Here is a 51,424-nt window from a genome sequence, read left to right as displayed (position 1 = left end):
AGGCCGATCACCCGCGGCAGGACATGGGGCAGGTTGTACTCGCCGGCCAGGCCGCGCCGGGTGAAGGCGGTGGTGAAACGGGCCCCGCGGGCGGCGAAGCGGACGTCGCAGATCAGTGCCTGGACCAGTCCGATGCCCGCGCAGGCGCCGTTGACGGCGGCGATCAGCGGCTTGGGCAGGGTGCGCCTGCTGTACATGGGGACACGGGCCTGGAGGTTGAGGGACTGGCCCGGCTGGGCGTTCTGTTCCAGGCGTTGTACGTCCATGCCGGGGCAGAAGGCCTTGCCCGCGCCGGTGACGATCACGACCCGGACGACCGGGTCGTGCGCGGCCTCGTCGAGGAGCGCGAAGAAGCGGCGCTCCATGGGGATGCTCCAGGCGTTCCTGCGCTCGGGCCGGTTGAGCGTGACGGTGGCGACACCGTCCTCGTCGACCTCGTACAGCACCAGGTCGTCCTGGGCGGGCTCCTCGGTCATGCGGTCACTCCTCCGTCAGGGAGTCGATGCGGTCGATGGAGTCGATGGGGTCGATCGGGTCGCCGACGCCGGGCCGCTCCCCGGAGATGGTCACCACCACCTGGCCCCGCGCGCACAGGCGCCCGTCGGTCAGCACGTCGACGTCCGCGAAGTGCAGCCTGCGGCCGCGCCGCACGCAGCGGGCGTGGGCGACGGCTTCCTGGCCGCGGGCGGGGGCGAGGTACTGCACGGACATCGAGACGGTGCTGAGCCGGCTCCCGTGGGTGAAGTCGTGTCCGGCGATGACGGCTCCGGCACCGGCGGTGTCGATGAGCGCCGAGACGACCCCGCCGTGGAAGACGTCCTCGTGCGCGGAGAGGGACTCGGCGTAGGGCAGCACGATCTCCACGGCCTCCGCGTCCCAGCGGGTCACGCGGATGCGGCAGTACCGGTTGAAGGCGACCCCGCGCTCCCAGCGGGCCCTGAACCACACCCGGCGTTCGCGCTGTTCCTGTTCGGTGAGGGTCCTCGCCGCGACGGTCATCAGCCCGCCCTCCGGTCTCGGCCGGTCGGCCGATCCATATAGTTACATGATTTGAATAGTTGAGCAATCAAGCGGGGTATCGCGCCAGCCGCCAGATGTATTATTTATATAACTCATTGAGTGTCTGTGAACAGAGGGAGATCTCGATGCCGTCGACCGCCCTGGCCGGGATCCGCGTCCTGGACCTGTCCCGCATCCTCGCCGCTCCCCTGGCCACCCAGTTGCTGGCCGACCTGGGCGCGGAGGTGATCAAGGTCGAACGGCCCGGTACGGGCGACGACTCCCGCACGTACGGACCGCCGTTCGCCCCCGGCACGGACACCGCCGCCTTCTATCTCTCCTGCAACCGCAACAAGCGGTCGGTCACGGTCAACCACGCCACCGCCGAGGGGCAGGAGGTGATCCGCGCCCTCGCCGCCCGGTCGGACGTGCTGGTCGAGAACTTCCGCACGGGCACGCTGGCGAAGTACGGCCTCGACCAGGAGAGCCTGCGGGAGCTGAACCCCCGGCTCGTCTACCTCTCGGTGACGGGCTTCGGCCAGACCGGTCCGTACGCCGAACGCCCGGGCTACGACGGCATCTTCCAGGCCATGTCCGGGATGATGAGCGTCTCCGGGCACCCCGAGGAGCCGATGAAGGTCGGCGTCAGCATGGTCGACATCCTCACGGGCCTGTACGCCGCGACGGCCGTGCTGGCGGCCCTGCGCCACCGGGACGCCACCGGTCAGGGCCAGTTCATCGACCTCTCCCTGCTGGACTGCGGACTGGCCTCGCTCTCCCACTTCGCGATGAACTACCTGGTCTCCGGTGAGGTACCTGCCCGGCGCGGCAACGGCGGGTACGGCGGCATCCCGTCCCAGGCGTTCCAGTGCGCCGACGAGCCGCTCTTCCTGGTGGCCGGCAACGACAAGCAGTTCGCCGCGTTCTGCGCGGCCGCCGACCGCACCGACCTGCTCCAGGACCCCCGGTTCACCACCACGTCCGCGCGCATCGCCCATCGCGAGGAGATCCTGCCGGTGCTGGAGGCGGTCATGCGCACCCGGACCAGGGACGAGTGGCTGGCCGTGCTCGACGAACACGACGTCCCCGCGGGCCCGTTCAACGAGATGCCCGAGGTCTTCGCCGATCCGCAGATACGGCACCGGGGGATGCTGGTCGAGGTCGAGGACGCGGTGTCGGGGCGGCTGCCGCTGCTCGCCAATCCGATCCGGTTCGGGGCGACGCCGGTCGAGGGGTACACCCCGCCGCCGGCTCTCGGCGAGCACACCACCGAAGTGCTGTCGGACATAGTCGGGTTGACGGAAGATCAGATCCGCGGGCTGCGCGGTCGAGGCGTCATCTGACGCGAGGCCCCTACCCGATCAGCGTCCTGCCGCCCTCCAGCATCAGCGTCGCACCGGTCAGATAGGCCATGTCGTCGCTGACCAGCGCGGCCACCGCCCGCCCGATGTCGGTCTCCGGGTCGCCCATCCGGCCCAGCGGGATGCCGGCCACCACCTGCTCGGCCTTCTCCGGATGAGCGGCGAAGTACTCCTCCGCCGCCGGGCTCAGCGCGGCCGGGCAGACGACGTTCACCCGGATCCCGTACGGTCCCCACTCCCGCGCGGCGACACGGGTCAGCCCACGGATCGCCTCCTTGGCCATCGCGTAGGACGCGAACCCCGTCTCGCCCAGCACCGCGGCCGACGAACCGAGGTTGACGACGCTGCCACGGCTCGCCTTCAGGTGCGGCAGAGCCGCCCGCATCGCGTGGAAGGCTGCCAACGGGCCGCTGCGATAAGCGAGTTCGACGTCGTCGTACGACGTCTGTTCCAGACGGCGCTGCACGGAGCTCTGCGCGTTGTTGACGAGCACGTCGAGGCCGCCGAACTCCCGGACCGTCTCCGCCACCATGCGCTCGACGTCGGCCCGTTCCCCCACGTCCCCTACTACGGTATGCACCCGCCCGCCGCGCTCGGCGATCACCCGCGCGGTGTCCTTGAGTCTGCCCTCGGTCCGACCCGTGATCACCACGGCCGCCCCCTCGGCCGCCAACGCAAGCGCGATGCCCCGGCCCACGCCCTGCCCGCCCCCGGTGACCAGGGCGGCCTTCCCCGCCAACCGCCGCATCACGACTCCTTCCAGAAGGGTCCCCAGGAGGGGAAGGCGTCCGGCAGCGCCGGTTCCCCGGCGCCCTCCCAGCCCGCGAATCCCGCCTGCTGGGGGCGCTCGGTCACGTCGGCCGCGTACCAGTGCTGTTCGCGGCGCCGGGAGAAGTACCACTCGCCGTCCACGCGCGCGTAGTCGTCGAGGTAGCGGATGGCCATGACGATCCACCGCTCCCCCACCTCGTGCTCGGCACGGCAGTAGACGGAGCCGGTGGCCGTGTCGCGGCCGGTGAACTCGATCCGGTGGCCGCAGATCTGGTGGACGGACCGGCGAAAGCCCCGGACGAGGGGCTCGATGTACGCCCGCAGCGCCTCGCGCCCTTGACCGTGGCGGCGGCCCATGTCCACGTCGGGCCGGAAGCAGCCAGTCCAGGCGTCGAGGTCACGGGCGTCCACGGCGAGCGCGTACCGCACGGGCAGCTGCTGGACGGCGAGGTGCGACTCGACGCGGTCGAGGCGGTCGTCGAGCGGCGTCATGGTCGCGGCTCCTTCGGCAGGCCCAGGATCTGCTCGCCGATGATGTTGCGCTGGATCTCGCTGGACCCGCCGTAGATCGTCTCCGCCAGGGACAGCAGGAAGGAACGCTGCCGGGTGTCCAGGCCGTAGTCCGCGCCGACGATCTGGCCGGCGGGGCCCGCCAACTCCTGTGCCAGGTGGCCGAGTCGCTGGTGGCGGGTCGAGGCGTACAGCTTGGCCGTGGTGGCCTGGGCGCCCGGGGTGCGGCCCGCGGTGAGTTCGGCGAGGGTGCGCAGGTTGGTGGTGCGCATGACGCGCACGGAGATCCAGGCGTCGACGATGCGGCGGCGCAGCATCGGGTCGTCGAGCGCGCCGCGTTCCCGGGCCAGCTCGATCAGCGACTCGGCCTCCCGCTCGAAGGTGAGCTGCTGGGGCAGGAGCGTGGTGCCGCGTTCGATACCGAGCGTGGCCATCGCGGTGCGCCAGCCCTGGCCGACCTCGCCGACGACCAGGTCGGCAGCGGTGCGCGCGTCGGAGAGGAACACCTCGGCGAACTCGTCCTGGCCGGCGAGATTGCGGATGGGACGGATCTCCACACCGGGCTGGTCGGTGGGCAGGAGCAGCATGGTCAGCCCCTTGTGCCGGACGGAGTCCGGATCGGTGCGGGCGAGGACGTAGAGCCAGTCGGCGTGCACGCCGAAGGACGTCCACACCTTCTGGCCGCTCACCACCCACCCCTCGCCGTCGCGCTCGGCGCGGGTGCGCACCGAGGCGAGGTCTGAGCCGGCGCCGGGTTCGCTGAAGCCCTGGCCCCACAGTTCCTCGACGGCGAGGATCGGCGGCAGGAACCGTTCCTTCTGCTCGTCGGCGCCCACCTTGAGCAGCATGGGGCCGAGCAGGTCGAGGGCGTTGCCGGTGGCCCGGTAGGGGGCGTTCGCGCGGGCGTACTCGTACTCGAAGACGATCTCCTCGAGGAGTCCGAGCCCTCTGCCGCCGTACTCCCGCGGCCAGCCCACGCCCAGCCAACCCCCGGCGGACAGCTCGCGGTCCCAGGCCAGACGGACCTCCCAGGCCGCGCCGTCGGTCGGGCCGCCGACCCCCCGATGCTCGGCGAACTCCCCCACCAGATGGTCCGCCAGCCAGTCCCGCAGTTCCTCGCGGAAGTCGCGCACCGCGGGTCCGAAGTCCAGCTCCATGTCTGCCCTTCCCTGCTCTCAGAGATCTCAGATGCCGAGCCGGGCGGCCAGCAGCTCCCGGTGGTACGACGGTGTGCCGAGCAGCACCTCGGAGCTCTTGGCGCGCTTGAAGTACAGGTGCGCGGGGTGCTCCCAGGTGAAGCCGATGCCGCCGTGGACCTGGATGCTGTCGCCGGCCACCTTGGTGAACGCCTCCGAGCAGAAGGCCTGCGCCAGGGCGGCGGCGACGGCGGTCTCCGCGTCGTCCCCGGCGTCCAGCGCCCACAGCCCGGCGTACGCGGCCGAGCGGGCGGATTCGATCTCCACCAGCATGTCGGCGCACTTGTGCTTGATCCCCTGGAAGGAGCCGATGGGCCGCCCGTACTGCACCCGGATCCGCGCGTAGTCCACGGCGGCGTCGAGCGCGGCGGCCGCTCCCCCGACCTGTTCGGCGGCGAGCAGGACCGAGGCCGTGGCGAGGGTGCGTTCGAGAACCGGCCAGGCCGTGCCCTCGGGACCGATCAGGCGGGCCGGGGTGTCGGCGAACTCCAGGCGGGCCTGTTTGCGCGTCTGGTCGAGGGTGGGGAGAAGGGTGCGGGTGAGGCCGGCCGCGTCGGCCCCGACCGCGAAGAGGCTGATGCCCCCGGGGGTGCGGGCGGCGACCAGGAGCAGGTCGGCGAGGAGGCCGTCGGGGACGTAGGTCTTGCCGCCGGTCAGCCGCCAGCCGCCGGGGGTGCCGTGGGCGGTGAGCCGGAGGCCGGTCCCGTCCCAGCGGCCGGTGTCCTCGGTGAGCGCCAGGGTGGCGATCGTCGCGCCGGAGGCGATGCCCGGCAGCAGGTCGGCCCGTGCCTGGTCGTCCGCGCAGCGCAGCAGGGTCTCGGCGGCCAGGGCGACGGTGGCGAAGTACGGCTCGCCCAGCAGCGCGCGGCCCGCCTCCTCGAAGACGACGCCGAGTTCGACGTAGCCGAAGCCCGAGCCGCCGTACTCCTCCGGTACGGCGAGCCCCTGCAGGCCCAGCTCGCCGGCCATCCGCCGCCAGACGACGTCGTCGTGGCCGCGCGGGTCGGCGGCCAGCCGACGCACGGCCGCCTCGTCGGAGTACTTGGCCAGGAAGGACCGTACGACCGTGCGCAGTTCGTCCTGTTCCTGGCTGAAGGTGAGATCCATGCCGGGCTTCCCGTCCTCGCTGCGACGCGGCTGCCGATCGCTTGCCGCTCTCCGCTCGATACAGTTAGATAATTATAGTATCCGCACTGATTACGCCAGGAGCGCGACGTGACCGATCCCTATGCCCCGTTCACGAGCCTGACCTTCGAGCGGCCCACGCCCGGTGTGCTGCGCGTCGTGCTCGACGCCCCGCACCTCAACGCGGTGGACCCGCGGATGCACGGCGAACTCGCCGACATCTGGCCGGTGATCGACCGGGACGAGCGGACCCGGGCGGTGCTGGTCCAGGGGGCGGGCCGGGCGTTCTCCGCGGGTGGCACCTTCGACTCCATCCAGGCCCTGACCGAGGACCACGCGGTGCGCGCCCGGGTGATGCGCGAGGCGCGGGACATGGTGTACGGGGTGATCAACTGCTCCAAGCCGGTGGTCTCCGCGATCCACGGGCCGGCCGTGGGGGCGGGGCTGGTCATCGGCATGCTGGCGGACGTCTCGATCGCGGCCCGCACGGCGAAGATCGTCGACGGACACACCCGCCTCGGGGTCGCGGCCGGGGATCACGCCGCCATCTGCTGGCCCCTGCTGTGCGGCATGGCCAAGGCCAAGTACTACCTCCTGACCTGCGAGGCCCTCACGGGTGAGGAGGCCGAGCGGATCGGTCTGGTGTCGAAGTGCGTGGCCGACGAGGAGGTGCACGCCGAGGCGCTGCGCGTGGCGAACGTCCTGGCCGCCGGTCCCGCGAGCGCGATCAGCTGGACCAAGCGGTCCCTCAACCACTGGTACCGCACCGCCCAGCCCGCCTTCGAGGCCTCGCTGGGCCTGGAGTTCTTCGGGTTCGCGGGTCACGAGGTCGTCGAGGGCCTGGCGGCCCATCGCGACAAGCGCGCCCCGGACTTCACGGCCGTGGCGGCGAAGCACCCGATCGACCTGTGACGACGCCACCGAAAGGAACCGACACATGACCGCGCACGACACGACGACCGACATCCCGCCCTTGGTGAAGGGTCTGACCTACGAGGAGATGCCGGTCGGACAGGTCTTCCGCACCGCCCGCCGGACCGTCACCGAGACCGACCTGGTCAACTTCGTCACCTGGGGCGGCTTCACCGAGCCGCTCTTCTGGGACGCCACGCACGCGGCCGAGGGCGGTTACACGGGCCGGCTGGTCCCGGGCGGTCTGACCTACTGCCTCGCCGAAGGGCTCGTCCTGCAGACGAACGTCCTGCACGGCACGGGGCTCGCCTTCCTGCACATGGAACTGACCGTGCACGGGCCGGTGTACGTCGGCGACACGCTGTACGCCGTCGTGGAGACCACCGGCTCGCGCCCGTCCAGCAAGCCCGGCCGGGGCGTGGTGACCAGCCGGATCACCGTGCGCAACCAGCGCGACGAGGACGTGCTGGTCTACTGCCCGGTACGGCTGATCCGCGGCCGGGACTACGAGGTGCCGGCGCCCTGAGCGGGGGTCACCAGGGTCAGGCCGGTCCGCGGGCCGTCGGCGGGCGGGGCGGCGAAGGCTCCCCCGCGCACCCAGTCGGACGGCATCGCGGGCCGGGGCGCGAGCTCGTGGTCGGGGACGGCCATCGCGTACAGGCGGGTGTAGCGGAACTTGGCCTCCAGGTTGTCCAGGACCGACCAGTACTCGTAGCCGCACACCTCCACCCCGGCGTCGACGAGCCCCGCCAGCCAGGAGAGCCGGGCGCGCAGCAGGGCCCGGCGCCGGGTGTCGTCGCGGTGTCCGGTGCCGTCGACCAGGTCCAGGTCGCCCATGCCGTTGTCGACGACGGACAGCGGGGGCAGCAGGTCGCCGTACAGGTCGCACAGGCCCGCGACGGCGTCGGCGAGCCCCTCGGGGATGATGGGCCAGCCGTAGGCGGTGGTCTCCACGTCGTCGAAGGGGACGATCGCGAAGCCGAGGCCGACGAGCAGCCGGTTGACCTCGTTGAGGGCGCTGCGGCACTTCGCGCTCGGCAGCACCCGGGGCAGGTTCTCGGGCGCGGTGACGCGGAACGGCGTGTGCCAGGACACGGCCAGCAGGTCCTGGGCGGTGGTGATGACGTCCAGGTCGCCGGGGCGGACGCAGCCGGTGGCCGCCACGGGCTCGAGGTCGTCCTCGGTCACCATGTGCTGGCCGAGCAGCAGGGGGTCGAGGAAGATGCGGTTGGTCCAGCTCTCCAGGCGCTCCAGGGCGAGCCGGTCGTAGGGGTCGTCGGTGGCCGGGTAGCCGCCCACGAGGGTGACCGTGGTCCCGATCCGGCCGGCCGCACCCGCGGCCCGGAGGGCCTGGGTGGCGAGTCCGTTGGCGAGGAGGATGTGGTGGACCGCGGGGAGCCCGGCGCGGCCCGCGCCCCGGCCCGGTGAGTACATTCCGGCCACGTGGTCGGCGAGGGTGGGCCCGGCCAGGTCGGTGGAGGTGATCCAGCGTTCCACGCGGTCGCCGAAGCGGCGGCCCAGCTCGGCGGCGTACGCGGCGAAGTGCTCTGCGGTGTCGCGGGCGAGCCAGCCTCCGGCGTCGTCCAGCCACGGCGGCAGCGTGCGGTCGACGAGGGTGAGCGCGGGCCGCTTTCCCTGGTCGAGCAGGGCGTCGAGCGCGCGCTCGCAGCGGTCCAGCGCCTGCCGGTCCCAGCTCCCCGGACCCTCGGGCTGGAGCAGCGGCCAGCCGGCGACCATGCGGTGCGTGTCCGCCGTGACGCCGAGCAGCTGCCGGATGTCGTCGGTCCACTGCCCGAAGTGGCCGCCGCGCTCCTGTGCGGGCGGCGGCGGGGCCGCGACGGTGTCCGCGGTGGCGACCCCCCAGTCGACCCCGCTCAGCGATTCATGCAGGAAACCATCGCTCATGGTTACCGTCCAGGCGGTCAATGGTTTAGCGCATTCAACTGAATGTCCGCCGACCGGACGCTAACACTTCATGCAAAGCACGACAATGTTTCGGCCACATCTCGTGGATCTGTACCGTCCCGGCCGGTCATCTGCTAGCCAAACGGCCGGAACTCCTCCTCCTGCCACCAGGGGTATACGGCCGGCATGTCCTTGCTCACCAGGCCGGGGAAGGCGGGCGGACGCTTGGCGAGGAAGGACTCGACGCCCTCGACGGGGTCCGGGCCGCCGCCGATCTGGCTCATGACGCGTGAATCGAGCCGGTGCGCGGTCATGGGGTGGGGCTCGCCGAGCATGCGCCACATCATCTGGCGGGACAGGGCGACGGAGACCGCCGAGGTGTTCTCGGCGATCTCCCGGGCGAGTGCGTACGCCGCCGGGAGCAGCTCCTGCGGCGGGTGGACGGAGCGGACCAGTCCCGCCGCCAGCGCCTCCTCGGGGCCGAAGACGCGTCCGGTGGCCACCCACTCCATGGCCCGCTGCATCCCGACCGCCCGGGGCAGGAACCAGCTCGCGGCGGACTCCGGCACGATGCCGCGGCGGGCGAAGACGAAGCCGAACTTCGCCGTCGTCGACGCCAGCCGGATGTCCATGGGGAGGGTCATACTGGCCCCCACGCCCGCCGCCGGGCCGTTGATCGCCGCGATGACCGGCTTGGTGCTGGCGAAGATCCGCAGGGCGACCCGGCCGCCGGTGTCCCGGTGCCGGGCGCCCGCCTTGCGGTGGTCGAAGGAGGTGCCCCCGGAGCTGACGTCGGCTCCCGCGCAGAAGCCGCGTCCGGCGCCGGTCACCACGATCACCCGCACTCCGTCGTCCGCGTCGGCCGCGTCCAGGACGTCGAGGAGGTCCTGCATCATGCGCGGGTTGAAGGCGTTGAGCTTCTCCGGCCGGTCGAGGGTGACCGTGAGGATCCGGTCGGCCACCTCGGCCCGTACGGTCTCGTACTCCTGCTGCATGCGCGTCCTCCGTCACTCCGCGATCCGGTTTCCAGAAAGCTTAATTAGTTATAGCATTCAACTCTAATGACGGATCCCTGGACGAGGGCGGCGGAGATGACGGATCTGGTGGTGACGGCCGTCGGGCCGGTCCGGCTGGTCGAGCTGAACCGGCCCGAGCAGCTGAACGCGATGAGCGACGAGCTGCACACCGGCCTCGCGACGGTGTGGGACGACCTCGCCGCCGATCCGGAGGCACGCGTGATCGTCCTGACCGGGCGCGGCCGGGCGTTCAGCGCCGGCGGCAACCTCGACACCATGACCCGGGTCCAGCGCGACGGCGCCTTCCGGCAGCGGCAGGTCGACGAGGCGCGCGGGATCATCACCGGACTGGTCCGCTGTCCCCTCCCCGTCGTCGCGGCGGTCAACGGCCCCGCCGTGGGGCTGGGTTGCAGCCTCGCCCTGCTCAGCGACCTCGTACTCATCGCCGACGACGCCTATGTCGCCGACCCGCACGTCCAGGTCGGACTCGTCGCGGGCGACGGAGGCGCGTATGTGCTGCCGCTGCTCGTGGGCCTCACCCGGGCGAAGGAGCTGCTCTTCCTGGGCGACCGGGTGAGCGCCGAGGACGCGGTCCGGCTCGGCATCGCCACCCGCGTTGTGCCCGGGGACAAGCTCATGGACGAGGCCATGGACCTGGCCGGACGGCTGGCGGCCCTGCCCGCGCAGGCGTTGCGCGAGACCAAGCGGGCCGTCAACCGGCATCTGGAGCAGGCCCTCGACACGGTGATGGAACCGGCCCTGCTCGCCGAGCGGGACACCATGCACGCACCGGATCACATCGCCGCCGTCGAGCGGATCATCGCCGCACGCGGTCGTCGCTGAACCGGAGAGGAGCACGGGATGGACTTCGCGTTCAGTGAGGAGCAGGAGGAACTCGGCCGCACGGTACGGGCGTTCCTCGTGGACACCTCGCCGGAGACCGAGGTACGGCGTCTGATGGAGACCCCCGAGGGCTTCGACCGGGCGCTGTGGCGCCGGATGGGCACCGAGCTGGGCCTCCAGGGACTCGCCGTGCCCGAGGAGTACGGCGGTGCCGGATGCGGGCCGGTCGAAGTGGGCGTGGTGATGGAGGAGACGGGCCGTACGCTGCTGTGCGCACCCTTCCTGTCCTCGGCCGTCCTGGCGACGACCACGCTGCTGCGCTGCGCCGACGAGGAGGCGCGTAAGCGTCTGCTGCCGGGGCTCGCCGCCGGAGAGCTCGTCGCGACACTGGCCCTGACCGAGGACTCGGCACGCTGGGACACGGCGGGGGTCGGGCTCACCGCCCGCGAGTCCGGCGGGAGTTGGCTGCTGACCGGGCACAAGACGTTCGTGCTCGACGGTGCGGCCGCCGATGTCGTGCTCACCGTGGCGCGCGCCGCCGACGGGATCGGCGTCTTCGTGGTGGACGGTGACGCGCCCGGTCTGACGCGTGCGCCGCTGCCCACCCTGGACCCGACCCGCCGGCAGGCCCGGCTGGAGTACCGCGAGGTACCGGCGACCCGGCTGCGGACGCACGGTGACGGCTGGGACCTGGTCGCCCAGGTCCTCGACCGGGCCGCCGTCGCGCTGGCCGCCGAGCAGGTCGGGGTGGCGTCCCGCGCGCTCGACATGGCGGTGGAGTACGCCAAGGTCCGGCATCAGTTCGGGCGTGCGATCGGCTCCTTCCAGGCCGTCAAGCATCTGCTGGCCGACGTCCTGCTGGAGGTCGAGTCGGCGCGGGCCGCCGCGCACTATGCCCTGCTCGCCGCCGAGAGCGAGGCCCCGGACCTGCCCGCCGTGGCGAGCCTGGCCAAGGCGTTCTGCTCCGACGCGTGTGTGCAGGCCACGGCAGAGAACATCCAGGTCCACGGCGGTATCGGCTTCACCTGGGAACACCCGGCCCACCTCTATCTGAAGCGGGCCAAGACGTCGCAGCTGCTGTTCGGCGATCCCGCGTACCATCGCGAACTGCTCGCACGGCGCATCGGCATGGAAGCGGGCGAAGGAGCGGCATGAAGGTCGACGGAAAGCTCAACGTGTGGAGCACCACGGAGGTCGTGGAGGAGGCCCGCCATCATGAGAAGGCGGGCTACGACGGGCTGTGGGCCTCGGAGTCGAAACACGACCCGTTCCTGCCCCTGTTGCTGGCCGCCGAGCACACGGACCGGCTGGAGGTCGGCACCGCCATCGCGGTGGCCTTCGCCCGCTCCCCCATGCAACTGGCGTACACCGCACATGACTTGCAGACGTACTCGGGAGGGCGGTTCTCGCTCGGCCTGGGCAGCCAGATCAAGCCGCACATCGAGCGGCGCTTCGCCATGCCGTGGAGCCGACCCGCCGCCCGTATGCGGGAGTATGTCAGCGCGCTGCGCGCCATCTGGGCCGCCTGGAACGAGGGCGAACGGCTCAACTTCCGCGGCGACTTCTACTCGCACACGCTGATGTCCCCGTTCTTCTCCCCGCCGCCCGCCACCGGCGGCGCGCCCAAGGTGTTCGTGGCCGCCGTCGGGGAGGCGATGACGCGGGTCGCGGGCGAGGTGGCCGACGGTCTGCTGGCGCACGGCTTCACCACCGAGCGGTATCTGCGCGAGGTCACCCTGCCGACCGTCGGGGCCGGACTGGCGTCCTCGGGCCGCACACGCGCCGACTTCTCGGTCTCCCATCTGCTGCTGACCGCGACCGGCGGAACCGAGGAGGAGATGGCCCGCGCGATCGACGGCACCCGCGCCCAGGTCGCCTTCTACGGCAGCACGCCCGCCTACCGCGGCGTCCTGGAGCTGCACGGCTGGGGCGAACTCGGCGACGAGCTGCACGCGTTGTCGACGTCCCGGCGCGAGGACAAGTGGGAGGTGATGACCCGGCTCGTCGACGACGAGGTTCTCCACACCTTCGCTGTGGTGGCGGAGCCGGAGCGGGTGGCGGGCGAGATCCGGCGCCGGTACGGGGCGCTGGTCGACCGGGTGTCCTTCTACACCGCCTACGAGACCCGTGCCGAGGTGTGGGAGCCGATCGTGGCGGACCTGCGCGAGAGCTGACCGGTCAGCCGAGCAGGTCCAGGACGGTGGTCATGGACCTGCTCTGCAGCAGATAGTCCTCCGCCTCCTGCAGATGGAGGTGCCACAGCTCCTCGGCGGCCTCGGCGCGGCGCGCGGCCACCAGGTCCACGAGCGCGCCGTGGGCACGGAAGCCCCGGCGGTTGGCCCGGATGTTCTCCGGGCTGCCGGCATCGAGGTCGACATGGGACCAGTTCGCCTGGTCGATGATGTGGCGGACCATGCCGTTGAGGACGCCGAGCGTCTCGTTGCCCGCGAGTTCCACGACCAGGGCGTGGAACTCCATGTGGGCGCGGATGAAGGCCGACGGGTCGTCCATGAGCCGCTCGGCCTCGGCGACGGCGACCCGCAGTCTGCGCAGGTCCTCGTCGGTGCGCCGCTCGGCCAGCAGACCGGCGCACGGCGCCTCGATCACCGTACGGGCGTCGTACACGTCCTTCAGGGTCGTGCCCCGGTACTCCAGCACCAGACCGGCGTAGCGGGCGGCCACCGTGCCCTCCGGGACCTGCACCCGTGCCCCGCCCCGGGCACCCCGGCGCACGTCGATCAGCGACTCCGACTCCAGCACCCGGAACGCCTCGCGCAGGGTGGGCCGGGAGACGGCGAACTCCTCCATCAGCGCCGTCTCGGACGGCAGGGCGTCCCCCTCCGCGAGCTCACCCCGCACGATCATGCGACGCAGCCGTGCCGCGACCAGTTCCGCCATCTTGGGGACCCGTACCGGCGTGTTCGCCACCGCGCCCACCTCCGCCCTCAGTGAGTTGTCTCCGGTACGAAGTACGGCAACGTGATGTCGTCGGTGAGAGCGCGGAAGTCCACACGGACGCGCAGCCCGATGACGACGTCCTTTGGGTCACCCGCGTCCACCTGCGCCAGCAGGGCGGCCCCGTCGTCGAGGTCGACCACGGCCAGCGCGAACGGGGTGGCGAAGCCGGGGCCGGGGGCCCGGTGTACGACGGTCACCGAGTAGACGGTTCCGCGGCCCACGCTGGGCGCGTACCGCCAGTCGCGTGCCATGCAGCCGGGGCAGGCGGGTTCGGGGACGAAGAAGCGCAGGCCGCAGGTCGGGCAGTGCGGGACGACCAGCTCGCCGCGCCGGGCCGCGTCCCAGAACGGCCGGGACAGCTGCGTCGGGACGGGTACAGGCCGGCTCATCGCATCCTCCCCAGCACGCTCATCTCGTAATGCTGCGCCCCCGAGCCGGCGTTGCCGACGACCGCCAGCTCGGCGCCCTCGACCTGGTGCACGGCCGTGCCGCGCAACTGCCGTACCGCTTCGACGACTTTGAGGGTCATCTGCTGGGTGCCGTTCCAGGCGTAGGCCAGACAGCCGCCGTCCGGGTTGACCGGATGCTTGCCGCCGACGGCGATGGCGCCGCTCGCGGCCATCGGACCGCCCTCGCCTTCGCCGCACAGACCGAGGATCTCCAACTGGCGGATGATCTCGAAGGAGTTGGGGTCGTAGAGGGAGAACACGTCCACGTCGTGCGGGCCGATGCCGGCCATCGCGTAGGCGCGCTCGGCGGCCTCCCGCCCGAGTCCGCCGACCTCCCGGTACAGCGCCGGGTTGGCGTACGCGGCCTGGTGGTACTGCATGCCGCCGCCGAGGACGGCGACGGGCGGGCGCGGCAGGTCACGGGCCCGCTCGGCGGTGGTCACGACGAGCGCCGCGCCGCCCTCGCCGACGATGCAGCAGTCCAGCAGATGGAAGGGCGTGGCCACCATCCGGGAGGCGAGCACGTCGTCGGCGGTGTACGGGCCGCGTCCGTACATCATCGCCTCCGGGTTGGTGGTGCCGTTGTTGCGGATGGCGGCGGCGACCTCGGCGAGCTGGCGGGAGGTCGTGCCGTACTCGTGCATGTGCCGGGCGGCCACCAGGGCGAACTGGGCGACGACATAGCTGCCCCACACGTAGGCGAACTCCAGCGCCACCCCGGCTCCGACGGGGCCGCTCCCCCGCGAGACCAGCTTGCAGCCGCCGACCACGACGGTGTCGGCGAACCCCGCCCGCACGGCCGCCGCCGCCTTCAGCAGGCCGCGCGAGCCGGCGTTGTCGAGCATCGAGTCGCTGGTCCAGCGCAGGTCCCGGCCGAGCAGGCGCGCCCAGGAGCTGCCCTCGCCGGGCACTCCGCCGGGGCCGGGCCAGTCGACCTGGGCGCCGTCGACGTCCGACGGCGCCAGCCCGGCATCGGCGACCGCGCCGCTCACCGCTTCGAGTGCGAGGTCCATGGCGTCCCGGTCCGGGAGGGACAGCGCCTGTTCGGTGGCGTACACGCCGACGACGACCGGCAGACGGCGGTCCGCGGGGTTCATCGTCCCGCGCCGAGCGTGTCGCCGCCCGGGTAACCGCCGCCGCCGAAGCGCTCGTCGAGCGCCTCGTAGTCCTTCGCGAAGTCCTTCGTGCGGGGCAGCGCGTCGACGAACTCGACCGTCTTGGGCTTCTTGTACGAGGCGATCCGCGCCCGGCAGTGCTCGACGACGTCCTCCGCGGTGACCGGCCCGGCGTCGGCGTGCAGCACGACGACGGCCTTGACGTCCTGCGCCCAGCGCTCGTTGGGCACGCCGATCACGGCGGCCTCCTTCACCGCCGGATGGGACTCGATGCAGTTCTCCACCTCGGCGGGGAAGATGTTCTCGGCAGCCGACTTCAGCATGCGGGTGGTCGTGCCGAGGAAGCTGATCGTGCCGTCGGCCTCGCGGCGGCCGAGGTCGGTGGTGTGCCACCAGCCGAAGCGGAAGCGTTCCTCGTTGATCTCGGACCGGTTCCAGTAGCCGAGGTGCACGAGGTCACCGCGGACACAGATCTCACCGGCCGCCCCGGTCGCGCACTCCGCACCGGTGCTGTCGAGGACGCGTGCGGCGGTGCCGGGGCCGGGGCGTCCCGCGTTGCCGGTGCCGGTGCCGCCGTATGCGCCGGTGACGGCGAAGCCGGTCACCTCGGTCTGTCCGTAACCGCGGCCCTCGCCGCCGCCGTTGCGGGTGAAGCGGCTGGTGTCGGTGGGCACGGTGCCCTGCCACAGGGGGGCGGCGACGCTCGCCCGCAGATGGGAGAGGTCGTGTCCGGCCTCGCGGTTCAGCGCGACGAGTTGGGCGATGGTCGGCGGCATCAGATAGGCGTGGGTGCACTTCTCGGCGGCCAGCAGCGGCAGCAGCTCCTCGGCGACGACCCGACGCGCGATGACGTTCTTTCCGCCGTGGACGAAGGCCGGCACTCCCCAGAACTGGTAGTTGCCGATGTGGAACATGGGCCCGGCGCCGAGGAAGGCGGTCTCCCTGCCGATGTCCCCCATCCAGGCGGCGCTCGCGCCCATGGCGAGGAGGTTGCGGTGCGAGAGCATCGAGCCGGACTGGCGTCCGGAGATCGCCGCGGTGTAGATGACGAGCAGCGCCGCGTCGGGGTCCACGTCGACGGCCGGGTCCTCGGGCGAACCGGCGGCCAGGAAGGACTCGTACGAGTCGGGGCCCTCGGTGTCGTGCCGCAGCCACAAGGCCCGGTGGTCGGTCCCGAGTTCGGCCCGGGTCTTGCCGACGGTGTCGCCGATCTCCTCGTCCTGCCAGACCACGACCCGGGGGGCGAAGTCCTCGACGGCGAAGGCCATCTCGGGCGCCGCCCAGCGCCAGTAGCCGGGGCAGACCATGGCACCGGTCTTCGCCGCGGCGCCCAAGAGTTCCCAGATGCGGAAGGAGTTCTGGCCCAGCCACAGGATGCGGTCGCCGGGGCCGACGCCCGCCTCCGTGAGGGCGTTGGCCAGGCGGTTGGTGCGCTCGTCGAGCTCGGGCCAGGTCAGCCGGATGTCGCCGTCGACGAGGGCGACGCCATCGGGGTAGGACCTGCGGTGCTCGCGGATGAGGTCGCCGAACGTCAGACGGCGGGCGGGATTCACGGTGGTTCGCTCCTGTGGGATCTCGTCAGACGCGGCCGACGCCGACGCCCTTGACGTGGATGAACTCCTCCAGTCCGGCCCTGCCGCCCTCCCGTCCGAACCCGCTGAGGCCGACGCCTCCGAAGGGCGTGGCCGGCGAGGTGATCGGATTCGGGCCGGGGTTGACGTACACCGTGCCGGCCTTCAGGCGCGGCACCAGGCGGTTCACGCGGGCGATGTCGCGGGACTGGACGTAGGCGGACAGGCCGTACTCGGTGTCGTTGGCGAGGGCGACGGCCTCGTCCTCCGTGTCGAACGGGGTGAGGGCGAGGACCGGGCCGAAGATCTCCCGCTGGGCGAGGTCGCTCCTGTTGTCGACGTCGGCGAAGACCGTCGGGGAGACGAACCAGCCGTCGGCGTCGATGCGTTCACCGCCGTACACCAGCCGTCCCGCGCCGTCCTCCACCGCCTTGTCGATCACGCCCTGGACGCGGTCGCGGGCGGCTTCGTCGATCAGGGGCCCGATGTAGGTCGTCGGGTCGAGCGGGTCGCCCACGGGGAGGTGGGCGACGACCCCGGTGACCCGGGCGACCACCTCGTCGTAGATCGGTCGCTCCACCAGCAGACGGGTGGGCAGTGCGCAGCCCTGGCCCGTGTTGCTCATGGCGAAGGCCGCGCAGTACGGCACCACGGTGTCGAGGTCGGTGTCGGCGAAGAGCAGGTTGGCGGACTTGCCGCCCAGTTCGAACACGACGGGCTTGAGGCTGAGCGCCGCGTCGGCCATGATGCGGCGCGCGGTGGCGGGGCCGCCGGTGAAGGAGATCTTGTCCACGCCGGGGTGGGTGACCAGGGCCGATCCGGCGTCGCCGAGGCCGGTGACGACGTTGATCACGCCGTCGGGGATGCCCGCCTCGCGGGCCAGGTCGGCGAAGAGCAGCGCGGAGAACGGAGTGGACTCGGCCGGTTTGATCACCACGGTGTTGCCGGCGGCGAGCGCCGGCGGGATCTTCATCGCCAGGGACAGCGCCGGAGAGTTCCAGGTGATGATGTGGCCGATCACTCCGTACGGCTCGGCCAGGGTGTACTCGACGTTCTCGTGCGGGCTGTAGGCCGCGCCGACGATGCCCTCGATCTTGTCGGCCCAGCCGGCGTAGTACGCGGTCCACTCGGCGAGGTGCGTTCCGACGTTCTCGGCCCAGCCGCCGACGCACACGCCGTTCTCCAGCGGGCTGATCGCCGCGAAGTCAGGGATGTGCTCGCGGATCAGCTGGGCGAAGCGGGTGAGCAGACGGCGCCGCTCGGCCGGCCGCATACCGCCCCAGACCTCGAACGCGGTCCGGGCCGCGGCGACGGCCCGGTCCACCTCGCCGGGGCCCGCGAGCGGGATCTCGGCCTGGACGAGACCGGTCGCCGGGTTGACGTGCGCGTAGAGTCCGCCGCTCGTGTCGGACAGCTCCTTGCCGCCGATGACAAGGCGTGGGCGCGGCAGAACCTGCGCGGCCCGCCGGCGGTGCAGTGCTACGTCGACGGTGACCATGATTGCCTCCTGTCCGTACACTTCGCTTAAATAGCTAACCTATTTATCGGTAGCAGTCAATGTCACGGTCGATGTCACAGTCCCAGCGAGCGGCCGACGATCTCCTGCATGATCTCCGAGGTGCCGCCGAACACCCTTTGCACCCGGCTGTCGCGCCAGATGCGGGCGATCTCGTACTCGTTGACGTAGCCGTAGCCGCCGAAGAGCTGCATACAGCGGTCGATGACCGCCCAGCCGGTCTCCGTGGTCCAGTACTTGGCCGCGGCGGCCTCCTCGGCCGTCAACTCGCCCTGGATCAGCGCCATGATGCAGCCGTCGACATAGACCCGGGCGGCGGCGAGCCTCGCCTTGATGTCCGCGAGGGCGAACCGGTTGGCCTGGAACTCGCCGATCGGCCGGCCGAAGGCGGTGCGGGTCCTGGCGTACTCCAGGGTCACGTCGAAGGCCCGCTGCGCGGAGGCGAGCGCGGCGACGGCGATGGCGAGCCGCTCGGTGGGGAGGTTGCCCATCATGTGGTAGAAACCGCGCCCCTCCTGCCCGATCAGGTTCCCGGCGGGGACGCGCACCTCGTGGAAGAAGAGTTCGGCGGTGTCCTGGGCCTTCATCCCGACCTTGTCGAGCTTGCGTCCGCGCTCGAAGCCCTCGGCGCCGCGCTCGACGACGATCAGGCTGATGCCCTTGTGCCCGGCCGCCGGGTCGGTCTTGCAGGCGACGATGACGAGGTCGGCCAGGATGCCGTTGGTGATGAAGGTCTTGGAGCCGTCGATCACCCACTCGTCGCCGTCCCGGCGGGCGGTGGTGCGGATGCCCTTGAGGTCGGACCCGGCGGCGGGCTCGGACAGGGCGAGCGCGCAGATGGTCTCGCCGGCGATCACTCCGGGCAGCCAGCGGGCCTTCTGCTCCGGGGTGGTGAGGTTCATCAGATAGGGCGGGACGACGTCGTTCTGCAGGCCGAGTCCGATGCCGACGGCTCCGGTGGCGGCCATCTCCTCCGCCATGATGGCGTTGTAGCGGAAGTCGCGGACGCCCTGCCCGCCGTACTCCTCCGGGAACTCCCAGCCGATCAGTCCGGCCTTGCCCGCCGCCGCCCACGCGGCACGGCCGACCTGCCCCTCGCGCTCCCACTCCGCACTGTACGGGACGCATTCCCGCAGGTAGTAGGAGCGGGCGGTCTCGCGGAACAGGTCGTGCTCCTCGGCGAAGATCGTACGGCGCATCTCGACTCCACTCCTGCGTCTCACATACTCTGCATCTCGCTTATTCAGCTGAAGTAGTTATACGATAGCGCTGTTTTTGGTGCCGGGACAGGGAGGGCGCGTGAGCGTACGGGACAAGGTGGCGCTCGTCACCGGAGCGGGACGCGGCATCGGCGAGGCGATCGCCGACCGGCTCGCCGACGCGGGAGCCGCGGTCGCCGTCTGCGATCTGGACCCCGAGGCCGCGGACAAGGTGGCGGCGCGGCTCACGGAGCGGTACGGGGTACGTGCGGCGGGTGTCGGCGCGGACATCTCCGACCGCTCGGCCGTGTATGCGGCCGTGGAGCGGGTGGCTGCCGAACTCGGCCCGGTGGACGTACTGGTGAACAACGCGGCCGTCGACGTCATCGGCCGGTTCGTCGACAGCGACGAGGAGACCTGGGACCGGATCATCGCCGTCAACCTGCGCGGGACGATCACCATGACCCGCGCGGTGCTCGACCCGATGATCGAGCGCGGCGGCGGCCGGATCGTGCACATCGCCTCGGACGCCGGCCGGGTCGGCTCCTCGGGCGAGGTCGTGTACTCCGCGACGAAGGGCGGTGTCATCGCCTTCGGCAAGGCCCTGGCCCGCGAGGTCGCCCGGCACGGCATCACCGTCAACAGCGTCTGCCCCGGACCCACCGACACCGCGCTGCTCGGGCAGGTCGCCGAGTACAGCCGGAAGATGTACGACGCGACCGTGCAGGCCATCCCGCTGCGCCGCGTCGCCCAGCCCGCCGAGATCGCCGGCGTGGTGGCCTTCCTCGCGTCCGACGACGCCGCCTACATGACCGGGCAGACGCTCTCGGTCAGCGGCGGCCTGACGATGGTCTGAGGTGACGTCCGTGCTGCGTGTCGAACTCCGCGACAGGATCGCCGTGTTGACACTGGACCGGCCGGAACGGCTCAACGCCGTCGGCTCGGAGACGGTGGACCGGCTCAGTCGCGCACTCGACGGGATACGCGACAACGACGACGTACGCGCCCTGGTGGTGGCCGGAGCGGGCCGCGCCTTCTCGGCCGGTGCCGACCTCGGCGAGATCGAGTCGTTCACCTCCCCCGGGCAGTTCCGGGCCTTCGTGGGGCGGCTGACGGAAGCGTTCGCGCTCCTGGAGGACTTCCCCAAGCCGTCGATCGCGGCCGTCCACGGGTTCGCCTTCGGCGGCGGCCTGGAACTGGCGCTCGCCTGCGACCTGCGGGTGGCCGAGCGCGGGACGCGCCTGGGGCTGCCCGAGATGAAGCTGGGCGTCCTGCCGGGTGCGGGTGGCACGCAGCGGCTCCCGCGTCTGCTGCCACCGGCGATCGCCAAGCAGATGATCCTCACCGGGGAACCGATCGACGCGGAGCGCGCCTGGCAGCTGGGGCTGGTCAACGAGCTGGCCGAACCCGGCGGAGCGCTCGCCGCCGCCGAGAGACTGGCCGGTGATCTGACGGCCGGGGCCCCGCTCGCGCTCGCCGCGGGCAAGCGGCTGATCGACCAGGGGCTCGCCATGAGCCTCGAGACGGCGATCGCCTATGAGCGCGAGACCGTCTCGGTGCTGTTCTGCACCGAGGACCGCGCCGAGGGGCTCAAGGCGTTCCGCGAGCGCCGGCCCGGCGATTTCCGCGGCGTGTAGGCATACCGACACACCTGGAGGTGGGCCGTGCGGCCACTGGAAGGCATTTCCGTCGTCGAACTGGGCATGTGGGTGGCCGCGCCGGCCGCCGCCACCATGCTGGCCGACTGGGGCGCCGACGTGATCAAGGTGGAGGCACCCACCGGCGACCCCAACCGGTACACGCTGCGGCACGTCGGCCAGGACATCGACAGCGCGCCCCCGTTCGAGACCGACAACCGCGGCAAGCGCGGCATCGTCCTCGACCTGCGTTCCGAGGACGGCAGGCAGGTCCTGGCGCGGCTGCTGGAACGCGCCGACGTCTTCGTCACCAACCTCCGGCCCGGCGCCCTGGAGCGACTGGGGCTGGACCCGGACGAGCTGCGGGAGCGCCATCCCCGTCTGGTCGTCGGCACGCTGACGGGCTACGGCTGGGCGGGCGCCGAGCGCGACCGGGCCGGTTACGACGTCTCCGCGTTCTGGGCCCGGCCCGGCATCGCCGCCATGCTCAACCCGGCCGGCGAGCCGCCGCCCGGCATCCGCCCCGGCCTCGGCGACCGTACGGCCGCCGCCAACCTGGTCGCCGGTGTGCTGGCCGCGCTGCTGCGCCGCGAACGCACCGGCGAGGGCGGCGTGGTGGACGTGTCGCTGCTGCGGTCCGGGACGTACGCGAACGGCAACGACCTCGCCCTGCAGAACTTCTTCGGCAGGCGCGGGCGCACCCGTCCCCGCACCGAGCACGAGTCGCCGCTCTACAACTGCTACCGGGCCGCCGACGACCGCTGGTTCTGGCTGGTCGGTCTCGAGGGCGGCCGGCACTGGCCCGGCGTGGTCAGGGCGCTCGGCCGCGAGGACCTGTCGGACGACGAACGGTTCGCCACCGGCAAGGCCCGACGAGGCCATGTACGGGAGCTGATCGCCGTGTTCGACGAGGAGTTCGCCGAACGGCCGCTGGAGGAGTGGGCGGCGCGGTTCGACGCCGAGGGCGTGTGGTGGGCGCCCGTGCAGACCCTCGCCGAGGTGTCCGCGGACCCGCAGGCGGAGGCCGTGGGGGCGTTCGTCGAGCAGCCCGGCATGGGCGACGCGCCGCCCCTGCGCACGGTGGCGACCCCGGTGCGCTTCTGGGGCGTGGACGATAAGCCGCGCACCGGCGCGCCGACGCTCGGCGAGCACACCGACGACGTACTGCGCGAACTCGACTGAACCGACACATCTGCTCTTCTTGGAGGTACGGCGTGGGCATCCTCGACGACAAGGTCGCCATCGTGACCGGCGGTGGCCGGGGGCTGGGCCGGGCGCACTGTCTGGCACTCGCCGAGGCCGGGGCGACCGTGGTGGTCAACGACCTCGGCTCGGGCGTGCACGGCGAGCGGACCGGGGACTCCCCCGCCGACGACGTGGTCGCGGAGATCACCAAGCTCGGTGGCCGGGCGGTCGCCAACCACGCCTCGGTCACCGACTGGGCGGCCACCGAGGCGATGGTGGCGGACACGGTCGCGGAGTTCGGCCGGCTGGACGTCGTCGTCAACAACGCGGGCATCGTGCGCGACCGGATGCTGTTCTCGATGACCGAGGCCGAGTTCGACTCGGTGATCGCGGTGCATCTGAAGGGCACCTTCGCCCTCACCCGGCACGCGTGCGCATACTGGCGCGAGGCGTCCAAGCGCGGTGAGCGCGTCACCGGCCGTGTCATCAACACCACGTCCGGCACGGGCCTGTTCGGCAACCAGGGGCAGTCCAACTACGGTGCCGCGAAGGCCGGGATAGCCGGGCTGACGGTCCTCACGGCCTTGGAGATGCGCAAGTACGGCGTCACCGCGAACGCCATCTCGCCCATCGCGGCCACCCGGATGACGGACGGACTCGACGTCGGCGCGTCCCTGCGGGCCACCGACGCCTTCGACCCGCGCGATCCCGCCAACGCCTCCGGGGTCGTCGTCTACCTCGCCTCCGACAGCGCGGCCTGGCTGACCGGCCAGGTCCTGCGCATCGAGGGCGCCCGGCTGAACCGGCTGACGGGCTGGACCGTCGCCGCGGTCCACCCCAGCCGGTCGGGGCAGGCCCTCACGTACGACGAACTCGTCGACGCCGTACCTCAATTGTACGGTGTCGCACCCGCCGGCCGGGCCACCGGGGCGGGCCAGTGAAAGGCCACGATGCGGCCGCGCTCGCACTGAGGGCCACCCTCGGCCCCATGCTCTTCGCCCACGGCTGGAACAAGGTCTCGGGGCCGGGCGGGCTGGAGGGCACGACGGGCTGGTTCGAGGCGCTCGGTCTCCGGCCGGCCGCCGTGCACGCCCGGATGGCGGCCGGGACCGAGATGGCGGCGGGCGTCGGCATCACCCTCGGCGCGGCGGGCCCCCTGCCCGCCGCGGCGGCCGTCGGTCTGATGACCGTGGCGGCCCGGACCGACCACCGCGGCAAGGGCTTCTTCGTCTTCAAGGGCGGCTGGGAGTACGTCGGTGTCGTGGGCGGCGCGGCCGTCGCCCTGGCGGCACTCGGTCACGGCCGGTACTCCCTCGACGGACTGCTGCACCGCGAACGGGCGGGAGCGGGACCGGCGTTGCTCGCCGCCGGACTCGGCACGGCGAGCGCGGCGGCCCTGCTGGCCGCCTGCTACCGGCCACCGCGGAAGCCGGACGAGACACAAACGGATCACTAGGTAAGGGAGTCGACATGGACGCGGCTGACTTCAGCGCGGTGCTGTCCGAGGTCCGGCGTTTCGTCCGGGAACGCGTCGTGCCGCTCGAAGCGGAGATCGACGAGAAGGACGAGATGCCCGCGGACATCCGTGAGGCGGCGAAGAAGATGGGACTGTTCGGCTTCGCGCTGCCCGAGGAGTACGGCGGGCTGGGTCTGTCGATGCACGAAGAGGCCCGCCTGATGTTCGAACTGGGCTACACCACACCGTCGTTGCGCTCCATGTTCGGGACGAACAACGGCATCGCCGGGCACGTCCTGATGGTCGGCGGCACGGAGGAACAGAAGGCGGAGTGGCTGCCGCGGATCGCCTCCGGCGACGCCCTGGCGTCGTTCGCGCTCACCGAACCCGAGGCCGGGTCCGACCCGTCGACGCTGACCACGCGCGCCCACCTCGACGGGGGCACCTGGGTGATCAACGGCGCCAAGCGGTACATCACCAACGCCCCGCTCGCCGACGTCTTCATGGTCTTCGCCCGCACCGACCCCGACGCCCCGCGCACCCGGGGCATCTCCACCTTCCTCGTCCCCGCCGGCACGCCGGGTCTGACGGTGGGCGCCCGGGACCACAAGATGGGCCAGTTCGGCGCCTGGACGGCGGACGTGTACTTCGACGACGTACGGGTCCCGGCCTCCGCGCTGGTCGGCGGTGAGGCGGGGCTGAACCGGGGCTTCTCCACAGCCATGGGCTGCATCGCGCACGGACGCGTCCACATCTCGGCGCTGATGGTCGGCATGGCCGAGCGCCTGGTCGACGAGTCGGTCGCGTACGCGAGCACCCGCAGACAGTCCGGACGGCTCATCGGCTCCTTCCAGCTCGTCCAGGGCCTCATCGCCGACTCGCAGACCGACTACTACGCCGGCCGGGCCACGGTCCTGGAGGCGGCGACCGCCTTCGACGCGGGAACCGACACCAAGATCGGCCCGTCCTGCGCGAAGTACTTCGCCAGCGAGATGGTCTGGCGGGTCGCCGACCGCGCCGTGCAGATCCACGGCGGCGCGGGCTACATGCGGGGCGTCGCCGTCGAGCGCTTCTACCGCGACGCGCGCCTGTTCCGCATCTACGAGGGCACCAGCCAGATCCAGCAGGTCATCATCGCGAAGGCGCTGCTGGGCGAGGCGGCGCGCGGCTGAGCCCGACGTCGTGGCCTCGCGGTCACGCGGTACGGGAGAGCTGTGCGCGCACCCACGCGGGACCGGGATTCGTCCAGAAGGCCCCGGGGACGTCCGAAGCCCCGGGGCCCTCTCGACGGCTCGGTCGTCAGATGCCGAGCCGGTCCAGCAGGCGTTCGTGGTAGATCGCCGGTCCGCCGAAGAGCAGTTGGGAGGACTTCGCGCGCCGGAAGTACAGATGCGCCGGGTGCTCCCAGGTGAAACCGATGCCGCCGTGGACCTGGATGTTCTCCATGGCGGCGACCATGTACGCCTTGGAGCAGCTCGCGTGGGCGACCGCCGAGGCCACGGGGAAGTCGGCGGAGCCCTCGGCTGCCAGCAGCGCGGCCTCCCGTGACGCGGCCTCGGCGAGTTCGACCTGGACCAGCATGTCCGCGCACTTGTGCTTGACGGCCTGGAAGGAACCGATCGGCCGGCCGAACTGGTGCCGGGTGCGGGCGTACTCCACGCTCGTCTCCAGGCACCGGCGCGCCCCGCCCGCCTGCTCGGCGGCCAGCCCCACCGACGCCACGTCCAGGACCCGGGCCATGACGCGTCCGCCCGCCCCGTCCGTGCCGACGAGGACCGCGGGCACGGCGTCGAACGTCAGCCGGGCCATGGCCCTGGTGGCGTCCAGGGTGGTGAGCGGCTCCGCGGACAGACCCGTCGCCAACCGGTCGACCGCGAACAGGGACGGACCGGCGACCGTGCGGGCGACGACCAGGACCAGGTCCGCCGTGGTGCCGTCGATCACGAAGCACTTGCGGCCGGTCAGCCGCCATCCGCCGTCCCCGTCGGGCCGGGCGCGCACGGTGATCAGGGCGGGGTCCCAGGAGCCGTCGTCCTCGGCGACGGCGAGGGTGGCCGTGGTGCGGCCGGCGGCGATGCCCGGAAGGTGGCGTGCGCAGGCGCCCTCGTCGCCGGAGGCGAGCAGCGCCTGGGCGGCCAGCAGGACGGTGGAGAAGAAGGGCGCACAGAACAGGGCGCGACCCATTTCCTCCAGCACCACGCCGAGTTCGACGAGGCCAAAGCCGTCGCCGCCGTACTCCTCGGGAAGCGCCAGTCCCGGCAGCCGTAGCTGGTCGGACGCCTGCGTCCACACCTCGGGGTCGAAGCGCGGCTCGCTGTCCATGAGCTTGCGCACGGCCCCTTCCGGTGATTTGGCCTCCATGAACTCCCGTACGGATGCCCGGAGTTCCTTCAGCCCGCTCTCGTAGGCGATCATGCGCGTGCCTCCTTCGGCAGGCCGAGGACACGTTCCGCGAGGATGTTCTTCATGATCTCCTCGGTGCCGCCGAGGATGCGCAACGCCGGTGTGGCCAGCAGGAGTTCGGCCCAGGAGTACGTCCCCCAGCGGCCGGTGTCGGCGATGATGCGCGGGCCGAGGCACTCGGACACGAAGTGGGCGGCGCGGGTGAGGTTCTGACCGTACATCAGCTTGGCGACGGACCTCTCGGGGCCGGGGGCGGTGCCCGCTCGCAGGGTGCGCTGGGCGCGGGTGTTGAGGTAGCCGGTGGCCATGGCGTCGACGAGGAGTTCGGCGAGCCGTGCGCGCAGGGCGCGGTCGTCCCAGGTCCAGGTCGCGCGCATGAGCGCCGAGAGGTGGTCCGGGGAGAGGGCGGCGGCGACCGGTCCGGTGCCCTCACTGCCGACGGTGTCGCGCTCGTTCATCAGCGTGGTCAGCGCGACCGTCCAGCCGCCGTCGACCTCGCCGAGGCGGTGGTCGTCGGGGATACGGACGTCGGTGAGGAACACCTCGTTGAAGTCCGCGCCGCCGGTCATCTGTCGGAGCGGCCGCACCTCGACGCCCGGGGCGTCCATGGGGACGAGGAAGGCGGTGATGCCGCGGTGTTTGGGGGCGTCGGGGTCGGTCCGGGTCAGCGCGAGGCCGATCTGGCTGTGGTGGGCGACCGAGGTCCACACCTTCTGCCCGTTCAGCACCCACTCGTCGCCCTCGCGGACGGCCCGGGTCGCGACGCTCGCCAGGTCGGATCCGGCGCCCGGCTCACTGAACAGCTGGCAGGCGATGGCGTCCCCGCGGTACATCGCGGGCAACCAGCGCTCCTTGAGGTGCGGTTGGGCGTGGGCGAGGATCGTCGGTCCGATCATGCCGAGTCCGACCACGCCGAGCACGCCGGTGTCCGGGACGTCGTACTCCGACTCGACGGACGCGTAGAGCAGTTCGTGTACGGGGGTCAGGCCCCGGCCGCCGTACTCGGGCGGGCCGGTGATCCAGCCGAAGCCGTTCTCGTGGCGGACGCGCTGCCAGGCGCGGGCCCGCCGCACCTGCTCCGCCTCCTCCTCGGGCGGAAGGCTGCTGAAGTAGGCCATCGAGTCGTCGCCCTCGCCCCAGGCGACGGTGGCCCGGTCGGGGGCCTTCGCCGCGTGCGCGTCGAGGAAGCGGCGCGCCTCTGCGGCGAAATGCTGCGGGTCTTCGGATGTCATCGCGTTCGCTCCGCTGTCAGGTCGACAGGATCGTCACCGCCGACGCGCCCGGCGCGCCGTACAGGTGGGTGTAGCCGACGCGGGGGGTGCCGGGGATCTGCCGGGTGCCGGCGGTGCCCCGCAGTTGGAGGACGATCTCGTGGATCTGGCGCAGTCCGGACGCGCCGATCGGTTCCCCGTTGCCGAGCAGTCCGCCGTCGGTGTTGACCGGGATCCGGCCGCCGATCTCGGTCGCGCCCTCGGCGACGAGACGCTCCTGTTCGCCGTCCTTGCACAGGCCGTTCTCGGCCATGTGGATGATCTCGGACCCGGCGTCGGTGTCCTGCAGCTGAGCGACGTCGACGTCCTCCGGGCCGATGCCCGCCAGCTCGTAGGCCGCTCGGGAGGCGTCCACGGTCGGGCTGTCGACCGGCTCACCGACCGGGAACGACGGGCTCTGCACCTCGAAGGCGCCGAGTCGGCGGCTGCGCAGGGCGGTGGAGCGGACCCGTACCGGCTTCCCGGTGTACTTGTGGGCCTGGTCGGCGCGGCACAGCACGAGTGCCGCCGCGCCCTCGTTCGGGCCGCAGTACATGAACTGACGGAGGGGGTAATTGAGGACCGGTGAGGCGAGAACTTCCTCCGGGGTGAGGGGAGTTCGGCGCCAGGCCTTCTCGTTCGCGGTCGCGTTGCGGAAGTTCTTCGAGGCCACGCGGGCCAGCGTCGCGTGGGAGATGCCGTGCTCGTGCATATAGCGGTTGATCTTCATGCCGAAGAAGTGCGTGGTGAGGAAGAGCCCGGTCTGCCCGTACCAGGAGGGGATGCCCGCCACGGAGGGATCGGCCGCGAAGGCGCCGCGCGGGTGCTTGTCCAGGCCGATCGCGACGGTCAGGTCGTGCTCTCCGGTCTCGATGGCGCGGGCGGCCAGCGCGAGGGCCGTACCGGCCGTGGCGCAGCCGTTGAACACCCCGCGCAGGGGGACGCCGGTCAGGCCGAGACGGCCCACGATGGCGTCCGGGTTGGCGACCTCGTAGCTGCCGATGTAACCGCCCTGGATCTGCGGCCAGGTGACACCGGCGTCGGCGAGTGCGAGCCGTACCGCGTCCGCGCCCATGTCCAGTGCCGGCTTGCCGGGGAAGCGGCCGAAGGGGTGGAGTCCGACTCCGATGATGACGGCCTCGGTCACGGTGTCTCCTCCTCGGCCGGGGCGAACGCGAAGGTGACGACCTCGGTGCCGTCGCCCTGGACGGTGTAGGGCACGAGTGTGAGCCGCATGGGCTGCCCGATGCGCAGCTTGCCGGGATCGGGTTCGGTGAGGCGTGCCTCGACGAGCAGCTCGCCGGGGAGTTCGACGTAACCGACCGCGTAGGGCTCGAAGGTCTCGGGGCCGTCGTACGGCGGGGACGGCGGGCGGAAGTCCTGGGTGGTGTACGTCCACAGCGTGCCGCGGTCGGCGAGCAGGCGTCGCTTCGACTCCGTGCTCGCGCACCGCACACAGTCCGGGGCGGCCGGGAAGCTCACCAGGCCGCAGTCGGCGCACTCGGAGCCGATGAGCCGGGGCGGGTCGTCGGGGTCGGCCGGCCAGGTGAACAGGTCCTCGGCGACCGGGCGTCGCGTCGTCGTCATCTCAGGCCCCGTTCCGGTTGCCGAGGGCGTCGGCGTTGGGCGCGGCCTTGGCGACGAGGTTCGGGACGACCGAGGACAGCTCCTCGGGTGTCCAGCGGGTCTCGGCGCTCACGCCGGGGCCGCCCACCCAGCCCTCCAGCACGGTGATGCGGTTGCCGGCGACGCCGAAGACCCGGCCGGTGACCTCGCGCGAGGCCGCCGAGCCCAGCCACACCACCAGCGGTGAGATGGCCTCCGGGGTGAGGTCCTGGTTCTGGGCGGCCTGCCGCATCATCTCGATGTCCTCGGTCAGCCGGGTCAGCGCGGTCGGCGCGATGGCGTTCACCGTGACGCCGTAGCGGGCGAGTTCGGCGGCGGCGATGATCGTGAGGCTCGCGATGCCGGCCTTGGCCGAGCCGTAGTTGGACTGTCCGGGATTGCCGAAGATGCCGGACGGGGAGGTCGTGTTGATCACCCGGGCGTCGTTGGCGTGACCGGCCTTGGCGCGCTCGCGCCAGTACGCGGCCGCGTGGTGCAGGGTGGCGAAACTGCCCTTGAGATGGACGGCGAGGACGCTGTCCCAGTCCTGCTCGGTCATCGACACGATCATCCGGTCGCGCAGGATGCCGGCGTTGTTGACCAGCACATCCAGGCCGCCGTAGGCGTCCACGGCGTGCCGGACCAGATGGCCGGCGCCGTCCCAGGTGGAGATGTCGTCGGTGTTGGCGACGGCCTCGCCGCCCGCCGCCACGATCTCGTCCACCACGGCCTGCGCGGGTCCGGCCGAGGCTCCGGCGCCGTCGCGCCCGCCGCCGAGGTCGTTGACCACGACCTTGGCCCCGTGCGCGGCGAAGGCCAGGGCATGGGCCCGGCCGATGCCGTTGCCGGCTCCGGTGACGACCACGACACGGCCGTCGGCCACTTCTTCGGACATCCTCAACTCCTCGGTCAGGAAAGCCGGTCGGCCTCGGCGAGCAGCACGCGCGGGTCCTCGCTGCCGCAGCCGCACCGGCCGGAGACGACCCTGCCCGCGATGCCGAGCGGGGTCTCGGGCAGGGACGACGTGCGCTGCTCCCCCGCGGCCACGAGCAGTTCCCCGTCGCGGTCGCCGAGCCGCCATTCGGCGCCGTTGACATGCGCGCCGCTGCGCTCGGGGCACTCCAGGGCGAGGGCGGGTCCGACGGGCGAGAACAGGCAGGCGGACACACCCACCGCCCGCAGCACCGGTACGGCGGCGGGCCGGGCCAGGACGACCGGTGTCGCCCGGAACATCTCGCCGATGTCGGCGGCCCCGGCGAGGCCCTCCAACGTCTCCGCGGACAGGCCGATCACGGCGTGCGGGCGCAGTTCGCGGTGGAAGACGGCGGTACGGCGGTGGTCCCAGCCCATCGCCTCGGCGATGCCGTACGTCACCTTCAGGGCCCGCAGGGCGCCGATCACGGCGTGTCCCCAGAAGCCCTCGAAGCCGGACGCGGTGAGCAGGGCCCGCCGTCCTGGGGCGAGGCCGTGCTCGCGCAGGCGGGCGGTGGCCCAGTCGGTGTCCCGGGCGAGTTCGGCCCGGGTCAGTTCGGTTTCCCGGGTGCCCCCGGCAGCGGAGAAGCGCACCACGTAGGCGAGTTCGGGGCGGTCGAGCTCCCTCGCCCGGGCCAGGGTTTCGGCGCGGGCCATCAGCTCTTCACCACCCGGGGGAACTTGGCGACGCTGGTCATGGTCTTCAACAGGTCCTCCTCGGGGCGCAGGTCGAGCACCGGCTTGACTCCGGTGCGTTCGCGCACGGCCTCGGTCAGCCGGCCGGACAGGGTGTCGACGTCGCCGGTGAGCGAGGGGTCGTAGCCGACCCGCAGCCGCAGTTCGTCGACCTCGCGGCCGTCGCGGACGATCTGGAAGACTCCGGCGACGGTCTCCGGCTGGTCCTCGACCGCCTGCCAGACGTCCCGCAGCACCACGGACCGTCCCCGCACCAGCGTCTCGTCGCCGCGTCGTCCGGCCACCCACATCCGGGCGTGGGTACGGCCGCAGCCGCAGGTGTCGCCGGACAGGCGGACCAGGTCCTCGCTGCGGTAACGGATCAGCGGCGCGGCCCGGTTGTCCAGGTCGGTGGCGACCAGTTCGCCGAGCTCGCCCTCGGGGACGTCACGCCAGCCGTCCTCGGTCACCTCGACGCACTCCGCGAAGACGGTGTCCTCCCAGAGGTGGAAGCCGTCGTGCTCGCGGCACTCCCAGGCGGTGCCGGTGTCGGCGGCGCTGGTGTACTCGTAGACGTCGATGCCCCAGTCGTTCCGGATGCGTTCGCGCATCCGCCGGCTCAGCGGCTGACCGGCGCAGGAGGCGCCCTTGAGGGAGGAGAAGGCCTCCTTCAGGTCCGTCCTCTCCGCCAGGTGCTCCAGCTCCACCATCTGCGGATACATCATCTGCAGATAGGCCGGCCGGTAGGCGCGCAGCGCCTCGACGACCTCGTGCATCTTCCCCATCCAGGTGTCCACCTCGATCACCACGGCGCCGAGCGCCTGGTAGCCGGGGTCCATGAGGTTGCGGAAGGTGCCGGGCGGACTCAGCACCCGATCGCCGGGGCGGAGGCCGAGTTCCCACAGGTCCCGCACCTGGGCGGTGACCAGCGGTGGCGCGTCCTGCCAGATCTCGGCGAAGAACTCCGGGTCGCCGGTGGTGCCCGAGCTGGAGGACACCGACGTCAGCTCCTCGGCCGGCACGCACAGCAGACCGCCGAACGGGTCGCCCGTGCGGGTCCGGTAGGCGCGCACCATGTCCTTGGTGATGAACGGGACGCGTGCCCTGAAGTCATCGAGGGACCGGACGTCCCGCGGGTGGACCCCGTGCTCGTCCCACAGCTCGCGGTAGAAGGCCGAGCCCGCGTAGGCGTACTCGACGAGCTCCAGGACCCGTTCCTCCTGCCGCGCCCGCAGTGCCTCGCGGGGCATGGTCTCCACCTGCGGCTCGAAGTACCTGTCAGCGGTGTCCCTGTCACCGGCCATGGCGCCTCCTCGCGGCTCAGTGCCCAGATCTTGCAACTATCAGCGCAATCAGTCAACTATTTCTACGGATTCAAATCCGCAGCCGGGGGCCACCTTCCCTTTGGCGCCCGATACAACTAAAATCGCTAACTGATTACATCCATTGCGCCGAGGAGCGTCATGACGAAGATCTGGGTCAACTCCGGGGACTCCCATGTGATGGAACCCGCCGACGTGTGGACCGAGCGGCTGCCCGCGCGGCTCGGCGCCCGTGCCCCGCGCAGCGAGCGCGGGGAGAAGTACGAGATGCTCTACATCGACGGCGAGCGCATCGACCGCCAGCTCGGCGACTTCATGGACGCCATGCGCCCGCCGGGGGCCTGGGACCTGAAGGTCCGGCTCCAGGACCTCGACCAGGAGGGCGTCTGGTCCCAGCTCGCCTTCCCCTCCATGGGGTTCTGGCTCGTGTCGATCACCGACCGGGAGCTGGCCCGGGAGACCGTGCGGGCCTGGAACGACTGGGCGTACGACGAGATCCTCACCAAGAACAAGCGCGTGATCACCACCGCCTGCGTCTCGACGGCGGACGTGGGCGACGCGGTCACCGAGCTGGAGCGGGCGGCCGAGATGGGCTTCAAGGCCGTCTTCCTGCCCTGCTCGACCCGGGAGGGCGAGGAGTACGCCCTCGACCGCTGGGAACCGCTGTGGACCGCGGCCGAGCGGGCGGGCATGGTGCTCGGTTTCCACATCGGCACGGGCGGCCAGAACGTCGTCTTCCGCGGGCCCGGCGGTGCGGTCGTCAACTACATGGAGACGACCTACCCGGGCATGCGGGTGGTGTCCCACCTGGTCGCGGGAGGCGCCCTCGACCGGCACCCGGACCTGAAGATCCTCATCGCGGAGGGCGGCGCGGGCTGGGTGCCGGCCATCGGCGACCGCATGGACGAGGCCTACCGCCAGCACGGCATGTTCGTCCGGCCGAAGCTGAGCCGGCTGCCCAGCGAGATCATCCGGCAGCAGGTGTACGCGTCCTTCCAGCACGACAAGAGCTCGGTGGAGATCGTCGAGTCGACCGGCTACCGCAACGTGATGTGGGGCGACGACTACCCCCACCTGGAGGGCACCTACGGCCACACCCAGGCCACGCTGCACGACCTGTTCGACGGAGTGCCGGACGACGTCCGCGACCGTGTCACGCGCGGCACCTTCAACGAACTCTTCGGCCTGCCGGACCCGACCCCCCAGGCGGCGGCCGTCTGACCGGCGCCGGCGACGGGACACCGGTGACCACTCCCCCGTACCCCTCGTACCCGGACGACCTGGAGCGGCCCGGGCTGGTCAGGACCGGGCGGTCGACCTTCGTCAGGCCCATCCGGCCCGAGGACTCCGACCGCCTGGTCGCCTTCGTGGGCAGCCTCTCCCGGGCGACCCTGGCCTACCGCTCGCTGGGCCCGGTGGTCCGCGCCCGCGACGACGTCATCCGGCGCGGCGCCCACGTGGACTACCTCAACGAGCTGGCGCTCGTCGCCCTGGCCGGCGACGAGATCGCCGGCCTCGTCCGCTATGTCCGCGACCTCGGCGAACCGGAGCACGCCGAGGTCACGTTCACCATCCGGGACGACCATCAGAGCGAGGGGTTCGGCCGGCTGCTCCTGGAGCACATCGCGGCCGCCGCGCGCGCCCGGGGCATCCGGGTGCTGGAGGCCGACGTCCTCGCCGACAACACCCGGATGATCAACGTCTTCCTCGGCTCCGGCTACCGGGTGGAGGCGGGGCCGCCCGGCCAGATCATCCACTTCGAGATCGCCGTCGACCCGCAGGCCCAGGCCGTCGCGCGCGCCGAACGCCGCGAACACACCGCCGTACGGCGCTCCCTGCGGCCCCTGCTCGAACCGCGTTCGGTCGCCGTGATCGGCGCCAACCGCCGCCCCCTGACGATCGGCCACGAGATCGTGGCCAACCTGCTGCGAGGCGGCTTCGACGGCAGGGTGTTCCCGGTCAACCCGCGGGCGGAGCGCATCGCCGGGGTGCGGGCGTACGCGGGCGTACGGGACCTTCCCGAGCCGCCGGACCTGGCGCTGGTGGCCGTGCGCGCCGAGGGCGTGCCCGAGGTCGTACGGGAATGTGCCGAGGCCGGGGTCAGGGCGGTGGTCGTCGTCTCAACCGGCTTCGGGGAGACGGGGACCGAGGGACGCTCGGCCGAGCTGGAGCTGGCCCGCTTCGCCCGCGCCTCCGGGATGCGCCTGGTGGGCCCCAACTGCATGGGCGTGCTCAACACGACGCCAGCGGTGCGGCTGGCCGCGACCTTCTCGCCCGCCCTGCCGACGCCCGGCCGGGTGGCGATGTCGAGCCAGTCCGGGCCGCTGGGGCTCACGGTCCTCGACCACGCCCGGCGGCTGCGGCTCGGCTTCTCCGGCTTCGTGTCGGTGGGCCACGCCGTGGACGTCTCCACCGACGAACTGCTCCAGTGGTGGGAGGAGGACCCGGCGACCTCGGTGGTCCTGCTGCACGTGGAGACGTTCGGCGATCCGCGCCGGTTCGCCCGCGTCGCCCGCCGGGTCGCCCCGCGCAAGCCGATCGTCGCCGTCCACCCGGGCCCCGCGGACTCGGTGGCGAGTTCGCTGTTCGCCCAGTCCGGGGTGATCCGCACCAGCAGTCTCCAGGAGCTGTTCGACGTCGCCCTGCTGCTCGCCCACCAGCCTCCCCCGCCCGGCGACCGGGTCGCCGTGATCACCAACGCGGGCGGCCCAGCGGCCCTGACGGTCGGGGCGTGCACGGCGAACGGTCTGCGCGTGCCCGCGCTGAGCGAGCGCACTCGGCACACGCTCCGCTCGTCCCTCGCGCCCCATGCCGAGGTCACCAACCCGATCGATCTGACCCCCACGGCCACCGCCGCGCACTACCGACAGGCGCTGGAGGCGGCCCTGGCCGACGACGGCGTCGACGCGGCGGTCGTCCTGTTCATGCCGCCGCTCGCGGACAAGCCCGACGAGGTGGCGACCGCCATCCTCGACGCGGCCGCGACCGCCCCGGACAAGCCGGTGGTGGCGAGCTTCCTGGGCGGCGCGGGGGTCGCCGACCTGCTCCACCGGGACCAACTCGTCGTCCCCACCTACACGTTCCCCGAGGCGGCGGCCGCCTCGCTCGGGCACGCGGCGGCCTACCAGGCCTGGCGCAGCACCCCCGCGGGCGTCGTCCCGGATCTCGCGGGAGTCGACGCCGAGCTCGCCCGGTCGCTCGTCGCCGCCCGTGGCCCCGGCCCGGTTCCCACAGCGGCCGTAGTCGAGTTGCTGGCCGCGTACGGAATCGCCGTACGCGACGCACCGCAAGGCCCGGGTCCGGACGCGTTCCTCTCCGTCGGCGCGGACCCGGTCTTCGGGCCGGTGGTCTCGTTCGGTCTCACCGGGGACTACGCCGACCTCATGGCGGACGTCGCGCACCGCGTCACCCCGCTCAGCGACCGCGACGCCCGGGAGATGATCCGCTCGCTGCGCGCGGCCCCGCTGCTGGACGGCCGGGCGGGCGGCCCCGGGGTGGACCTCGCGGCACTGGAGGAGACCGTCCTGCGGGTCTCGGCGATGGTCGACGACCTCCCCCGTATCGAGACCCTGGAACTGCGTCCCGTACGGCTGCTGCCGCCCGGGCACGGGGTCGCCGTCACGCATGCGGCGATCCGACTCGCGGACGACATCGCAGGAGGCGGTCCGGCGTGAAGGTGGGCATCTACTTCGATCTGCGCAACCCGCCGCCCTGGCGTCAGAGCTGGTCGCGGGTCTACGGGTTCGCCCTGGAGATGTGCGAGGAGGCGGAGTGGCTGGGCCTCGACTCGGTCTGGTTCTCCGAACACCACGGCTTCGAGGACGGGTATCTCCCCCAGCCGCTCACCATGGCGGCGGCCGCCGCGGCCCGTACCCGCCGGGTGCGCCTGGGCACCGCGGTCGTCCCGGCGCCCCTGCACGCGGCCCCCGAACTCGCCGAACAGGCGGCGATCGTGGACATCATCAGCGACGGCCGCCTGGACCTCGGCCTCGGCACCGGCTACCGGGTGCCCGAATACCGGCTGTTCGGCGCCGACCTCGCCAAGCGCTACACGACGACCGACCAACGGGTGCGGGAGATCCGCGGCCTGTGGGCCGAGTCCCTGGTCACCCCGGGTCCGGTCCAGGACCCGCTGCCGATCTGGCTCGGCTACCAGGGCCCGCAGGGCGCCCGGCGGGCCGGCCGCCTCGGCACGGGACTGCTGTCCCTGAACCCCGACCTGCTGGAGCCGTACCGGGAGGGTTTGGCCGAGAGCGGGTACGACGCCTCGGTGGCCCGGATGCAGGGTTCGTTCACCACGTTCGTCACCGAGGACCCCGAGGGCGACTGGCCCGTGGTGCGCAGACACCTGGCGTACCAGTGGGACACGTACCGCCGGTACATGGTGGAGGGGACGGACCGGCCGGTGCCACGCCCCATCGACCCGGAGAAGTGGCGGGAGACCGGGCTCGGCGCGAGCGGCGTCGGACAGTTCCTGTACGGCACCCCGCAGGAGACCGCCGAGGCCGTGACGGCGTACGTGGCAGGGTTGCCGGTGGAAGGGGTGTTCCTGTGGGCCTCGCTGGCCGGGATGCCCGAGGAGATGGTGGCCCGCCAGGTCCAGCTCATCGCCGGGAAGCTGCGTCCGCTGCTCGCGGACGTCTGACAGGAGGAACGGATGGGCAACACGACGGCGACCTGGGCGGGCGCGGACTTCCAGGAGCCGCCGCGCAGCCCCGGCGGGGTGGCGCTGTGCGGAGCGTGCCGCGGTTCCGGTTCCTGCCGGCTGGGCGTGCGGCGCGAGCGTCTCGACGACGACGGTGTGGCGTGGTTCGAACTGGCCTGCCCGCGTGACCAGGAGGGCGGCCCCGATGTGGCGCACGGCGGCTGGACGGCGGCCGTGCTGGACGACTGCCTCGGTCATCTGCCGCTGCTGCACCGGGTGTTGAGCGTGACGGCGGAACTGAGCGTGAGCTTCGTCAAGCCGGTGCCGGTGGAACGGCCGCTGGAGGTCAGGGCCTGGGTGGAGCGGCGCGAGGGCTCACGCTGGTACATCAGGGGCGAGATGGTCCTGCTGCCGGCCCGGGCCGTGCTGGCCCGGGCCTCCGGGATCTGGGTGACCCGCGACCGGGGCCATTTCGCCCGGCACGAGCGGTGGCTGGCCGGGCAGGACGCGGCGGGCGGCGGTCAGTAGGACCGCAGGCCCATGCTGCGGGCGATCCCGTTGCGCTGGATCTGGCTGGTCCCCCCGGAGATCGTGGCGACGATCGACTCGCGGTAGCGGAAGCTCATCACGCTCTCCGTGGAGAAGCCGTGCCCCGCGCAGACCTGCATGCCGAGCCGGGCGGCCGCCACGTAGGTCTCCGAACCCTTCAGCTTCGCCATCGAGCCCTCGCGGGTGCACGGCTTGCCCTGGGCGAGCAGCCAGGCGGCGCGGTACGCGAGCAGCCGGGCCGAGTCGATCTCGGTCTGCAGGTCGGCCATGGCGTGGGCGAGGGCCTGGAAGTTGCCGATCGGGCGGCCGAAGGCGTGGCGGGTCCGGGCGTACTCCAGCATCTCGTCCAGGGTGGACTGGGCGGCCCCCAGATAGCCGCCGGTGATGATCACCTTCTCCAGTTCGATGTTGGAGAGCATCACCTTCCAGCCGTCGTCGCGCGGGCCGACGAGGTTCTCCTTCGGGACGCGGACGTCGTTGAGGAAGACCTCGTTGGTACCGAGGATGTGCCGGGCGAGCGTGGGGGTGCGGCGGACCTCGACGCCCTGCGTCGCCGGGTCGACGAGCAGCAGGCTGATGCCGCCGTGCTTCGGCTCGCGGGGACCGGTGCGCACGTAGGTGGCGATGGTGGTGTCGGGCAGTCCGGCGCCCGTGCACCACGCCTTCTGCCCGCGCACCAGGAAGTGCTCACCCCGGTCCTCGGCGGTGGTGCGCAGAGCGGCCGCGTCGGAGCCGCTGTCCGGCTCGCTGAGGCCGACGGCGAGCCGGTGGCGGCCGGTCATGACCTGCTCGCGGATGAAGGCGCGCTGCGCCTCGCTGCCCCATCGGAAGACCGTGATCCCGGGGATGAGCACGCCGATGTAGCACATGGCCACGTCGAAGCTGGCCCGCCCCAGCTCCTCGGCGATCAGGATGAGCTCGAGCGGCCCGCCGCCGTCGCCGCCCTCCTCTTCGCTGAACGGGAGGGAGAACCAGCCCAGATCGGCCATGCCGCGGAACAGCTCGGGCGGTACGACACCCTCCTCGTCCCACCTCTTGGCCTTCTCGGCCGGACACACATCGGCGACGAACTGCCGTGCCGTCGCGCGCAACAGGTCCTGCTCGTCGGTCAGCCCGAAGTCCACGGCCACTCCTCGTCACCACTCGACTATTTATCTACCTCATTATTCTATGTTAGCGGATACATCGCATGCAGGATGATCCTACGGACCTTTCGGCAAGCCCGTCGGCGATCCTTCGCCATCCGCTGCGGCCGGCAGGAGCGGGCAGCGGCGCCGACGACCGTCACGGTCCGCGTGCCCGGGAGCGACCGGCCGACGGCCCCCGCCTCGGCGGCGAGGGGCTCGTGCTCTTCCGGGTCGACGGCCGACAGGTGACCCGCGAGCTGGAGCAGGTGCCCGCGCTCGTACGGGGCGTGCCGCGGCGCCGAGTCGCGGATGTCCCGGCGTGTGACCCGGCACTGCATACGGCCGGTTCGATGCCGGCCGGCCACGCGGGAAATCGGGGTCCGCGACGGAGGGCCCAGGCGGCAGCCTGCCCCGTTTGCCCCTCCGCATCGAGCAGGGGGACCATCGTGCACGCGGCTTCTACCGCTTCCTCGCGCAATGTGAGCCGCTGCGTCAGATCGCCTACGGCATCCGCTCGATCCCCCGGTCCGGATGAACCGCGACAACTGCCGCTCCCCAGCCCGCAGCGTGCGCGCTCTCCATACCTGCGCCGGCTTCGTCCGTACCGGCCGTCAGGCCCAGCTCGCGCAGCCACTTCGCGTCGATCACCGGCGCCGGGCTCGCCGTGTCACCGGCTGCGCCGTCTGCCCGTCGGCGTCGTGCGCGGTGGTCGTCACCCGCCCCCCACTGTGGGCCCCCTTGCGCCTCGGCGGAGCCGACTGTGCGGGATTCCGCGCACCGGTCGGACGTCACCGGAGACCGGCGGCGCAGTCGTGGGCGTCTCCGGCGCGGAGAGGGCCGGTACGCGCGAGGCGTCAGCGCATGCCTGCCGCATCGAGCAGCGTGGCCACCGTGGGGGCGACAAGCCCTCCCGCCGTGTCGGCCTTGATTCCCGCGCGGGCGCTGGCACCGTCGAAGACCAGGCTGAGCTGCCGGGCCAGCAGGTCGGGGTCGTTCGCCCCGCCCCGCTCGGCCTCGGCACGGAAGAAGGCGGTCAGGTTCGCCTTGACCCGGTGGGCCACCCGGCTCGCGGGGTGACTCTGGTCCTTGAGCTCGATCTGCACGGCCAGGTACCGGCAGCCCTGGAAGCCGGGGGAGGCCGCCTGGGTTTCCGCCTGCTCGAAGACGTGCAGGATCCGCTCACGGGGCGGACGCTCGTCGTCCGCCGCGGGAAGGAGCGTCGCCACGTAGGAGGCGGCCTGCTCCTCCAGGCTCGCCGCCAGCAGTTCGTCCTTGCTCTCGAACAGCTGGTACATGGAGCGCTTCGACACCCCCGCCGCCTTGCACAGGGCGTCGACGCCGATGTTGACGCCCTCGCGGTAGGTGAGCGTGGCCACTGCCTCCAGCAGCCGCTCTCGGGAGCTTGACTTCGCCTCAGTGGTCATATGGCGAGGTTAACTCGATTCCGACCCTTTGAAAACCGATCGGTTTACAGTGCGCGCCGGAGCTGATCTCCAGAATAGGTGCGCCGGGCCATGTGCGGCGCACCCCGCCTCCCTCGCCTGCGCTGATCGGTGCCTTCAGAGCCTCGATCAGCGCAGGGCACCCCACACCATGGTGGATACGGACTCAGTGGGCGATCACGGGCTCACCCTCCGACGGCGCCAGAGGCGCATTCGGTATCAGGAGCACCGAAACGACGGCCCCGACCACGAAGAACCCGGCGCCCCACGCCAGGGTCGCCGTGTACCCCTCGACCCCCGCCTGAGCCATGGTCAGTGCGCTCGGCCTGCGTGAGGCCAGGTAGTCGGTCGTCGCCGATGAGGCCACGGTGGTCAGCAGCGCCGTGCTGATCGAGCCACCCACTTGCTGACCGGTGTTGATCAGCGCCGAGGCGACACCGGAATCCTCGTGATGGATGCCCGCGGTCGCGCCCTGGAACGCGGTGGTCATCACTCCCCCGAGGCCGAGCCCCAGCAGGATCATGCCGGGCATGATGTGGGCGACGTAGGTGCTGTCCAGCTCGAGCTGGGTCAGCAGGGCCATGCCGGACGCGGCGACCAGGAAGCCGGCGCCGATCACGAGCTTCGGGCCGACCCTGGGCAGCAGCAGCGAGGGTGCCGTGGTCGACGCGGCGACGATACCCGCGACCATCGGCAGGAACGCCAGACCGGTCCTGATCGGCGAGTAGCCGATGCTCGCCTCCAGGTAGTAGGTCAGGAACAGGAAGATCGAGAACATCCCCATACCGATGACGAACACCGCCAGGAACGAACCGCCGCGGGTCCGGTCGAGCACGAGGCGCAGCGGCAGCAGGGGATGCGCGGCCCTGGACTCCAGCCACACGAACACCGCGAGCAGCAGGACACCGACGATCATGGAGCCGAGGGCCACGGGATCGGTCCAGCTCGTGGACTCGACGTGGGCGAACCCGTAGACGATGGCGAACAGCGCCGCGCTCACCACGGCGGTGCCGGGAATGTCGAGTCTGGGCCGCTCGGCGACCGCGGGCTTGGCCAGCAGCAGCACCGCACCCACCAGGGCGACGACAGCGAAGATCACGTTCACGTACATCACCCAGCGCCACGAAGCCCATTCGGTGAGCATGCCGCCGAGCAGCAGCCCGATCGCGCCGCCGGCACCGGCCAGCGCACTGAAGATGCCGAACGCCTTCGGCCTCTCGGCCGGGTCGGTGAAGGTCACGCTGAGCAACGAGAGTGCCGCCGGCGCGAGCAGCGCGGCGAAGAGCCCTTGAGCCACGCGCGCCGCGACCAGGACGCCGAAGCTTCCTGCCGCTCCGCCGAGGACGGATGCGCCCGCGAAACCGATCAGGCCGGTCAGGAAGGTGGTGCGCCGGCCGAACAGGTCGCCGAGTCGGCCGCCGAGCAGCAGCAGGCTGCCGAACGCGAGGGCGTAACCCGTGATGACCCACTGCCGGCTGCCGTCGCTGAAACCCAGGTCATGTTGCGCCGCGGGCAGCGCGATGTTCACGACGGTCGCATCGAGGGTGACCATGAGCTGCGCCGTGCCCAGCACGCCCAGCACCCACCAGCGCACGGCATGTGAGCCGCGGCGGCCCGAGTCTGTTGGTCCGGAGGCGGGCGCCCCGCGGTCGAAGGTGGTACTCACTGTTCCCCTTGGTTGCTGTCCGTGGGCCGATCACCGGCCCGGAAACCGATCTGTTTCCACGTAGAAAAACAGATCGGTTTCCACAGCGCAAGCGAGACGGGAGGAGAGGTCGCCGCCACCGCACTCCAGGGACACGGAACGACCCGCCGAAGCCGGGCACCCACTGGGCTTGCGCCCGGAAACCGATCGGTTTACGGTATGGAAAACCGAACGGTTTACCCTGTCTGGAGGCAGTCATGACCGCTTTGAAGGGCGCCAACGTCTTCGTCACCGGCGGCAGCCGCGGCATCGGCAAGGCGCTGGTGGAGGAGCTGTACACGCGCGGCGCCGGCAAGGTCTACGCCACGGCCCGGGACCCGCGCAGCGTGACGCACCCCGACGCCGTACCGGTGGCACTGGAGGTCACCGACCCGGCCTCCGTGGCGGCCGCCGCCGCGCAGGCCCAGGACGTCACCGTGCTGGTCAACAATGCCGGCGCGTCGGTCGGCGCGTCCTTCCTCGACTCCCCGGTCGACGACGTACGCCGGGAGTTCGAGACCAACTTCTACGGCCCGCTCCTTCTCACCCGGGCTTTCGTACCGATCATCGAGCGCAACGGCGGCGGCCACCTCCTCAACGTGCACTCCGTGCTCTCCTGGATCGCGCTCGGCGGCTCCTACAGCGCCTCCAAGGCCGCCCTGTGGTCGCAGACCAACTCCCTGCGCCTGGAGCTCCAGCCGCGCGGCATCGCCGTCACCGGACTGCACGTCGGTTACGTCGACACGGACCTGGCGAAGGGCGTCGACGCGCCCAAGTCCGACCCGCGTGCCGTAGCCGCACTCGCCCTCGACGGCGTCGAGACGGGCGCGTACGAGGTGCTCGCCGACGACATCTCGCGGCAGGTCAAGGCGGGTCTGGCCGGCGACCTGGCCGGCCTGTACCCCCAACTGGCGAAGTAACCCCATCACACCCAAGGAGCCGACGAGATGTCCAGCCACGAGCCACGTCCCACGATCCATGTTCCGGGGACCACCAGCCACACCATCGCCCCACGCACGCGACTCGACGGCCGCGAGGGAACCCTGCGCTACCTCAAGGCGGGCACCGGCGCCCCCCTGGTCCTGCTGCACACCGTGCGCACCCAGGCCGAGCACTTCCGCCACCTGATCCCGCTGATCGCGGACCACTACACCGTGTACGCCCTCGACCTGCCGGGGATGGGCTACTCCGAGATCGTGCCCGAGGCGTCGTACGACGAGCCGGCCATGCGCGCGGGCGTCGAGCGACTCCTGACCGAACTCGACCTCCACGACGTGACGTTGCTCGGGGAGTCCATGGGGGCGGTGCTCGCCTTGACCACCGCAGCCGATCTTCCGGAGCGGGTCCGGCGAGTCGTCGCGGTCAACACCTACGACTTCCGCGGCGGAATCGCCCGGTCCGGCCTCCTCGCCCGTGTGGTGGTCAGCGGTGTTCTCGCCCCGGGGGTGGGCCCGGTGATCGCCGGGGTGGAGCCCAAGCCCGCTCTCACCAAGATCATGCAGGGTGGGCTCGGCGACAAGAGCGCGCTGCGGGAGGACTACGTGGAGGAACTCCTCCAGGTGGGCGGGCGCTCCGGCTACCCGGCCGTCGCGCGGGCCGTGTACCAGGCTCTGCCCAGCCTCATCGCGGCCCGCTCGCGCTACCCCGAGGTCAAGGCGCCCGTCCACCTCGTCTACGGCGAGAAGGACTGGTCCCGCCCCTCGGACCGGCAGGCCAACAAGCAGCTGCTCCCGGCCGCCGACTTCACACAGGTTCGGCAGGCAGGCCACTTCATCGCCCTGGAACGGCCCGACGTGCTGGCCAGCCTGTTGAACGCGGCGGCCTGACCCCGGACCACCGAACCAAGGAGCAGTCCGAGGCGGCGGGTGCCGGTGCCGCCGAGGAGCAGTCGCTGGACCGCGTTCGCACGCTCGTCGTCGCCGGTTACCGCGAACGGAACACACCGAGCCGTAAGCCCCTGGCGGGCTGGGGCGACCACCGGAGCGTCCAGTGCGTCTTTCGAGAGGACAGATCATGAAAATCACCGTTATCGGTGCGGGAGCGATCGGCGGCAACCTCGCACGCAAGCTCGGCGAAGCCGGTCACGATGTCCAGGTGACCGACTCCCGCGGGCCCGAGACCGTCGCGCCCCACATACGGGAAACCGGCGCCCGCGCCGTGGCACTCGAGGACGCCGTGAAGGACAGGGACGCCGTCATCCTGGCCATCCCCTTCGGGGCGGCCGGGCAGCTGGCCGCTCTGTTCACCTCCGTCCCCGACGAGACGGTGGTCATCGACACCTCCAACTACTACCCGCACCTCAACGGGCGGATCGAGGCAGTCGAGAACGGTGTGACGGAGAGCCTCTACACCTCCGAGCTCCTGGGTCGCCCCGTCGTCAAGGCGTGGAACGCCGCCCTGGCCGAAACCCAGCGCACGAAGGGTGTCCCGGCGGGCACTCCGGGCCGTATCGCCATCCCGGTCGCCGGCGATGCCGAAGAAGCGAAGCATGTGGCGATGCGCCTGGTGGACGACACCGGATTCGACCCCTACGACGCGGGAGCACTGGCCGACTCCTGGCGTCAACAGCCGATGGGCCCCGCCTACTGCACCGAGCTGACCCGCGATGAGCTGCCGGCAGCCCTCGCCGCGGCCGATCGCGTCAAGGACACGGCTGTCCGGGACAGCATGGCAGAGCGCTTCGCCGCCCTCGGTTCCGATCCCAGCCTGGAGGACGTCGTCGAGATGAACCGCGCCGCCCACCGGTGACCACGCCTGGCGTCGGCCCACGGCGCCCACCCCTTACGAGACGTTCCCGACGGCTCTTCCCGTACGGGGCACCTCGGCCGGGTTCCGCGCACGCCCGGTCCGTGGCGGCGGGCGGTTCCGCTCCCGGTCGGTCGAGCACATCGTCGCGGGCCGCTGGCCCAGTCTGGGGACCCCCGCCGCGTCCACCACGAGCAGATCTCGGCCTGGCGGGCGGTACTGAAATCGAGGGCGTCCGCCAGACCGTACGCCGCCGAGGAACGGCCGCACAACCGGGCTCGAAGTCGGTGCCGACGGCGCGGGTCCGGGCTACGGGCTACGGGCTACGGGCTCAGCGTCCTGCGCCGGTTGGACGCGTGATGGCTGTGGAGCCGCATCCTCCCGACCACCCCGACACGCGGCACCCGCACGCCCCCGCCCCATGACGAGTTCGAGCAGGCCATCCGGGCCTGGGCGACGCGCGCTTCGCGCTGCTATGAACGATGCCGTAGACGGCGAGATCACAGGCGCGTACCGGTACGGGGCTCGCGGGGGGAAGTGTTCGGTCAGTAGCGTGGGCAGCACTTGGCGACTTTGGCGGCCCGAAACCCATGGCCACCGCACTGGATCCTCCGGGATACTCGGCTCGTGCTCGTGAACTTTGACGGGGTCACTCCGATGCCGCGAACGCTGCTGGTCAGTGAGTTCCTGCTCCGCCCTGACTTCCAGGTCGACCTGGACGGACCTTTGCTCGTCGAGGCGGGTGACCGGGTCGCATACGAGGGTCGCACCGTCGTGGTGACCCGCCCGACCGGAGAGCGGCGTAGACACCCAGTCCGGGACAGCTACTGGATCTGCCGCTGCCAGTCCGGAGCAGAGCTGGCATGCCGGTTTCGATGATGGTGCCTTTAAAGGTCAGGCGGTCGACGATGGCCGCGCAGAGGCGGGGATCGGTGAAGGTCTTGGTCCTGCAGCCCAAGGACTCGTTCGGGGCGATCGCAACGCTGTTCTCCTTCGCAGGGTGGCGTGGACGAGGCCGTCGGCCCGGGACATCAGCGGCGTGAGCCCCTCCGGTGTGGATGCGCTCGCACGGCCTTCACCGAAGGCCGGTTGACGTTGTCGACGAGTGCCACGGCACGGCCCGGCAGCGGGTCGACCACGCTGAGGTGTCCGCTGCCGGAGGCGAGCACGGCGTGCGCGACGGGCGCCCCGCTCCCCCGGCGTCGAGCTGTACGACACGGTCACGTCGGCAAGGCCAAGCACCCAAGCCGGGAACAGCCGGTCCGGCGGCACGGTTGCACGACGAGGGAGCGGTGCGGCACGGGCGGGAACACGGAGGTCACAAGGTCGTCCGCCCCACCGGGCTCCGGCCCGCAGGATCGCCGTACGCTCACCACGCACTCGTACCAAGACATATGTCTGCAGGAGGACTGTTTTCATGACTGACCGGCCCTTGACTCTCATGGCGGTGCACGCTCACCCCGACGACGAGGCCACCGGAACCGGAGGGGTCCTCGCGCGGTACGCGGCGGAAGGCATCCGCACGGTTCTCGTGACGTGTACCGACGGCGGTTGCGGTGACGGACCGGGGGGTGTCAAGCCGGGCGATCCCGGTCACGATCCGGCGGCCGTCGCCTCGATGCGCCGTCAAGAACTCGAGGCGAGCTGTGAGGTCCTGAAGGTCAGCGATCTGGAGATGCTGGACTACGCCGACTCCGGGATGGCGGGCTGGCCGGGCAACGACGCCCCAGGATCCTTCTGGCAGACCCCCGTGGAGGAAGGCGCGGCCCGACTCGCGGAACTAATGGAGCACTACCGACCCGATGTGGTCGTCACCTACGACGAGAACGGCTTCTACGGCCACCCCGACCACATCCAGGCCCACCGCATCACGATGGCGGCGCTGGAGATGACCGAGCTGGCACCGAAGGTGTACTGGACCACGATGCCCCGCTCGGGGATGCAGCGGTTCGGCGAGATCATGCGCGAGTTTCAGGAGGACATGCCGGAGCCGGATCCTGACGAGGCCGCCGCCATGGCCGAGATCGGCCTTCCCGACGACGAGATCACCACGTGGGTGGACACCACCGCGTTCAGCGGTCAGAAGTTCGACGCACTGGCGGCGCACGCCAGTCAGGGCGAGAACATCTTCTTCCTCAAGATGGGCAAGGAGAGGTTCGGCGAGTTGATGGGCATGGAGACCTTCGTCCGTGTCCAGAACGCCACCGGCGCGGCCGTACCCGAGAACGATCTCTTCGCCGGACTGCGCTGATCCGCCCGGCCGACCGGCCCCTGGCCGTCAGCCTTGGCTCCGGTGGGCCGCCACCAGGACCGAGAAGAACGCCCCGACGCCGGCGCTCAAGACGATCAGTAACAGTTCGCAGACCCGCAGCAACCGGGGCATGACGTGGGCGGGTCCAGGGCGGCCGCCCAGTTGTGAATCAACGCGTCCCTGCGGATCGACCGTCGCCCGCACGCGCTGTCCCACCGCCAGCCGCGTCCCCATCGCATCCAGGCGGCGGTGCGGCAGCCCCGCCGGCGCGGCGACGTCGTAGGCGTACGAAATCCCCGTCTGCACGCCGATGTCGTTGACGTCGCGGTGCACGTGCTCCGTCAGGACGGTGACCGTCACCTCGCGGCCTCGGTCGTGCAGAACCTCCTGGCCGGCGAGTATCGTCCCGGCGACGAGGTGCACCACGAATACCGCGCCCACCGCCCACCCCACCGCGCTGTTGTCCGCGCCGGTCGCCACCCACGCCGCCGCACCGACCAGCCCGCCTCCGCACAGCGCCCCGCAGACCACCCAGGCGTCACTGCGCGCGTACGCCCAGTGCTCGTACCACCGCAAGAAAAAGATCAGCAGGACGCCAACCCCGATCCCCACCGGCGGCCCCGCCGCCACCCACACCCCGCCCGGCCTCCGCACAGCGCCCCCGTCCAGCACCGCCGCACACCGACATGCCCACGCACCAGCATGAGGCGAAACCGGTCACCACACCAGACCGGGGACCGCACAGCGAAGGGCCGGGCCAGGCTCATGCCGCTGCCCGACCACCCGCCTGCGAGCCACAGGGCCTCACCCGCCCTGCCCCGTGTCGTCCACGACGTCCGGGCAGGGCGTGAGAACGGCATCGTCAACGCGCTCACCCAGGCAGTCGGTCACCCGCGCCCGCGTGGCAGGCCTGCTCACCGTGGCCCTCCGGGAGGCTGACGACCCGGTCACCGGACCCGCCTCACCCGACCCGGCCACCCGCCGCAAAGGCGCCTTCCGGCCTGTTCCGGCCTGCTCCGGCCTGTTCCGGCCCACGTGTCCACGTGGGGCGGTGCCCCGCCGTTCGCCGTTAGCTTCGGTCTGCCGCGCGAGAACCACCGCGCGGCCGCCGACGACGGCGCGGCTCCCCGGTCCGGGAACCACGGAAGGAATCCCCGTCATGAACAACCCTGGCATGCCCATGTCCCCCTTGCGGGCCACCAGAAGGTCCTTCGTGAGGGCCGCCGGTGTCGCCACCGCCCTGCCCTTCGCCCCCGCTCTCGCCGACCTGGCCCTGGCCCGGCCCGCCCGGGCCGCCGAGGCCGGTGAAGCGCCCGAGCTGCCCGACTACGCGCCGGTGCCGGATGCCGCGGTCGGTCCCGCCGTCAACGCCGACGGCTACTACGTCGGCCGGATCGGCGGTCAGCTCCACTGGGTCACCGACGGCTTCTACCAGGCCATGTTCCTCACCACCAGCACCGGAGTCGTGGTGGTGGACGCCCCGCCGACCATCGGCCACAACCTGCTGCGGGCCATCCGGGACGTCACCGACGCCAACGGCAGACCGTCGGACGTCACGCACGTCGTCTACTCGCACAGCCACGCCGACCACATCGGCGCCGCCGCCCTCCTCGGCCCCCGCGCCCGCCGTATCGCGCATGTCGAGACCGAACGCTTCCTGCGCCGGGACAAGGACCCGACCCGGCCGCTGCCCCACATCACCTTCAAGGACCGCTACACCCTCAGGGTCGGCGGCGAGACCCTCGAACTGGCCCACCACGGCCCGAACCACTCCCCCGACAACATCTTCGTCTACGTGCCGCGGCAGCGGACGCTGATGGTGGTCGACGTCATCTACCCCGGCTGGGTCCCCTTCAAGAACCTGGCCGTCTCCCAGGACATCCCGGCCTGGGTCGAGGCCCACCAGGTCGCCATGAGGTACCCGTGGCAGACCCTGGTCGGCGGACACCTGGGCCGGCTCGGCCGGCGCGCGGACGCCGTCGTACAGCAGCAGTACATCGACGACCTGGAGGCCAGCGCGCGGCAGACGCTGGAGTCGCTGGACCCGACGCCGTTCTTCGCCAAGTACCAGCAGTCGGGCAACTCCTGGGCCATCTTCAAGACCTACCTCGACGCCGCGGCGCGCCGGGCCGCCGAGCCGGTCGCGGCGAAGTACACCGGCCGGCTCGCCGCCGCCGACGTGTTCACCGTGGACAACGCCTTCGCCATGATCGAGTCCCTGCGCATCGACCAGGGACTCCTCGGGCCCTTCGGTATCCGGCCGTAGCACCACCCCTTCCGCACACCTGAGGACAACCATGCACCGTTCCTTCGCCCTCCCACGCCCCCGCCCCGCCCTGCTCGCGCTCTCCCTCGCCCTGACCACAGCCTGCGCCGCGCTGTTCGTCGGTGTGCAGGACTCCGCGGCCGGTGACGGCGCCACCGGTGGCGACACGCCGGCCCGCGTCGGTGCCGAGCGGCGTGTTCCCGCCGGCTTCACCGAACAAAGGGTCAAAGTGGGGGATGTGCACATCAACTACGTACGAGGGGGTCACGGGCCCACCCTCGTCCTGCTGCACGGATTTCCCGAGACCTGGTTCGAGTGGCGCGACCTGCTGCCCGAGCTGAGCCGGCACTACACCGTCGTCGCCCCCGACCTGCGTGGCGCCGGCAGGAGCGACGCACCGGCGGGCGGCTACGACAAGAAGACGATGGCCGCCGACGTCAACGGACTGCTGCGCGAGATCGGGCTGGACCGGGACATCCGTCTCGTGGGCCACGACATCGGCACCCAGGTCGCCTACGCCTACGCGGCCGCCCACCCCCGCCAGGTCCACCGGCTGGTGCTGAGCGAGGCACCGATCCCCGACGAGAGCCTGTACACGTTCCCGTCGCTGACCGCGCAGGGGCCCGGCGCCTGGCACTTCGGCTTCTTCGACCTGACGAACGGCCTGCCGGAGAAGCTGATCGACGGCAAGGAGGAGACCTGGGTCGACGGCTTCACCAACTCCCTGGAGGTGAACAAGGACGCCATCGGCCCGGCCCGGGTGAAGGAGTTCGCCTCGTACCTCCGGGACGACGCGCACCTGCGCGCCAGCCTCGAGTGGTTCCGCGCGTTCCCGCAGGACATCGCCGACAACGAGGTCTACCGCAGGACCAAGCTGCCCATGCCGGTGCTGGCCATCGGCGCGAGCAACAGCCTCGGCAACGAGGTCCGGAAGCAGGTCCGCGGGTACGCCCGCCATGTCACCGGCGCGATCGTCGCCGACTCCGGTCACTGGATCTACGAAGAGCACCCCGCCGAGATGACCCGCCGTCTGCTCGGCTTCCTCGACTGAACCGCCTTTGCGACAAGGAGCGATCATGCTGAACCAAGGTGAGCCGCCGTCCCGTCGGCAGGTGGTCGGGGTGCTCGGCGCGGCTGCCGTCGCCTCGGCGACCGCGTCGGTCCCCGCCGCCGCCCGGCCGGGACGCCCGGCGGCCGTGAAGCCCACCGTCGTCCTCGTGCACGGCGCGTGGGCGGACGCCTCCTGCTGGCAGGAGGTCACCCGGCGGCTCCAGTGCCACGGTCACCCCGTCCTCGCGGCGCCCAACGCGCTGCGCGGCCTCTCCGCCGACGCCGCCGACCTGAACAGCTTCCTCGCCCAGCGGGTGACCGGGCCGGTCATACTGGTCGGCCACTCCTACGGCGGGGCCGTGGTGACGAACGCGGTCACCCCCGCCGTGGACGTCAGGGCCCTGGTCTACGTGGACGCCTTCGTGCCCGCGCAGGGCGAGACGGTCCTGAGCCTCCAGGGCGAGGGGGCCGACCCCGCCGCGCTGTTCGACCAGGTGGTCCACGAGCAGCACGGCGAACAGACCGTCGACCTCTACATCAAGCCGGCCCTGTTCGGGGACCTCTTCGCGGGCGACCTGGCCCCCGCCACGGCGCGGCAACTGGCCGCCGCGCAGCGCCCCGTCGCGCTGTCCGCACTGCTGGAGCCTTCGGGCCCGCCCGCCTGGCGGAGCCTGCCGAGCTGGTACGTGCTGGGCACCGAGGACCACATCCTGCCGCCCGCCCGGCAGCGGTCCATGGCCCGGCGGGCCCGCAGCAGGATCATCGAGACCGCCGGCTCCCATCTCGTCATGCTGTCCCGGCCGGGCGTCGTCGTGGACGCCGTCCTGAGCGCCGTACGCGCCACCGCCTGATCCCCGCCCGCCGGGGCCCGGCCGCCGACCTCCGGCGGCCGGGCCCCGCTCTCCCCCTCCTGCCCCACCCCGGAAGGCCCACGATGGAACTGAACCTGCGAGGAAAGAGCGCGGTGGTCACCGGTGCCGGCAAAGGCATCGGACTGGCCGTCACCCGGGCCCTGGTGAGCGAGGGGGTACGGGTCACCGCCGGGGCCCGGCACACCTCCGCCCCGCTGGCCGAGCTGAGCGCGGCCGGCTCCGTCCATGTCGTCGAGACGGACCTGGCGACCCCCGTCGGCCCGGCCGCCCTGGTGGAGCGTGCCGCGGCCGTGCACGGGCCGCCGGACATCCTGGTGAACAACGTGGGCGCCGTCCGCCCCCGGACAGCCGGCTTCGCGTCCGTCACCGACGAGGACTGGACGGCCACCCTGGAGATCAACCTGCTGTCGGCGGTACGCGCCACCCGCGCGGTGCTGCCGCTGATGCTGGAGCGCGGTTCGGGGGCGATCGTCACCGTGACCTCGGTGAACTCCAGGCTGCCCGACCCGCTCGTCATCGACTACAGCGCGGCGAAGGCGGCGCTGCTCAGCCTCAGCAAGTCCCTGTCGAAGGAAGTGGGTCCGCGCGGGATCCGGGTCAACACCGTGAGCCCGGGCCCGGTGGCCACGGATCTGTGGCTGGGCGAGTCGGGGGTGGCCGCGACCCTGAGCCGGGCCGGCGGGCCGGACCCGGACGCGGTGGCCGCCCGGGCCGCCGGGCAATCCGTCAGCGGCCGCTTCACCCGCCCGGAGGAGGTGGCGGACCTGGTACTGCTGCTCGTCTCGGACCGGGCCGGCAATGTCACCGGCTCCGACTTCGTCATCGACGGCGGGCTGATCAGC

Annotated in this window: 50 protein-coding genes and 2 pseudogenes (1 of these 52 only partly in view); 25 read left to right on the top strand and 27 right to left on the bottom strand. The window is 71.7% G+C overall.

All coding sequences use genetic code 11. The features are described from left to right. A partial coding sequence (locus ABZ490_RS14745) for an enoyl-CoA hydratase-related protein (protein WP_358989196.1) occupies positions 1–476 on the bottom strand: 476 nt, incomplete at its 3' end. A 4-nt stretch (positions 477–480) separates the two neighbouring features. Beyond that, complete coding sequence (locus ABZ490_RS14740; RefSeq protein WP_358989194.1) at positions 481–999, bottom strand: PaaI family thioesterase; 519 nt, start codon at positions 997–999, stop codon at positions 481–483. Between the two features lie 146 nt (positions 1,000–1,145). On the opposite strand from ABZ490_RS14740, the gene ABZ490_RS14735 reads away from it, so the two are divergent. Next, positions 1,146–2,342: a CoA transferase gene (locus tag ABZ490_RS14735; RefSeq protein WP_358989192.1), complete on the top strand. Its 1,197-nt coding sequence runs from the start codon at positions 1,146–1,148 to the stop codon at positions 2,340–2,342. Between the two features lie 10 nt (positions 2,343–2,352). Here ABZ490_RS14735 and ABZ490_RS14730 read toward each other — a convergent pair whose 3' ends face one another. The 4 genes from ABZ490_RS14730 to ABZ490_RS14715 are packed head-to-tail and all read right to left on the bottom strand — an operon-like array spanning position 2,353 to position 5,944. Further along, positions 2,353–3,108: an SDR family oxidoreductase gene (locus ABZ490_RS14730; protein WP_358989190.1), complete on the bottom strand. Its 756-nt coding sequence runs from the start codon at positions 3,106–3,108 to the stop codon at positions 2,353–2,355. Further along, complete coding sequence (locus tag ABZ490_RS14725) at positions 3,108–3,623, bottom strand: nuclear transport factor 2 family protein (RefSeq protein ID WP_358989188.1); 516 nt, start codon at positions 3,621–3,623, stop codon at positions 3,108–3,110. Before ABZ490_RS14725 ends, ABZ490_RS14730 begins: the two co-directional genes overlap by 1 nt. Next, on the bottom strand, positions 3,620–4,798 hold the full coding sequence (locus ABZ490_RS14720) for an acyl-CoA dehydrogenase family protein (protein WP_358989186.1): 1,179 nt from the start codon (positions 4,796–4,798) through the stop codon (positions 3,620–3,622). The genes ABZ490_RS14725 and ABZ490_RS14720 overlap by 4 nt, the downstream gene beginning before the upstream one ends. Before the next feature lie 27 nt (positions 4,799–4,825). Further along, positions 4,826–5,944 carry an acyl-CoA dehydrogenase family protein gene (locus ABZ490_RS14715; RefSeq protein ID WP_358989184.1) on the bottom strand — a complete coding sequence of 373 codons (1,119 nt, stop codon included), beginning with the start codon at positions 5,942–5,944 and terminating at the stop codon, positions 4,826–4,828. A gap of 108 nt (positions 5,945–6,052) precedes the next feature. Here ABZ490_RS14715 and ABZ490_RS14710 point away from each other — a divergent pair, with 108 nt between their 5' ends. Both ABZ490_RS14710 and ABZ490_RS14705 read left to right on the top strand, forming a co-directional pair. Further along, positions 6,053–6,874 (top strand): enoyl-CoA hydratase/isomerase family protein, encoded by an 822-nt coding sequence (locus ABZ490_RS14710; RefSeq protein ID WP_358989182.1) that lies wholly within the window; start codon positions 6,053–6,055, stop codon positions 6,872–6,874. Between the two features lie 25 nt (positions 6,875–6,899). Continuing rightward, a complete protein-coding gene (locus tag ABZ490_RS14705) occupies positions 6,900–7,400 on the top strand; it encodes a MaoC/PaaZ C-terminal domain-containing protein (protein WP_358989180.1) in 501 nt (166 codons plus the stop codon). Here the strand turns inward: ABZ490_RS14705 and ABZ490_RS14700 are convergent. After that, positions 7,379–8,779 (bottom strand): family 1 glycosylhydrolase, encoded by a 1,401-nt coding sequence (locus ABZ490_RS14700; RefSeq protein WP_358989178.1) that lies wholly within the window; start codon positions 8,777–8,779, stop codon positions 7,379–7,381. The genes ABZ490_RS14705 and ABZ490_RS14700 overlap by 22 nt on opposite strands. A 134-nt stretch (positions 8,780–8,913) precedes the next feature. Beyond that, on the bottom strand, positions 8,914–9,774 hold the full coding sequence (locus ABZ490_RS14695) for a crotonase/enoyl-CoA hydratase family protein (RefSeq protein WP_358989176.1): 861 nt from the start codon (positions 9,772–9,774) through the stop codon (positions 8,914–8,916). A 66-nt stretch (positions 9,775–9,840) separates the two neighbouring features. On the opposite strand from ABZ490_RS14695, the gene ABZ490_RS14690 reads away from it, so the two are divergent. Genes ABZ490_RS14690 through ABZ490_RS14680 form a run of 3 tightly spaced genes read left to right on the top strand, consistent with a single transcriptional unit; the run spans position 9,841 to position 12,812 of the window. Next, positions 9,841–10,638: an enoyl-CoA hydratase/isomerase family protein gene (locus tag ABZ490_RS14690; RefSeq protein ID WP_358989174.1), complete on the top strand. Its 798-nt coding sequence runs from the start codon at positions 9,841–9,843 to the stop codon at positions 10,636–10,638. A gap of 18 nt (positions 10,639–10,656) precedes the next feature. Continuing rightward, positions 10,657–11,793, top strand: a complete 1,137-nt coding sequence (locus ABZ490_RS14685) for an acyl-CoA dehydrogenase family protein (protein WP_358989172.1) — start codon at positions 10,657–10,659, stop codon at positions 11,791–11,793. Then, the gene (locus tag ABZ490_RS14680) at positions 11,790–12,812 is read left to right on the top strand and encodes an LLM class F420-dependent oxidoreductase (protein ID WP_358989170.1); all 1,023 of its coding nucleotides are present in this window, start codon (positions 11,790–11,792) and stop codon (positions 12,810–12,812) included. Before ABZ490_RS14685 ends, ABZ490_RS14680 begins: the two co-directional genes overlap by 4 nt. Before the next feature lie 4 nt (positions 12,813–12,816). On the opposite strand, the gene ABZ490_RS14675 is transcribed toward ABZ490_RS14680, so the two are convergent. The 6 genes from ABZ490_RS14675 to ABZ490_RS14650 form a co-directional block, all read right to left on the bottom strand. Beyond that, a complete protein-coding gene (locus tag ABZ490_RS14675) occupies positions 12,817–13,566 on the bottom strand; it encodes an FCD domain-containing protein (protein WP_358989168.1) in 750 nt (249 codons plus the stop codon). 17 nt (positions 13,567–13,583) lie between these two features. Then, positions 13,584–13,985 carry an OB-fold domain-containing protein gene (locus ABZ490_RS14670; protein ID WP_358989167.1) on the bottom strand — a complete coding sequence of 134 codons (402 nt, stop codon included), beginning with the start codon at positions 13,983–13,985 and terminating at the stop codon, positions 13,584–13,586. Beyond that, positions 13,982–15,142 carry a thiolase family protein gene (locus ABZ490_RS14665; RefSeq protein WP_358989165.1) on the bottom strand — a complete coding sequence of 387 codons (1,161 nt, stop codon included), beginning with the start codon at positions 15,140–15,142 and terminating at the stop codon, positions 13,982–13,984. Before ABZ490_RS14665 ends, ABZ490_RS14670 begins: the two co-directional genes overlap by 4 nt. Further along, positions 15,139–16,713, bottom strand: coding sequence for an AMP-binding protein (locus ABZ490_RS14660; protein ID WP_358989163.1), 1,575 nt, complete (start codon positions 16,711–16,713; stop codon positions 15,139–15,141). Before ABZ490_RS14660 ends, ABZ490_RS14665 begins: the two co-directional genes overlap by 4 nt. 25 nt (positions 16,714–16,738) lie before the next feature. Then, a complete protein-coding gene (locus tag ABZ490_RS14655) occupies positions 16,739–18,229 on the bottom strand; it encodes an aldehyde dehydrogenase family protein (protein ID WP_358989161.1) in 1,491 nt (496 codons plus the stop codon). Positions 18,230–18,303: 74 nt separating this feature from the next. Beyond that, positions 18,304–19,446 (bottom strand): acyl-CoA dehydrogenase family protein, encoded by a 1,143-nt coding sequence (locus tag ABZ490_RS14650; RefSeq protein WP_358989159.1) that lies wholly within the window; start codon positions 19,444–19,446, stop codon positions 18,304–18,306. Between the two features lie 100 nt (positions 19,447–19,546). On the opposite strand from ABZ490_RS14650, the gene ABZ490_RS14645 reads away from it, so the two are divergent. Genes ABZ490_RS14645 through ABZ490_RS14620 form a run of 6 tightly spaced genes read left to right on the top strand, consistent with a single transcriptional unit; the run spans position 19,547 to position 24,896 of the window. Then, positions 19,547–20,302 carry a 3-oxoacyl-ACP reductase family protein gene (locus ABZ490_RS14645; RefSeq protein ID WP_358989158.1) on the top strand — a complete coding sequence of 252 codons (756 nt, stop codon included), beginning with the start codon at positions 19,547–19,549 and terminating at the stop codon, positions 20,300–20,302. A 10-nt stretch (positions 20,303–20,312) separates the two neighbouring features. Next, entirely contained in the window at positions 20,313–21,083 is a 771-nt protein-coding gene (locus tag ABZ490_RS14640; RefSeq protein WP_358989156.1) for an enoyl-CoA hydratase/isomerase family protein, read from the top strand. Between the two features lie 27 nt (positions 21,084–21,110). Then, complete coding sequence (locus ABZ490_RS14635; RefSeq protein WP_358989154.1) at positions 21,111–22,265, top strand: CoA transferase; 1,155 nt, start codon at positions 21,111–21,113, stop codon at positions 22,263–22,265. A gap of 32 nt (positions 22,266–22,297) precedes the next feature. Beyond that, entirely contained in the window at positions 22,298–23,209 is a 912-nt protein-coding gene (locus ABZ490_RS14630; protein WP_358989152.1) for an SDR family NAD(P)-dependent oxidoreductase, read from the top strand. Continuing rightward, positions 23,206–23,724 (top strand): DoxX family protein, encoded by a 519-nt coding sequence (locus ABZ490_RS14625; RefSeq protein WP_358989150.1) that lies wholly within the window; start codon positions 23,206–23,208, stop codon positions 23,722–23,724. The genes ABZ490_RS14630 and ABZ490_RS14625 overlap by 4 nt, the downstream gene beginning before the upstream one ends. 14 nt (positions 23,725–23,738) lie before the next feature. After that, a complete protein-coding gene (locus ABZ490_RS14620) occupies positions 23,739–24,896 on the top strand; it encodes an acyl-CoA dehydrogenase family protein (protein ID WP_358989148.1) in 1,158 nt (385 codons plus the stop codon). A gap of 127 nt (positions 24,897–25,023) precedes the next feature. Here the strand turns inward: ABZ490_RS14620 and ABZ490_RS14615 are convergent, their stop codons facing one another. From ABZ490_RS14615 to ABZ490_RS14585, 7 genes are read right to left on the bottom strand one after another with little or no spacing between them, the layout of a single operon-like run. Continuing rightward, entirely contained in the window at positions 25,024–26,139 is a 1,116-nt protein-coding gene (locus ABZ490_RS14615) for an acyl-CoA dehydrogenase family protein (protein WP_358989146.1), read from the bottom strand. Next, the gene (locus ABZ490_RS14610) at positions 26,136–27,359 is read right to left on the bottom strand and encodes an acyl-CoA dehydrogenase family protein (protein ID WP_358989144.1); all 1,224 of its coding nucleotides are present in this window, start codon (positions 27,357–27,359) and stop codon (positions 26,136–26,138) included. Before ABZ490_RS14610 ends, ABZ490_RS14615 begins: the two co-directional genes overlap by 4 nt. Positions 27,360–27,375: 16 nt before the next feature. Continuing rightward, positions 27,376–28,524 (bottom strand): thiolase family protein, encoded by a 1,149-nt coding sequence (locus ABZ490_RS14605; protein ID WP_358989142.1) that lies wholly within the window; start codon positions 28,522–28,524, stop codon positions 27,376–27,378. Next, a complete protein-coding gene (locus ABZ490_RS14600; RefSeq protein WP_358989140.1) occupies positions 28,521–28,964 on the bottom strand; it encodes an OB-fold domain-containing protein in 444 nt (147 codons plus the stop codon). The genes ABZ490_RS14605 and ABZ490_RS14600 overlap by 4 nt, the downstream gene beginning before the upstream one ends. A 1-nt stretch (position 28,965) precedes the next feature. Then, positions 28,966–29,877: an SDR family oxidoreductase gene (locus ABZ490_RS14595; RefSeq protein WP_358989138.1), complete on the bottom strand. Its 912-nt coding sequence runs from the start codon at positions 29,875–29,877 to the stop codon at positions 28,966–28,968. Positions 29,878–29,891: 14 nt separating this feature from the next. Continuing rightward, positions 29,892–30,611, bottom strand: coding sequence for a hypothetical protein (locus ABZ490_RS14590; protein ID WP_358989136.1), 720 nt, complete (start codon positions 30,609–30,611; stop codon positions 29,892–29,894). After that, on the bottom strand, positions 30,611–31,933 hold the full coding sequence (locus tag ABZ490_RS14585) for a phenylacetate--CoA ligase family protein (RefSeq protein WP_358989134.1): 1,323 nt from the start codon (positions 31,931–31,933) through the stop codon (positions 30,611–30,613). The genes ABZ490_RS14590 and ABZ490_RS14585 overlap by 1 nt, the downstream gene beginning before the upstream one ends. A gap of 159 nt (positions 31,934–32,092) precedes the next feature. On the opposite strand from ABZ490_RS14585, the gene ABZ490_RS14580 reads away from it, so the two are divergent. Genes ABZ490_RS14580 through ABZ490_RS14565 form a run of 4 tightly spaced genes read left to right on the top strand, consistent with a single transcriptional unit; the run spans position 32,093 to position 37,124 of the window. Next, on the top strand, positions 32,093–33,172 hold the full coding sequence (locus tag ABZ490_RS14580) for an amidohydrolase family protein (RefSeq protein WP_358989132.1): 1,080 nt from the start codon (positions 32,093–32,095) through the stop codon (positions 33,170–33,172). Positions 33,173–33,195: 23 nt separating this feature from the next. Next, the gene (locus ABZ490_RS14575) at positions 33,196–35,625 is read left to right on the top strand and encodes a GNAT family N-acetyltransferase (protein WP_358989130.1); all 2,430 of its coding nucleotides are present in this window, start codon (positions 33,196–33,198) and stop codon (positions 35,623–35,625) included. Further along, positions 35,622–36,596, top strand: coding sequence for an LLM class flavin-dependent oxidoreductase (locus ABZ490_RS14570; protein ID WP_358989128.1), 975 nt, complete (start codon positions 35,622–35,624; stop codon positions 36,594–36,596). The genes ABZ490_RS14575 and ABZ490_RS14570 overlap by 4 nt, the downstream gene beginning before the upstream one ends. A gap of 12 nt (positions 36,597–36,608) precedes the next feature. After that, positions 36,609–37,124 (top strand): PaaI family thioesterase, encoded by a 516-nt coding sequence (locus ABZ490_RS14565; RefSeq protein ID WP_358989126.1) that lies wholly within the window; start codon positions 36,609–36,611, stop codon positions 37,122–37,124. Here ABZ490_RS14565 and ABZ490_RS14560 read toward each other — a convergent pair. From ABZ490_RS14560 to ABZ490_RS14545, 4 genes are all read right to left on the bottom strand, one after another. Next, on the bottom strand, positions 37,118–38,269 hold the full coding sequence (locus tag ABZ490_RS14560) for an acyl-CoA dehydrogenase family protein (RefSeq protein ID WP_358989124.1): 1,152 nt from the start codon (positions 38,267–38,269) through the stop codon (positions 37,118–37,120). The two genes, ABZ490_RS14565 and ABZ490_RS14560, sit on opposite strands and share 7 nt — an antisense overlap. Before the next feature lie 504 nt (positions 38,270–38,773). After that, positions 38,774–38,920, bottom strand: coding sequence for a hypothetical protein (locus tag ABZ490_RS14555; protein WP_358989122.1), 147 nt, complete (start codon positions 38,918–38,920; stop codon positions 38,774–38,776). A gap of 206 nt (positions 38,921–39,126) precedes the next feature. Next, the gene (locus ABZ490_RS14550) at positions 39,127–39,696 is read right to left on the bottom strand and encodes a TetR/AcrR family transcriptional regulator (protein ID WP_358989120.1); all 570 of its coding nucleotides are present in this window, start codon (positions 39,694–39,696) and stop codon (positions 39,127–39,129) included. Positions 39,697–39,880: 184 nt separating this feature from the next. Beyond that, positions 39,881–41,380: an MFS transporter gene (locus ABZ490_RS14545; protein ID WP_358989118.1), complete on the bottom strand. Its 1,500-nt coding sequence runs from the start codon at positions 41,378–41,380 to the stop codon at positions 39,881–39,883. Between the two features lie 236 nt (positions 41,381–41,616). On the opposite strand from ABZ490_RS14545, the gene ABZ490_RS14540 reads away from it, so the two are divergent. From ABZ490_RS14540 to ABZ490_RS14530, 3 genes are all read left to right on the top strand, one after another. Next, entirely contained in the window at positions 41,617–42,318 is a 702-nt protein-coding gene (locus ABZ490_RS14540) for an SDR family oxidoreductase (protein WP_358989116.1), read from the top strand. A gap of 27 nt (positions 42,319–42,345) precedes the next feature. Next, complete coding sequence (locus ABZ490_RS14535) at positions 42,346–43,224, top strand: alpha/beta hydrolase (RefSeq protein ID WP_358989114.1); 879 nt, start codon at positions 42,346–42,348, stop codon at positions 43,222–43,224. A gap of 187 nt (positions 43,225–43,411) precedes the next feature. Then, positions 43,412–44,146 carry an NAD(P)-binding domain-containing protein gene (locus ABZ490_RS14530; RefSeq protein ID WP_358989112.1) on the top strand — a complete coding sequence of 245 codons (735 nt, stop codon included), beginning with the start codon at positions 43,412–43,414 and terminating at the stop codon, positions 44,144–44,146. Positions 44,147–45,008: 862 nt separating this feature from the next. Here ABZ490_RS14530 and ABZ490_RS14525 read toward each other — a convergent pair. Next, positions 45,009–45,137 (bottom strand): annotated as a pseudogene (locus tag ABZ490_RS14525) (AAA family ATPase); the annotation flags it as partial. A 423-nt stretch (positions 45,138–45,560) separates the two neighbouring features. On the opposite strand from ABZ490_RS14525, the gene ABZ490_RS14520 reads away from it, so the two are divergent. Next, positions 45,561–46,394, top strand: a complete 834-nt coding sequence (locus ABZ490_RS14520; protein ID WP_358989110.1) for a PIG-L family deacetylase — start codon at positions 45,561–45,563, stop codon at positions 46,392–46,394. Between the two features lie 27 nt (positions 46,395–46,421). Here ABZ490_RS14520 and ABZ490_RS14515 read toward each other — a convergent pair whose 3' ends face one another. Further along, positions 46,422–47,006 carry a hypothetical protein gene (locus ABZ490_RS14515; RefSeq protein WP_358989108.1) on the bottom strand — a complete coding sequence of 195 codons (585 nt, stop codon included), beginning with the start codon at positions 47,004–47,006 and terminating at the stop codon, positions 46,422–46,424. Between the two features lie 189 nt (positions 47,007–47,195). Here ABZ490_RS14515 and ABZ490_RS14510 point away from each other — a divergent pair. From ABZ490_RS14510 to ABZ490_RS14490, 5 genes and pseudogenes are all read left to right on the top strand, one after another. Next, positions 47,196–47,276 (top strand): annotated as a pseudogene (locus ABZ490_RS14510) (IS5/IS1182 family transposase); the annotation flags it as partial. Between the two features lie 277 nt (positions 47,277–47,553). After that, a complete protein-coding gene (locus ABZ490_RS14505) occupies positions 47,554–48,660 on the top strand; it encodes an MBL fold metallo-hydrolase (RefSeq protein WP_358989106.1) in 1,107 nt (368 codons plus the stop codon). A 31-nt stretch (positions 48,661–48,691) separates the two neighbouring features. Next, positions 48,692–49,711 carry an alpha/beta hydrolase gene (locus ABZ490_RS14500; RefSeq protein ID WP_358989104.1) on the top strand — a complete coding sequence of 340 codons (1,020 nt, stop codon included), beginning with the start codon at positions 48,692–48,694 and terminating at the stop codon, positions 49,709–49,711. A 25-nt stretch (positions 49,712–49,736) separates the two neighbouring features. After that, positions 49,737–50,561: an alpha/beta hydrolase gene (locus ABZ490_RS14495; protein WP_358989103.1), complete on the top strand. Its 825-nt coding sequence runs from the start codon at positions 49,737–49,739 to the stop codon at positions 50,559–50,561. Between the two features lie 83 nt (positions 50,562–50,644). Beyond that, positions 50,645–51,424 carry the 5' portion of an oxidoreductase gene (locus tag ABZ490_RS14490; protein ID WP_358989101.1) on the top strand. The gene runs 9 nt beyond the window's last position, so 780 of the gene's 789 nt are visible here — the first part of the coding sequence; the start codon lies at positions 50,645–50,647; the stop codon falls past the right edge of the window.

Source organism: Streptomyces sp. NPDC005811 (assembly GCF_040630405.1).
Lineage (GTDB): Bacteria > Actinomycetota > Actinomycetes > Streptomycetales > Streptomycetaceae > Streptomyces.
The sequence above is the reverse complement of the archived record's forward strand: the minus strand, read 5'-3'. Positions and strand labels throughout refer to the sequence as shown.

Excerpts from the sequence above, each read along its gene's own strand:
- ABZ490_RS14680 (WP_358989170.1), top strand. The coding sequence starts at position 11,790 with ATGAAGGTCGACGGAAAGCTCAACGTGTGGAGCACCACGGAGGTCGTG.
- ABZ490_RS14600 (WP_358989140.1), bottom strand. The coding sequence starts at position 28,964 with ATGACGACGACGCGACGCCCGGTCGCCGAGGACCTGTTCACCTGGCCG.
- ABZ490_RS14495 (WP_358989103.1), top strand. The coding sequence starts at position 49,737 with ATGCTGAACCAAGGTGAGCCGCCGTCCCGTCGGCAGGTGGTCGGGGTG.
- ABZ490_RS14590 (WP_358989136.1), bottom strand. The coding sequence starts at position 30,611 with ATGGCCCGCGCCGAAACCCTGGCCCGGGCGAGGGAGCTCGACCGCCCC.
- ABZ490_RS14695 (WP_358989176.1), bottom strand. The coding sequence starts at position 9,774 with ATGCAGCAGGAGTACGAGACCGTACGGGCCGAGGTGGCCGACCGGATC.
- ABZ490_RS14735 (WP_358989192.1), top strand. The coding sequence starts at position 1,146 with ATGCCGTCGACCGCCCTGGCCGGGATCCGCGTCCTGGACCTGTCCCGC.
- ABZ490_RS14655 (WP_358989161.1), bottom strand. The coding sequence starts at position 18,229 with ATGGTCACCGTCGACGTAGCACTGCACCGCCGGCGGGCCGCGCAGGTT.
- ABZ490_RS14505 (WP_358989106.1), top strand. The coding sequence starts at position 47,554 with ATGAACAACCCTGGCATGCCCATGTCCCCCTTGCGGGCCACCAGAAGG.
- ABZ490_RS14520 (WP_358989110.1), top strand. The coding sequence starts at position 45,561 with ATGACTGACCGGCCCTTGACTCTCATGGCGGTGCACGCTCACCCCGAC.
- ABZ490_RS14690 (WP_358989174.1), top strand. The coding sequence starts at position 9,841 with ATGACGGATCCCTGGACGAGGGCGGCGGAGATGACGGATCTGGTGGTG.
- ABZ490_RS14550 (WP_358989120.1), bottom strand. The coding sequence starts at position 39,696 with ATGACCACTGAGGCGAAGTCAAGCTCCCGAGAGCGGCTGCTGGAGGCA.
- ABZ490_RS14705 (WP_358989180.1), top strand. The coding sequence starts at position 6,900 with ATGACCGCGCACGACACGACGACCGACATCCCGCCCTTGGTGAAGGGT.
- ABZ490_RS14700 (WP_358989178.1), bottom strand. The coding sequence starts at position 8,779 with ATGAGCGATGGTTTCCTGCATGAATCGCTGAGCGGGGTCGACTGGGGG.
- ABZ490_RS14500 (WP_358989104.1), top strand. The coding sequence starts at position 48,692 with ATGCACCGTTCCTTCGCCCTCCCACGCCCCCGCCCCGCCCTGCTCGCG.
- ABZ490_RS14585 (WP_358989134.1), bottom strand. The coding sequence starts at position 31,933 with ATGGCCGGTGACAGGGACACCGCTGACAGGTACTTCGAGCCGCAGGTG.
- ABZ490_RS14530 (WP_358989112.1), top strand. The coding sequence starts at position 43,412 with ATGAAAATCACCGTTATCGGTGCGGGAGCGATCGGCGGCAACCTCGCA.
- ABZ490_RS14715 (WP_358989184.1), bottom strand. The coding sequence starts at position 5,944 with ATGGATCTCACCTTCAGCCAGGAACAGGACGAACTGCGCACGGTCGTA.
- ABZ490_RS14615 (WP_358989146.1), bottom strand. The coding sequence starts at position 26,139 with ATGATCGCCTACGAGAGCGGGCTGAAGGAACTCCGGGCATCCGTACGG.
- ABZ490_RS14720 (WP_358989186.1), bottom strand. The coding sequence starts at position 4,798 with ATGGAGCTGGACTTCGGACCCGCGGTGCGCGACTTCCGCGAGGAACTG.
- ABZ490_RS14665 (WP_358989165.1), bottom strand. The coding sequence starts at position 15,142 with ATGAACCCCGCGGACCGCCGTCTGCCGGTCGTCGTCGGCGTGTACGCC.
- ABZ490_RS14565 (WP_358989126.1), top strand. The coding sequence starts at position 36,609 with ATGGGCAACACGACGGCGACCTGGGCGGGCGCGGACTTCCAGGAGCCG.
- ABZ490_RS14540 (WP_358989116.1), top strand. The coding sequence starts at position 41,617 with ATGACCGCTTTGAAGGGCGCCAACGTCTTCGTCACCGGCGGCAGCCGC.
- ABZ490_RS14725 (WP_358989188.1), bottom strand. The coding sequence starts at position 3,623 with ATGACGCCGCTCGACGACCGCCTCGACCGCGTCGAGTCGCACCTCGCC.
- ABZ490_RS14580 (WP_358989132.1), top strand. The coding sequence starts at position 32,093 with ATGACGAAGATCTGGGTCAACTCCGGGGACTCCCATGTGATGGAACCC.
- ABZ490_RS14595 (WP_358989138.1), bottom strand. The coding sequence starts at position 29,877 with ATGTCCGAAGAAGTGGCCGACGGCCGTGTCGTGGTCGTCACCGGAGCC.
- ABZ490_RS14685 (WP_358989172.1), top strand. The coding sequence starts at position 10,657 with ATGGACTTCGCGTTCAGTGAGGAGCAGGAGGAACTCGGCCGCACGGTA.
- ABZ490_RS14535 (WP_358989114.1), top strand. The coding sequence starts at position 42,346 with ATGTCCAGCCACGAGCCACGTCCCACGATCCATGTTCCGGGGACCACC.
- ABZ490_RS14620 (WP_358989148.1), top strand. The coding sequence starts at position 23,739 with ATGGACGCGGCTGACTTCAGCGCGGTGCTGTCCGAGGTCCGGCGTTTC.
- ABZ490_RS14670 (WP_358989167.1), bottom strand. The coding sequence starts at position 13,985 with ATGAGCCGGCCTGTACCCGTCCCGACGCAGCTGTCCCGGCCGTTCTGG.
- ABZ490_RS14730 (WP_358989190.1), bottom strand. The coding sequence starts at position 3,108 with ATGCGGCGGTTGGCGGGGAAGGCCGCCCTGGTCACCGGGGGCGGGCAG.
- ABZ490_RS14740 (WP_358989194.1), bottom strand. The coding sequence starts at position 999 with ATGACCGTCGCGGCGAGGACCCTCACCGAACAGGAACAGCGCGAACGC.
- ABZ490_RS14650 (WP_358989159.1), bottom strand. The coding sequence starts at position 19,446 with ATGCGCCGTACGATCTTCGCCGAGGAGCACGACCTGTTCCGCGAGACC.
- ABZ490_RS14610 (WP_358989144.1), bottom strand. The coding sequence starts at position 27,359 with ATGACATCCGAAGACCCGCAGCATTTCGCCGCAGAGGCGCGCCGCTTC.